Source organism: Streptosporangium sp. LJ11 (assembly GCF_051918945.1).
In the GTDB taxonomy this organism is placed as follows: Bacteria; Actinomycetota; Actinomycetes; order Streptosporangiales; family Streptosporangiaceae; genus Streptosporangium.
Window position 1 is genome coordinate 1 of record NZ_JBPXMB010000045.1, and the last position, 53,747, is coordinate 53,747.

General features: G+C 70.0%; 54 protein-coding genes and 4 pseudogenes. 30 read left to right on the forward strand and 28 right to left on the reverse strand.

The window, feature by feature from the left end:
* Positions 1–331: 331 nt before the first annotated feature.
* Positions 332–1,003, forward strand: a pseudogene (locus tag ACTOQ3_RS40525) (IS630 family transposase); the annotation flags it as partial.
* 32 nt (positions 1,004–1,035) lie between these two features.
* Here the strand turns inward: ACTOQ3_RS40525 and ACTOQ3_RS40530 are convergent.
* From ACTOQ3_RS40530 to ACTOQ3_RS40540, 3 genes and pseudogenes are all read right to left on the reverse strand, one after another.
* Positions 1,036–1,907, reverse strand: a pseudogene (locus ACTOQ3_RS40530) (IS3 family transposase).
* Positions 1,908–2,435: 528 nt separating this feature from the next.
* Positions 2,436–2,753, reverse strand: coding sequence for a hypothetical protein (locus ACTOQ3_RS40535; RefSeq protein WP_440089154.1), 318 nt, complete (start codon positions 2,751–2,753; stop codon positions 2,436–2,438).
* 736 nt (positions 2,754–3,489) lie between these two features.
* Positions 3,490–3,828 carry a hypothetical protein gene (locus tag ACTOQ3_RS40540; protein WP_440089155.1) on the reverse strand — a complete coding sequence of 113 codons (339 nt, stop codon included), beginning with the start codon at positions 3,826–3,828 and terminating at the stop codon, positions 3,490–3,492.
* Between the two features lie 115 nt (positions 3,829–3,943).
* Between ACTOQ3_RS40540 and ACTOQ3_RS40545 the strand changes: the two genes are divergently transcribed.
* The 6 genes from ACTOQ3_RS40545 (at position 3,944) to ACTOQ3_RS40570 (ending at position 8,478) form a co-directional block, all read left to right on the forward strand.
* A complete protein-coding gene (locus ACTOQ3_RS40545) occupies positions 3,944–4,216 on the forward strand; it encodes a hypothetical protein (protein WP_440089157.1) in 273 nt (90 codons plus the stop codon).
* Between the two features lie 268 nt (positions 4,217–4,484).
* Positions 4,485–4,646, forward strand: coding sequence for a hypothetical protein (locus ACTOQ3_RS40550; protein ID WP_440089159.1), 162 nt, complete (start codon positions 4,485–4,487; stop codon positions 4,644–4,646).
* A gap of 88 nt (positions 4,647–4,734) precedes the next feature.
* Positions 4,735–6,462, forward strand: a complete 1,728-nt coding sequence (locus tag ACTOQ3_RS40555; protein ID WP_440089160.1) for a pentapeptide repeat-containing protein — start codon at positions 4,735–4,737, stop codon at positions 6,460–6,462.
* 587 nt (positions 6,463–7,049) lie between these two features.
* The gene (locus ACTOQ3_RS40560) at positions 7,050–7,409 is read left to right on the forward strand and encodes a hypothetical protein (RefSeq protein WP_440089162.1); all 360 of its coding nucleotides are present in this window, start codon (positions 7,050–7,052) and stop codon (positions 7,407–7,409) included.
* Positions 7,406–7,864 (forward strand): hypothetical protein, encoded by a 459-nt coding sequence (locus tag ACTOQ3_RS40565; protein ID WP_440089164.1) that lies wholly within the window; start codon positions 7,406–7,408, stop codon positions 7,862–7,864. Before ACTOQ3_RS40560 ends, ACTOQ3_RS40565 begins: the two co-directional genes overlap by 4 nt.
* Before the next feature lie 14 nt (positions 7,865–7,878).
* Entirely contained in the window at positions 7,879–8,478 is a 600-nt protein-coding gene (locus ACTOQ3_RS40570) for a hypothetical protein (protein ID WP_440089166.1), read from the forward strand.
* Here ACTOQ3_RS40570 and ACTOQ3_RS40575 read toward each other — a convergent pair.
* From ACTOQ3_RS40575 to ACTOQ3_RS40595, 5 genes are all read right to left on the reverse strand, one after another.
* Entirely contained in the window at positions 8,475–10,232 is a 1,758-nt protein-coding gene (locus ACTOQ3_RS40575) for an ABC transporter ATP-binding protein (protein ID WP_440089167.1), read from the reverse strand. The two genes, ACTOQ3_RS40570 and ACTOQ3_RS40575, sit on opposite strands and share 4 nt — an antisense overlap.
* Positions 10,229–11,962, reverse strand: a complete 1,734-nt coding sequence (locus ACTOQ3_RS40580; RefSeq protein WP_440089168.1) for an ABC transporter ATP-binding protein — start codon at positions 11,960–11,962, stop codon at positions 10,229–10,231. Before ACTOQ3_RS40580 ends, ACTOQ3_RS40575 begins: the two co-directional genes overlap by 4 nt.
* A 309-nt stretch (positions 11,963–12,271) precedes the next feature.
* Positions 12,272–13,384: a serine hydrolase domain-containing protein gene (locus tag ACTOQ3_RS40585; protein ID WP_440089170.1), complete on the reverse strand. Its 1,113-nt coding sequence runs from the start codon at positions 13,382–13,384 to the stop codon at positions 12,272–12,274.
* Between the two features lie 79 nt (positions 13,385–13,463).
* Positions 13,464–13,949 carry a Clp protease N-terminal domain-containing protein gene (locus tag ACTOQ3_RS40590; protein ID WP_440089171.1) on the reverse strand — a complete coding sequence of 162 codons (486 nt, stop codon included), beginning with the start codon at positions 13,947–13,949 and terminating at the stop codon, positions 13,464–13,466.
* Positions 13,946–14,182: a hypothetical protein gene (locus tag ACTOQ3_RS40595; RefSeq protein WP_440089172.1), complete on the reverse strand. Its 237-nt coding sequence runs from the start codon at positions 14,180–14,182 to the stop codon at positions 13,946–13,948. Before ACTOQ3_RS40595 ends, ACTOQ3_RS40590 begins: the two co-directional genes overlap by 4 nt.
* Before the next feature lie 218 nt (positions 14,183–14,400).
* On the opposite strand from ACTOQ3_RS40595, the gene ACTOQ3_RS40600 reads away from it, so the two are divergent.
* Positions 14,401–14,814 carry an SgcJ/EcaC family oxidoreductase gene (locus tag ACTOQ3_RS40600; protein ID WP_440089173.1) on the forward strand — a complete coding sequence of 138 codons (414 nt, stop codon included), beginning with the start codon at positions 14,401–14,403 and terminating at the stop codon, positions 14,812–14,814.
* 107 nt (positions 14,815–14,921) lie between these two features.
* Here the strand turns inward: ACTOQ3_RS40600 and ACTOQ3_RS40605 are convergent, their stop codons facing one another.
* Positions 14,922–15,365, reverse strand: coding sequence for a winged helix-turn-helix transcriptional regulator (locus ACTOQ3_RS40605; RefSeq protein ID WP_440089174.1), 444 nt, complete (start codon positions 15,363–15,365; stop codon positions 14,922–14,924).
* Between the two features lie 148 nt (positions 15,366–15,513).
* On the opposite strand from ACTOQ3_RS40605, the gene ACTOQ3_RS40610 reads away from it, so the two are divergent.
* The 4 genes from ACTOQ3_RS40610 to ACTOQ3_RS40625 all read left to right on the forward strand — a co-directional run bounded on the left by ACTOQ3_RS40610 (position 15,514) and on the right by ACTOQ3_RS40625 (position 18,217).
* On the forward strand, positions 15,514–16,107 hold the full coding sequence (locus tag ACTOQ3_RS40610) for a dihydrofolate reductase family protein (RefSeq protein WP_440089175.1): 594 nt from the start codon (positions 15,514–15,516) through the stop codon (positions 16,105–16,107).
* Positions 16,108–16,563: 456 nt separating this feature from the next.
* Positions 16,564–16,992, forward strand: a complete 429-nt coding sequence (locus ACTOQ3_RS40615) for a MarR family winged helix-turn-helix transcriptional regulator (RefSeq protein ID WP_440089177.1) — start codon at positions 16,564–16,566, stop codon at positions 16,990–16,992.
* Positions 16,982–17,497, forward strand: coding sequence for a hypothetical protein (locus tag ACTOQ3_RS40620; RefSeq protein WP_440089178.1), 516 nt, complete (start codon positions 16,982–16,984; stop codon positions 17,495–17,497). The genes ACTOQ3_RS40615 and ACTOQ3_RS40620 overlap by 11 nt, the downstream gene beginning before the upstream one ends.
* A 288-nt stretch (positions 17,498–17,785) precedes the next feature.
* A complete protein-coding gene (locus ACTOQ3_RS40625) occupies positions 17,786–18,217 on the forward strand; it encodes an N-acetyltransferase family protein (protein WP_440089179.1) in 432 nt (143 codons plus the stop codon).
* Positions 18,218–18,462: 245 nt separating this feature from the next.
* On the opposite strand, the gene ACTOQ3_RS40630 is transcribed toward ACTOQ3_RS40625, so the two are convergent.
* The gene (locus ACTOQ3_RS40630) at positions 18,463–18,954 is read right to left on the reverse strand and encodes a nuclear transport factor 2 family protein (protein ID WP_440089180.1); all 492 of its coding nucleotides are present in this window, start codon (positions 18,952–18,954) and stop codon (positions 18,463–18,465) included.
* A gap of 276 nt (positions 18,955–19,230) precedes the next feature.
* Positions 19,231–19,812 carry a TIGR03086 family metal-binding protein gene (locus ACTOQ3_RS40635; RefSeq protein WP_440089182.1) on the reverse strand — a complete coding sequence of 194 codons (582 nt, stop codon included), beginning with the start codon at positions 19,810–19,812 and terminating at the stop codon, positions 19,231–19,233.
* Between the two features lie 63 nt (positions 19,813–19,875).
* Between ACTOQ3_RS40635 and ACTOQ3_RS40640 the strand changes: the two genes are divergently transcribed.
* Genes ACTOQ3_RS40640 through ACTOQ3_RS40650 form a run of 3 tightly spaced genes read left to right on the forward strand, consistent with a single transcriptional unit; the run spans position 19,876 to position 21,712 of the window.
* Positions 19,876–20,619 (forward strand): AraC family transcriptional regulator, encoded by a 744-nt coding sequence (locus ACTOQ3_RS40640; protein ID WP_440089183.1) that lies wholly within the window; start codon positions 19,876–19,878, stop codon positions 20,617–20,619.
* Positions 20,620–20,628: 9 nt separating this feature from the next.
* Positions 20,629–20,931 (forward strand): hypothetical protein, encoded by a 303-nt coding sequence (locus tag ACTOQ3_RS40645; protein WP_440089184.1) that lies wholly within the window; start codon positions 20,629–20,631, stop codon positions 20,929–20,931.
* 16 nt (positions 20,932–20,947) lie between these two features.
* A complete protein-coding gene (locus tag ACTOQ3_RS40650; RefSeq protein WP_440089185.1) occupies positions 20,948–21,712 on the forward strand; it encodes an SAM-dependent methyltransferase in 765 nt (254 codons plus the stop codon).
* Here the strand turns inward: ACTOQ3_RS40650 and ACTOQ3_RS40655 are convergent.
* Complete coding sequence (locus ACTOQ3_RS40655; RefSeq protein ID WP_440089186.1) at positions 21,684–21,866, reverse strand: hypothetical protein; 183 nt, start codon at positions 21,864–21,866, stop codon at positions 21,684–21,686. The two genes, ACTOQ3_RS40650 and ACTOQ3_RS40655, sit on opposite strands and share 29 nt — an antisense overlap.
* 31 nt (positions 21,867–21,897) lie before the next feature.
* Here ACTOQ3_RS40655 and ACTOQ3_RS40660 point away from each other — a divergent pair, with 31 nt between their 5' ends.
* From ACTOQ3_RS40660 to ACTOQ3_RS40670, 3 genes are all read left to right on the forward strand, one after another.
* Complete coding sequence (locus tag ACTOQ3_RS40660; protein WP_440089187.1) at positions 21,898–22,518, forward strand: L-threonylcarbamoyladenylate synthase; 621 nt, start codon at positions 21,898–21,900, stop codon at positions 22,516–22,518.
* Between the two features lie 214 nt (positions 22,519–22,732).
* A complete protein-coding gene (locus ACTOQ3_RS40665) occupies positions 22,733–23,764 on the forward strand; it encodes a LacI family DNA-binding transcriptional regulator (RefSeq protein ID WP_440089189.1) in 1,032 nt (343 codons plus the stop codon).
* 923 nt (positions 23,765–24,687) lie between these two features.
* Positions 24,688–26,139: a glycoside hydrolase family 43 protein gene (locus tag ACTOQ3_RS40670; protein ID WP_440089191.1), complete on the forward strand. Its 1,452-nt coding sequence runs from the start codon at positions 24,688–24,690 to the stop codon at positions 26,137–26,139.
* 82 nt (positions 26,140–26,221) lie between these two features.
* On the opposite strand, the gene ACTOQ3_RS40675 is transcribed toward ACTOQ3_RS40670, so the two are convergent.
* Positions 26,222–27,313 (reverse strand): LacI family DNA-binding transcriptional regulator, encoded by a 1,092-nt coding sequence (locus ACTOQ3_RS40675; protein ID WP_440089193.1) that lies wholly within the window; start codon positions 27,311–27,313, stop codon positions 26,222–26,224.
* Positions 27,314–27,519: 206 nt separating this feature from the next.
* Here ACTOQ3_RS40675 and ACTOQ3_RS40680 point away from each other — a divergent pair, with 206 nt between their 5' ends.
* Genes ACTOQ3_RS40680 through ACTOQ3_RS40690 form a run of 3 tightly spaced genes read left to right on the forward strand, consistent with a single transcriptional unit; the run spans position 27,520 to position 30,769 of the window.
* Positions 27,520–28,440: a carbohydrate ABC transporter permease gene (locus ACTOQ3_RS40680; RefSeq protein WP_440089194.1), complete on the forward strand. Its 921-nt coding sequence runs from the start codon at positions 27,520–27,522 to the stop codon at positions 28,438–28,440.
* A complete protein-coding gene (locus ACTOQ3_RS40685) occupies positions 28,437–29,375 on the forward strand; it encodes a carbohydrate ABC transporter permease (protein WP_440089196.1) in 939 nt (312 codons plus the stop codon). Before ACTOQ3_RS40680 ends, ACTOQ3_RS40685 begins: the two co-directional genes overlap by 4 nt.
* 50 nt (positions 29,376–29,425) lie before the next feature.
* Positions 29,426–30,769 (forward strand): ABC transporter substrate-binding protein, encoded by a 1,344-nt coding sequence (locus ACTOQ3_RS40690; protein ID WP_440089198.1) that lies wholly within the window; start codon positions 29,426–29,428, stop codon positions 30,767–30,769.
* Here the strand turns inward: ACTOQ3_RS40690 and ACTOQ3_RS40695 are convergent.
* The 3 genes from ACTOQ3_RS40695 to ACTOQ3_RS40705 all read right to left on the reverse strand — a co-directional run bounded on the left by ACTOQ3_RS40695 (position 30,756) and on the right by ACTOQ3_RS40705 (position 37,031).
* Positions 30,756–32,843, reverse strand: coding sequence for a beta-galactosidase (locus ACTOQ3_RS40695; protein WP_440089199.1), 2,088 nt, complete (start codon positions 32,841–32,843; stop codon positions 30,756–30,758). The two genes, ACTOQ3_RS40690 and ACTOQ3_RS40695, sit on opposite strands and share 14 nt — an antisense overlap.
* A gap of 272 nt (positions 32,844–33,115) precedes the next feature.
* Complete coding sequence (locus ACTOQ3_RS40700; RefSeq protein WP_440089201.1) at positions 33,116–33,988, reverse strand: bile acid:sodium symporter family protein; 873 nt, start codon at positions 33,986–33,988, stop codon at positions 33,116–33,118.
* 397 nt (positions 33,989–34,385) lie between these two features.
* Positions 34,386–37,031: a ricin-type beta-trefoil lectin domain protein gene (locus ACTOQ3_RS40705; RefSeq protein ID WP_440089202.1), complete on the reverse strand. Its 2,646-nt coding sequence runs from the start codon at positions 37,029–37,031 to the stop codon at positions 34,386–34,388.
* A gap of 434 nt (positions 37,032–37,465) precedes the next feature.
* Here ACTOQ3_RS40705 and ACTOQ3_RS40710 point away from each other — a divergent pair, with 434 nt between their 5' ends.
* Positions 37,466–38,527 carry a methyltransferase gene (locus ACTOQ3_RS40710; protein WP_440089204.1) on the forward strand — a complete coding sequence of 354 codons (1,062 nt, stop codon included), beginning with the start codon at positions 37,466–37,468 and terminating at the stop codon, positions 38,525–38,527.
* A 79-nt stretch (positions 38,528–38,606) separates the two neighbouring features.
* On the opposite strand, the gene ACTOQ3_RS40715 is transcribed toward ACTOQ3_RS40710, so the two are convergent.
* The 5 genes from ACTOQ3_RS40715 to rpmG all read right to left on the reverse strand — a co-directional run bounded on the left by ACTOQ3_RS40715 (position 38,607) and on the right by rpmG (position 40,815).
* Positions 38,607–39,758 (reverse strand): CobW family GTP-binding protein, encoded by a 1,152-nt coding sequence (locus ACTOQ3_RS40715; RefSeq protein ID WP_440089206.1) that lies wholly within the window; start codon positions 39,756–39,758, stop codon positions 38,607–38,609.
* A gap of 111 nt (positions 39,759–39,869) precedes the next feature.
* Complete coding sequence (gene rpmF / locus ACTOQ3_RS40720; protein WP_440089207.1) at positions 39,870–40,034, reverse strand: 50S ribosomal protein L32; 165 nt, start codon at positions 40,032–40,034, stop codon at positions 39,870–39,872.
* Between the two features lie 13 nt (positions 40,035–40,047).
* Positions 40,048–40,347: a 30S ribosomal protein S14 gene (rpsN, locus tag ACTOQ3_RS40725; protein WP_440089209.1), complete on the reverse strand. Its 300-nt coding sequence runs from the start codon at positions 40,345–40,347 to the stop codon at positions 40,048–40,050.
* Positions 40,347–40,583 carry a 50S ribosomal protein L28 gene (rpmB, locus tag ACTOQ3_RS40730; protein WP_440089211.1) on the reverse strand — a complete coding sequence of 79 codons (237 nt, stop codon included), beginning with the start codon at positions 40,581–40,583 and terminating at the stop codon, positions 40,347–40,349. Before rpmB ends, rpsN begins: the two co-directional genes overlap by 1 nt.
* Positions 40,584–40,650: 67 nt before the next feature.
* Complete coding sequence (gene rpmG, locus ACTOQ3_RS40735) at positions 40,651–40,815, reverse strand: 50S ribosomal protein L33 (protein ID WP_440089212.1); 165 nt, start codon at positions 40,813–40,815, stop codon at positions 40,651–40,653.
* 296 nt (positions 40,816–41,111) lie between these two features.
* Between rpmG and ACTOQ3_RS40740 the strand changes: the two genes are divergently transcribed.
* On the forward strand, positions 41,112–41,792 hold the full coding sequence (locus ACTOQ3_RS40740; protein ID WP_440089214.1) for a hypothetical protein: 681 nt from the start codon (positions 41,112–41,114) through the stop codon (positions 41,790–41,792).
* A gap of 120 nt (positions 41,793–41,912) precedes the next feature.
* Here the strand turns inward: ACTOQ3_RS40740 and ACTOQ3_RS40745 are convergent, their stop codons facing one another.
* A complete protein-coding gene (locus ACTOQ3_RS40745) occupies positions 41,913–42,683 on the reverse strand; it encodes a TetR/AcrR family transcriptional regulator (protein WP_440089216.1) in 771 nt (256 codons plus the stop codon).
* 85 nt (positions 42,684–42,768) lie between these two features.
* Between ACTOQ3_RS40745 and ACTOQ3_RS40750 the strand changes: the two genes are divergently transcribed.
* From ACTOQ3_RS40750 to ACTOQ3_RS40760, 3 genes are read left to right on the forward strand one after another with little or no spacing between them, the layout of a single operon-like run.
* Positions 42,769–43,713: an ATP-binding cassette domain-containing protein gene (locus tag ACTOQ3_RS40750; RefSeq protein ID WP_440089218.1), complete on the forward strand. Its 945-nt coding sequence runs from the start codon at positions 42,769–42,771 to the stop codon at positions 43,711–43,713.
* Positions 43,710–44,540: an ABC transporter permease gene (locus tag ACTOQ3_RS40755; RefSeq protein ID WP_440089219.1), complete on the forward strand. Its 831-nt coding sequence runs from the start codon at positions 43,710–43,712 to the stop codon at positions 44,538–44,540. Before ACTOQ3_RS40750 ends, ACTOQ3_RS40755 begins: the two co-directional genes overlap by 4 nt.
* The gene (locus ACTOQ3_RS40760; protein ID WP_440089220.1) at positions 44,537–45,085 is read left to right on the forward strand and encodes a DUF1707 SHOCT-like domain-containing protein; all 549 of its coding nucleotides are present in this window, start codon (positions 44,537–44,539) and stop codon (positions 45,083–45,085) included. The genes ACTOQ3_RS40755 and ACTOQ3_RS40760 overlap by 4 nt, the downstream gene beginning before the upstream one ends.
* A gap of 240 nt (positions 45,086–45,325) precedes the next feature.
* Here ACTOQ3_RS40760 and ACTOQ3_RS40765 read toward each other — a convergent pair whose 3' ends face one another.
* From ACTOQ3_RS40765 to ACTOQ3_RS40785, 5 genes are all read right to left on the reverse strand, one after another.
* Positions 45,326–46,741 (reverse strand): nitrilase-related carbon-nitrogen hydrolase, encoded by a 1,416-nt coding sequence (locus tag ACTOQ3_RS40765; RefSeq protein ID WP_440089221.1) that lies wholly within the window; start codon positions 46,739–46,741, stop codon positions 45,326–45,328.
* 36 nt (positions 46,742–46,777) lie between these two features.
* Positions 46,778–47,464: a response regulator gene (locus ACTOQ3_RS40770; RefSeq protein ID WP_440089222.1), complete on the reverse strand. Its 687-nt coding sequence runs from the start codon at positions 47,462–47,464 to the stop codon at positions 46,778–46,780.
* A gap of 5 nt (positions 47,465–47,469) precedes the next feature.
* Positions 47,470–48,585: a sensor histidine kinase gene (locus ACTOQ3_RS40775; RefSeq protein ID WP_440089224.1), complete on the reverse strand. Its 1,116-nt coding sequence runs from the start codon at positions 48,583–48,585 to the stop codon at positions 47,470–47,472.
* Between the two features lie 100 nt (positions 48,586–48,685).
* Positions 48,686–48,946 (reverse strand): hypothetical protein, encoded by a 261-nt coding sequence (locus tag ACTOQ3_RS40780; protein ID WP_440089225.1) that lies wholly within the window; start codon positions 48,944–48,946, stop codon positions 48,686–48,688.
* Positions 48,947–49,181: 235 nt separating this feature from the next.
* Positions 49,182–50,363: an FAD-dependent oxidoreductase gene (locus ACTOQ3_RS40785; RefSeq protein WP_440089226.1), complete on the reverse strand. Its 1,182-nt coding sequence runs from the start codon at positions 50,361–50,363 to the stop codon at positions 49,182–49,184.
* A 90-nt stretch (positions 50,364–50,453) separates the two neighbouring features.
* Between ACTOQ3_RS40785 and ACTOQ3_RS40790 the strand changes: the two genes are divergently transcribed.
* Both ACTOQ3_RS40790 and ACTOQ3_RS40795 read left to right on the forward strand, forming a co-directional pair.
* Positions 50,454–50,963: a MarR family winged helix-turn-helix transcriptional regulator gene (locus ACTOQ3_RS40790; protein ID WP_440089228.1), complete on the forward strand. Its 510-nt coding sequence runs from the start codon at positions 50,454–50,456 to the stop codon at positions 50,961–50,963.
* Positions 50,964–51,038: 75 nt separating this feature from the next.
* Positions 51,039–51,432 (forward strand): annotated as a pseudogene (locus tag ACTOQ3_RS40795) (IS5/IS1182 family transposase); the annotation flags it as partial.
* 89 nt (positions 51,433–51,521) lie between these two features.
* On the opposite strand, the gene ACTOQ3_RS40800 reads toward ACTOQ3_RS40795, so the two are convergent.
* A complete protein-coding gene (locus tag ACTOQ3_RS40800; protein ID WP_440089230.1) occupies positions 51,522–51,950 on the reverse strand; it encodes a DUF6010 family protein in 429 nt (142 codons plus the stop codon).
* 294 nt (positions 51,951–52,244) lie between these two features.
* Here ACTOQ3_RS40800 and ACTOQ3_RS40805 point away from each other — a divergent pair, with 294 nt between their 5' ends.
* Complete coding sequence (locus ACTOQ3_RS40805; protein WP_440089231.1) at positions 52,245–53,183, forward strand: GlxA family transcriptional regulator; 939 nt, start codon at positions 52,245–52,247, stop codon at positions 53,181–53,183.
* 379 nt (positions 53,184–53,562) lie between these two features.
* Positions 53,563–53,747, forward strand: a pseudogene (locus ACTOQ3_RS40810) (hypothetical protein); the annotation flags it as partial.

The window sequence follows — 53,747 nt, forward strand, 5'->3', positions numbered from 1 at the left end:
AGTCGCGCGACAGCAGCATTCGACATACCGTCAGCGCACGCCAGAACGATCCGAGCCCGCTCGGCCGCTCTCCGGTCTCGCGACTCCGCCCGACGCACCAACTCGGCACGCTCGTCCTCAGACAGCGAGATCACCACGGCAGAAGGTCCAGGATGCGACACTCGGAAATGGTAGCAACTTACCCTCTGAATTTGCGGCGCATCATACTAGTGCTGTGACCGGAAACCTTCACCGGTCTCGCGTGTAGCCGCTGGCGTCGGTTGGATGTGTCCTACACGTCCGACTGACGCGAGGAGGCGCGGTGGGAGAACCGGTCAGAGTACGAAGACTGATGGACGCCGAAGGTCAGAAGCTGCAGCAGATCGTCCGCCGGGGCAGCACCAGTTCGGTCCGGTATCGGCGGGCGATGATCCTGCTGGCCTCGGCCGGGGGTAACACCGTCCCGGTGATCGCCCGGTTAGTGGCCGCCGATGAGGACACCGTCCGCGAGGTGATTCACCGGTTCAACGAGATCGGGCTGGCCTGCCTGGACCCTCGGTGGGCGGGAGGCCGTCCCCGCCTGCTGAGTGATGACGAGGAAGCCCTCGTCATCCAGATGGCCACCACCCGCCCGGCCAAGCTCGGGCAGCCCTTCACCCGCTGGTCGATCCGCAAACTGGCCGCCTACCTGCAACGCCTGCCCGGCCGGCCGCTCCTCATCGGCCGGGAGACCTTACGCACCCTGCTCACCCGCCAGGGGATCACCTTCCAGCGCACCAAGACCTGGAAGGAATCCCCCGACCCCGACTTCGACGCCAAGCTGGACCGGATCGAGTACGCCCTGACCCAGCGGCCGGAACGGACTTTCGCCTTCGACGAGTTCGGACCGCTGGGCATCCGCCCCACCTCCGGATCAGGGTGGGCCAGGCAAGGGCGCCCCGACCGGCTGCCGGCCACCTACCACCGCACCCATGGCGTCACCTACTTCCACAGCTGCTATTCGGTCGGCGATGACCTGATGTACCCCGAGTTCGGTGGAGTCGGCTTGGTTGACTCTCATGCCAACTGGACGTTCGGATAGAGCATCTCGTACTCGATGGGGGTGAGCATCCCCAGGGCACTGTGTCGTCGTTGCCGGTTGTGGAAGATCTCCAGGTACTCGAAGATCGCATTCGCCAGTTCGATGCGGGTCTTCCACCGTTTGCGGTTGAGCAGTTCAGTCTGCATCCGCCCCCAGAACGACTCGATGACCGCGTTATCGAAACAGTCACCGATCGAGCCCATGGACGGCACCAGGCCAGAGGCCTTGGCGCGCTGGGTGAAGGCCCAGGAGGTGAATTGCACCCCGTGATCGGAGTGGATCAGCGTTCCAGGAGGCGGTGTGCGGTTGTGGATGGCCATGCCGAGCGCGTTGGTGACCAGCGTCGCGGTCTGGCCGGCATCGATGGACCAGCCCACCACCCGGCGAGAGTAGACGTCCTCTGGCGACGCAGCAGTAGACCTTGCCCTCGCGGGTGGGGTGCTCGGTGATGTCGGTGACCCACAGCTCGTTGGGTGCGCCCCGGGTAAACCGGCGGTCGACCAGATCCGCGGCGGTGGGTGTCTGATGAACAGGCCGGCGACGCTTGTTGCCGGGCAGGCCTTTGATGCCGGCGCGGTGCATCAGCTCTCAACAGCTCGGCGGCGCGCCTGGTTACGGCCAGCTCGGTCTCCAGCTCGGCGATCCGGCGCCGGGCCGCGACCAGCTCGGTGTGGTCCGAGGAGGTGATGCCGGGTTTCTGACCGGTGTCGATCAGCTCCTGCTCGCGCCAGTTGTAGATCGTCTGGTCGCTGATCTGTAGATCGAAGGCCACTTGGCGGACGGTCCGGCCGGCCTTCAGCAGGTCCAGGACCTTGCGGCGGAACTCAGGGGGATATCTCTTCGACATGCCGACCTCTCGAAGGGGGCAGAGGCATGTAGTCAATCAAAACGACTCCACGAAAGCCGGAGTACATCAAAGCCTCCAGCAATCCCGGCGCGGTTCACGGTCCACGTCCCGCGAGCGCCTGCTGCGGGTGGTGGCCACGCTGGGAGACGCGGACATCGCTACGGTGCGGGATCTCCGCGAGCGGCTACGGACGCTTCCGCCGCCCATCGACGTCCACGGCCGAGGCGCCACCGCGTGATCAACCCCAGCTTCCGCGCCAGAGATGCCACCGGAATACGGCGGAAACGGGCCGCGTCCTCTGGAGACCGCAGGTCAGGCGGTAGGTGCGGAAGCCGGGGTTTCGGATGTGGATAGCCGTGCCTGGCATGGGACCGGGTTGACTTCCGCAGCGGCTCTACTGCGCTGACCTGGTTAGACGCCGTCCCAGGAACCGGACAGAACCCTGGTGCGGCCGTCAGGCCGTCCTTAGAACGTAAAGGTAATTCTGATCAGAGCCGTTGGGCGACCTCAGGTCAGAACCCTATCTACCTATATCCAATGCAGGTCGTTCATGTTGTTACTGGGGTTGTAGGTGCAGTAATAGTCGCGCCAGGGGTAGGTGATTTGCCACTGAACCTCGCTGACCTGGCAGGTCTTGCAGTTGGTCCAACTTTCGACCCACCTGCTGCCGGGACGTGCGGACGTCGGAAAGTTGCAGGTGTTGGCCATGGTCGACGCTGATCCCTGTCCAGCGTTGATGCTGGTAGAGCCCGCTTGCGCTGGCGTGTTCAGCGCGCTCAGGCCCAGCGACAGGATGACGCTTGCACTGGCAAGTGCGATTGCCCGGGCGAAGCTACTTTTCGTCATGAATATCCCTATCTGTACTTGATGTGGACGATTCGGACTCCAGGAGGAGTATCGACGATTTTTTCTGGTCATCCAGCGGACCGCCGTTCTGGCAGCCGGATTTAACTACGACCAGTCGCATAGTCCGACATCGCTCATTCAAGATCAGAGATCAAGGTCTCGGCAACCTATAAGGTTCCAGGGTCGCAGAGGCAGAGCCTCAGCATGGTCGCGTTGACGGCCGTCACGTTCAGGGGCGATGGTCCCCGGACCCGGACATAAACGGTCCAGGTCGGCATTCTCCACGCCGTGGACAAGCAGCAGACACCCGTCGGGCAGGGGTGCCACCGGAGCCGGAGCTGATCACAAGCCGTCCCCCGGAGGGCGTCACCCCTCGTAAAGGGCCACCCCGCGTGGTAGCCGCGACCCCGGGAGACGTTCCAACCCTCCGGAGTTTGCCCTTCCGAGAGTCAGCGATTCGTCCCGGGGTCGCGGGGCGGGGTCTGGCAGACCCTGGTGACCGACCATGTTGGGTGTGAGTTGGTCGGCCGCGGGGCGGGGAAGGATCTGCCAGAGCTCAAGTTCGACGAACTGCATGTCGCGACGCAGTTCGTCGGTGGTTTTCGCTTCGAGGATGCGGACCTGGCGGTGGTCGCGGCATTCCCAGGCGGTGAAGCGTTGCCGCCATGGCCGCCACATGACCAGCCAGCCGGGCGCGGACTCCTGGAGGTACTCGGCTTCGGCGACCGCCTCCGGGTCATACCGGGGCGACATCGACGTTTTCCAGCATCACGTCGGCCAGCAGCGGAACCCCACTGAGCACCAGTTCCTCGATGGGGAGGGCGCGCAGCTCGTGGTAGCGGGCCGCGAGGCGTCGCGCCGCCGTCGCCACGTTGTCGGCATACGTCCACAGCGGCTTCTCCCGCTCGCTGGCGGGGCGGGCGATCCTCCTGGCAACGCTCCTCGGCCAGCAGGACGCGCCGTACGCCACGCTGCTGGCAGACCCAGAGGCCTCCGCCCACGCCATGTACCAGCGGTGGGGATGGCAGGTGGTGGGCCCCGCCCAGCCCGCACCGGACGCCAGAACTAGCGACATCCTGGTGTTACCGTTCGACGCCAGATAGCTGAAGGTTCTCGCGCCGGATCGTAGCGAGACCTAAGCGCCGGCCGCCGTCTACCTTGCGGACTCCCACCACCACCTGGGAGTCCGCATGCTGTCGAACCTCTCCGCCTACCCCGACCGGTCGATGATCCTCTGGCCGATCTGGACACGCCAATACTCGCCCGCCGCCCGCCGGCGCCTGCGCCGCACCATCCTGCTCGCCAAGTCCACCGGCCTGGACGTCACCGTCGAGCACGACGGGGGGCGGCTGTTCCGGATGAACCTCCTCACCCTGACCGGCCCCTCCCAGGACATGCGGTGCTTCCGGAAGCGGATGCTCCGCATCCTGCGCTCTGTCGACCGGTCCGGGTGGAAGTGGTGAGCCAGAAGCGGTCCGGCGACCGCCGCACCCGCGCACTCCACGCCGCCGTCCGCGACGAGTTCCTCGACCTCTGGTACGACATGTATCGGGCCCGCGGCCACGCGCACCACGGCTGCTGGTCCGGAGAGTGCGAGTCGCTGGAGCGGCGGATCAAGGCCCTGACGCCGTTCGTCGGCCCGCCCGACTGGCGGGACATGCAGATCGAGGTGATGAGCAGGACATCTACCAGCGCTTCCACGCGGACATGGATTACAGCGTCGCCCCGAATATGGCCGTCGTTGCGGAGATGCGCGCCAGGCGTGAACAGACGATCGTCTCCCCGGCTCACCTGTTCCTGGGCGGCGGCGAGCTCGGCGAACAGCCACTGGTCGGCGCAGGCCGGGCCGCTCATGTCCATGAGCAGGTACACGACTCCTCCGCCGCCAACTAGCGAGGCGTTCCAGTACCGATGGGTCACACTCTGGCGTCAACCCTCCACAAGGCGCACAACCTCAGACGGATCCCACTGAAATGGAACAGTGCGGCGAATCAAGAGCATGTGGCGCTGGCTGGTGACGGCTGCCGTGGTGACGCTGGCGGTAATTTGGTGGATGATTCTCGGCATGCCGGGGCCCGAGTGGCTGCTCTGGACGGTCGTCGGCGTCTTCACCGCAATCACGACTGGGTTTGGCATGAGCGTCCTGCTGGGGCCGGTCGCGCGACGGATGGCCGGAGAGCCGCAGCCCTTCACCGCCCGCGATCGCAAGCGGCTGTCGGTAAAGGACCGAATCGACGTGGTCAACAACGCGCGGGCCACGCTGGTGCAAGCGGCGACCGGACTCGTGGTCGTCGGTGGACTGGTCTTCACTGGTGCAGGTCTCGTCTACACCGCCCGCACCTTGGACGTGTCCGCGCAAACATTGGACGCTACACGCGAGGGCCAGGTCGCTGACCGCTACACGAAAGCAGTTGAGCAACTCGGCTCGCCAAAGACCGACGTCAGGCTCGGTGGGATCTACGCTCTCCAGCGCCTAGCTTTGGACTCAACCCGCGACAAGCCAACCGTCATCGACGTTCTTATCGCCTACGTCCGGGTTCACGCACATCCTCCGAAATCTCAGATGGTCAAGGGCCAGGCTCTCGTGGACGTGGTCGCCGCAATTAACGTGATCACCCGTTTGGAGCCTAAACCTTCGAGACCATCCGCTTTCGATCTCATGGACGTCGATTTCCACGGCATGTACCTGCCCCGCGCGAACCTATTCGATGCGGACGTAAACCGCGCGACCCTGACTGACGCGACCATGACCGACGCGACTCTGACCAGCGCAAACCTGACCGACGCGGACCTAACTAGGACAGACCTGAACAACGCGATTTTGGCTGGCGCGACCCTGACCGACACGACCCTGACCGACGCGGACCTGAGTAATGTGGACCTGACCAGCGCGACCCTGACCAGGGCGACCCTAACCGGGGCAATTCTATCCGACGCGGATCTGACCGGCGCGACCCTGACCAGGGCGAAGCTGATCAACGCGCTCCTAGCCGATACAGACCTGACCGACACGACCCTAACCAAGGCAAGCCTCACCAAGGCGAACCTGACCAAGGCGAACCTCACCAGGGCGAATTTGGTCGGCGCGATCCTGACCGACGCGGACCTGGCCTACGCGATCCTGACCGACGCGGACCTAACCAAGGCGAACCTAACCAACGCGATCCTGACCGACGCGGACCTGAAAAGTGCGACCCTGACCAGGACAAACCTGACCGCGGCGGACTTGACTGACGCGACACTGACTGACGCACACCTAGTCAAGGTGGACCTGAGTAGAGCGACCTTGACCAGGGCGAACCTAGTGAAGGTGGATCTAACCAACGCACACCTAGCCTATGCGACCCTGAACAAAGCGAACCTAACCAACGCGACCCTGACCGACGCGGACCTGACCAGGGCGGACCTGACTGCTACGACCCTGACCAAGGTAATCCTGGCCGACGCGACCCTGACCGACGCGACCCTGGTCAGGGCGAACCTAACCGACTCGGACCTAACCAGGACGAACATCAGTGGTGCGGATCTAACCGATGCGCAATTGGCCAATGCGACCCTAAACAAGACGAACTTGAGCGGTGCAAACCTGACCAGGGTGAACCTGAAAGGCGCGGATCTGAAAGGCGCAGACTTAACCGAGATCATAGGGATGACTCCAGCGCAGATCAAAGCTGTAGCGATAACGGACGCAGCAACCAAGTTCAGCTGAGAGAGCACCGGGCGCTGTACCGCAGCGAGACGGGTTAGTTTCTGCTCTCTCGAATCGTACGACCCCGAAACGCCCCTGGAGGGAGCCCACCAAGGACTGACCGACCACAGGGCCCAAGCCCCGTGGACTGTTGTCCCGCCCCTCATAGAAGCTTCTAGCCGAGCTGGCATGCCGAGACATGTAGCACCCCGACCAGGTGCAGGCGCTCATCGAGCAGGAGCAGGGAACGTGCGCGAACCCGCGCCCCATCGAGGTGGCGGAGAGACTGGCGAGAGGTCTGCTGGAGAGCGGTAAGTCAAGGACTGGGTTACCCGTAGTAGCACCGCGCTCAGCGCGCTGACCGGGTTCCGGGGCGGGCCGCTGGCCGAGCATGAAGACATTCGGCACCTGACGAACCCGTCTGAAAACGACGCGCGCACGTCGCTGCTGCTTCTCCGGATCATCGAGGCTGGACGGGAACACTACACCCAGCACGCGGCGGACTACCGGCGCGTGTACGCCGAGATCAACGCCCCCAACCCGACGTGGAAGGTTGACGCCTCCGGCGAGGGCTGACGGTAGGAGCCCGCCCCGGCACCCTGTGCGGCATGGCGGCGGGCATCTTCGACATCGACATCGAGCAGGGCTCCGACTACGACAGGCTGTTGCAGCTCACCACGCAAGGGACGAACCCTCAGCCGCTCGTGCTGACCGGGTACTCCGCTCGCGCGCAAGTCCGGCCGAACCGGGGCCGCGACACCGTGGTCCTGTACGAACTGACCAGCGACGGCGGCGGCCTGGCCATCGACGGCCCGGCCGGGCACATCACCGTGACCATCCCCGGTGAGGACTCCTCGGCCTGGTTGTGGACCGAAGCGGTCTACGACCTGGAGATCGTCTCCCCTGACGGGAAGGTCACCCGGCTGCTGAAGGGCGCGTTCCGGGTGGACCCGGAGGTCACCCGGTGACCGGCCTGCCGCCGATCGACGTTATCGTCCAGCCGGGCGGTGGCATCGACGTCACCATCACCTCGCCTGGCGGCCACGTCGTGGTTGTTCAGCAGGCCGAGCCTGTCGCCGTCACCGTGGCCGTCCCTGGCATCCAGGGCGCGGCCGGGCCGCCCGGCGCCGCCGGAGCTCCCGGCGCGCAGGACCCCGCGGGGCCCGCCGGGGAGCCTGGCCCGGCAGGGGAGCCCGGGGAGCCGGGGCCGCCGGGCCCTGAGGGTGGCGCCGGCCAGTACGACCACACGATCGCCGCCCCGGCCTACGTGTGGGAGGTCACCCACAACCTCGGCCGCGAACCCCGCGTCACGACCTACACCGCCTCAGGAGAGCCCATCGAGGGCGATCCGTCGTACCCGACCCCCACCACCGTGCGCGTCACCTGGGCCGTCCCCATGGCCGGCCTGCTCCGCCTCACCTAACACGGGGAACTGCCATGCCGAACTGGTTTTCACAGCACAACAACAACCGCATCCCGGTCCTGGGACTCGTCCCGGAGTCCGGTGGCACCGAGCCCGCCACCCCAGCCCTCTTCCAGCTCTGGGGCGACACCGGCTCCGGCAAGATCAAGTGGCGCACCGCAGGCGGCGCGTGGTTCGCCCTGGACGACGTCGCGGACGGCAGCGTGACCGACGCGAAGATCAGCAGCGGCGCGAACATCGCCCTGTCGAAACTCGCGACGAACCCTCTGGCCCGCGCCAACCACACCGGCACGCAGCTCGCGAGCACCATCTCCGACTTCACCGCGCAGGTGCGGGCCAACCGGCTCGACCAGATGGCCGTGCCCGGCGCTGACGTCGCGCTGGCCGGGTACCGGCTCACAGGGCTCGGCGCGCCGTCCGGGCCGAACGACGCCGCCCGCCTGGCCGACATCCAGGTCGCCGCCGCCGGCATCTCCGTGAAACCCGCGGTGCGGGCGGCCACCGCCGCCAACATCACCCTGTCGGGCCTGCAGACGATCGACGGCATCACCCTCACCGCAGGGAACCGGGTCCTGGTGAAGAACCAGTCCACGCCCGCGCAGAACGGCCTCTAGCGCGACTCCCAGGCCTCCCAGAGACGGGCGTAGCGGCCCCCGGCGGCGACCAGCCGTTCGTGGGGCCCCTCCTCGACGATCCGCCCGTGTTCCAGGACGACGACACGATCGGCGGAGACGGCCTGGGTCAGCCGGTGCGCCACGACCAGGGTGGTCCTGCCGCGGGTGGCCGCGGCGGCCGAGTCCTCCAGCACGCGCGCGCCCATGCTGCCCGCCTCCGCGGTGGCCTCGTCCAGTACGGCGACGGCCGGGTCGGCCAGCACCAGGCGGGCCAGGGCGAGCTGCTGCGCCTGGGCGGGCGAGAGCTCGTGGCCCCCTTCCCCGACCACGGTGTCGAGGCCCTCGGGCAACGCCAGCACCCACGGCAGCGCCCCGACCACCTCCAGGGCCGAGGCGACCCGCTCGGCCGTCGCGCCGGGGCGGGCCAGGCGCAGGTCCTCGACGAGGGGCCCGGCGAAGACGTGGGTCTCCTGCGTGATGATCGCCACGTGTCCGCGCAGCCTCGTCGTGTCCAGCGAGGAGGGCGGGACCCCGCCGATCAGCACGCTGCCGCCGGTCGGGCGCAGTGACCCGGCCGCGACGGCGGCCAGGGTCGACTTGCCCGCGCCCGTCGAGCCGACCAGGGCCACCCGGGCCCCGGCGGGCACGCGAAGGGTGACGCCGTGCAGGACCTCGGCGGAGCCGTCGTAGCTGAAGCGCACGTCGACCAGGTCGAGTGAGGCGTCGGCCGGTGCCGGTCCCCCCTCGGGCTCGGGAGCGGACTCCAGGTGGGCGACGCCGACCAGCCTGGCCAGGCTCGCCCCGGCCGCCTGTACCTCGTCGAAGACGAACAGCAACATGCCGATCGGGTTGAACAGCCGGTGGAACAGCACCGCCGCGGCGGCGGCCTCGCCGACGGTGACGGCGCCCGCGCGGACCAGCAGGAAGCCGGCGACCAGGATGGTGGTCAGGCCGCAGAACTCGGCCCTGTTGACCCGTCCCACGAAACGGGTGAACAGGTCCAGCACCCCCACCGACACCTCCCTCGAGTCGCGCGAGGCGGTCTCGATGGCGCGCAGGTGACCTTCCTCCACGCGGTAGGCGTGCACCGTGCGCACACCCTGCATGCTCTCCACCAGCCGTTGCGACGAGCGCGCGACCGCGATGCGCTGTTTCGCGTAGTGAGGGGCGGCCCGGGGGAGATACCAGCGCAGCGCCAGCGCGTACAGCGGCACCGAGACGGCGCCGGCCAGGCCGAGCCGCCAGTCGAGGCCGACCATCGCGGCCAGGCTCAGCGTGCCGAGCAGGACCGAGGCGATCACGCCGGGGATGACGTCGGAGACGGCCTTGGTGACCTCGGCGGCGTCCGCGCTGACGCGCGACAGCAGGTCGCCCTTGCCCGCGCGTTCCAGTCTGGTGAGCGGGAGCGTGAGGGCGCGGGCGACCGTACGCTCGCGAAGGACGGCCAGGATCTGGCCGCCCAGCCTGGCCACCAGGTAGGACGTCAGCCCGGTGGCGGCACCGCCGGTGAGGGCCGACAGCGTGATGACCACGGCGATCGCGACGATCACCGCGGTGCCCGACTGCTCGCGCACCCGGTCGACGAGGACGCCCATCACGTACGCGGGGACGACCGACGCCGTCGCGCCGAGCACGCCCACGAGCAGCGTCACGACCACCGTGCCGCGGCGCTCGCGCAGCCGGGCGCGCAACCAGCGCCAGGTCTCACCGCCGCTCGCGACCGGCAGAAGGTCCTGTTCCCCCGCTGTGCTCATCGCTGCACCGCCCGCCTGTAGTCGTCGTCGGTGGCCCCCAGATCGGCGTGTGATCCCTCGGCGACCACCTTGCCGCCGTCCAGCACGAACACCCGGTCGGCGGCGGCGAGGAGGGCGGGGCTGCTGGTCACGACCAGGGTGGTGAAGGTGTCGCCGCCCCCGGGGTGGCGCAGGGAGCGCAGGCCACGGGCGATGCCCTGTTCGGTGACCGCGTCCACGGCCGTGGTCGGATCGTGCAGCACCAGGATCGGCGGGCGGGCCAGGAGCGCCCTGGCCAGGGCCACCCGCTGGCGCTGGCCGCCCGACAGGCTCGCGCCCCGCTCCACCACCTGATGTTCCAGGCCGTCGGGATGGGCGGCGACCACGTCGTCGGCCGCCGAGGCGGCCAGTACCGCCGCGAGTTCCTCCGGGCTCCCGGGCTCGCCGCCCACGGTCAGGTTGGTGGCGAGGGTGCCCTCGAACAGGTCGGTGTGGTGGGGTTCGACGAGGACCCGGCCGCCGATCCTCACGCTTCCGCCGTACTCGGCGGGGCTCACCCGCCCGGACAGCACCCGCACCAGCGCGTCGGCGTCGGCGGGGCGGTGGGCCATCACCCCGACGAACTCGCCGGGCCCGGCCACCAGGTCCACCCCCGCGAGCGCGTCGTAGCTCAGCCCGGAGACCTCCAGCCAGGGAAGCCCCCCGTCCACCGGGTCCGGCGGGCCCGCCGCGCCGGCGCCGCCGGGCCCGCCGGACGGAGGTCCGCCGGGCAGCAGTACCGGCGCGCCGGCCACGCGCGCCACCCGGTCGGCCGAGGCGCGCGCCTCGGCCACCCAGCCGGGCACCAGCGTCAGCGTGCCCACGGGTTCCATCAGGAACTGCGCCAGACCGATCACCGTCAGGAACTCGCCGGCGGAGATCCGGCCGCGCAACGCGAGCCACCCGGCGAGCACCGCGACCCCGCACGCCAGCAGCGCACCGCCCGCGCCGGAGACGGCCGCGTAGATTCCCTGGGTACGGCCGGCCCGCAGCGCGGCCGCCAGCGAGAGCCGGCTGACCCGCTCGTACCGCCGGGAGGCCGCCGCCTCGGCGCCGATGCCCCGCAGCGGCCGCACGCCGCTGACCAGGTCGGTCGCGAGCGACGCGGCCTGACCGGCCAGCTCCTGCTGGGCGGCGACGTGCCGGGTGATGTACGGCGTGCCGGCGTGCAACGCCAGCAGCGTCAACGGCGTGGCCACCAGGACGGCCACGCCGAGGGGCACGTCGATGAGCAGCAGCGTCACGGCGCACATCGCCGCCGCGACCAGCGCCCCGACCGCGCGTGGCAGATGGTCCAGGAGTTCGGAGGTGTTGCCGGCGTCGTTGGAGGAGATCGTCAGCAGCTCGCCCGCGCGCAGGCCGGTGTCCAGGCCACGCCGATCGATGATCTTGGCGGCGAGTTCCATGCGCAGCAGGTGGGCCTCGTGGGCGATGGCGCGCATGAGGGTCCGCGCGCCGTACCGGTAGGCCAGGGTCAGCGCGGTGAACAGCACGGCCAGCGCGGCCAGCCACCACAGCAGCGACCCGCCGTCGCCCGGGCCGATCGCGCGGTCGACGATCACACCGATGAGGATCGGCACGCTCGCCTCGCACACCTGGTGCAGGCTGAGCAGCAGGGTGCCCGCGCCCAGGCGTGCGGCGTTGCGTCTCATGGTCCTGCGCAGAACGTTCGCGCCGGTCATGCCCGCCTCTGTCGTGCGCGTTCCGGTCATGCCCGTCCCTGTCGTGCGCGTGCCCGTCCGGCCGGCGGCCACGCGAAACGGGCTCCGCCCGGACTCACGGTCACCACCCCCGCCGGTAGTTGTGCCGGAGAGGGAGGCCGCACCGCCAGGACATCGACGACCAGCGGCGACAGTGCGCAGGTGAGGGGGACATGGGGGCTCTTTCGGGCGGCTCTGGACGGGCTGGGCGGAGAGCTCGCCTGAAGTAGGTTAGCCTTTCCTAATCGACGAGAGACTAGCCGGATCCGATGAATTTCGACAAACCGGACGTCGCGCGCCGGCGGGCCCGTCGTCCCCCGGTCACCCGCCCGCGCCGCCCGGCGCTGGGACGGCCGTGCCGAAGGTCGTCTCGAAGAGCGTGGTGAAGGTCTCCTGGAAGTCGTTCCAGTCGCCGTTCAGATTGCTCACCAGCACGCGGGTGCCTTGGCGGTCGCCCATCGCGTACGACATCGAGCCCTGGATGAAGCCGCCGCCGCCCCAGAGAGTGACCCCGCACGGGAGCCTCTGGGAGTAGACGCCGAGGCCGTACCCGGTGTCCGGGACCCAGCCCGAGCCCTCCGTCGAGACGGTGGTGAACATCTCCTCCTGCTGGGCGGGCGGCAGGAGACGGCCGCCCAGCAGGGCGTTCAGGAACCGGTGCAGATCCGAGGTCGTCGAGATCATGCCGCCGGCGGCCCCGGCCCAGCTCACGTCCATCTCGGTCACGTCGTGGATCTCCGCGCCGGGGCCGCTCTCGCCCAGCTTGGAGTAGTGGCGCGCGTGCGGGTCGCGGACCGTCCCCTCGGTGCCGGGGAGGTAGGTTCCCGTCAGGTTGAGCGGGCGGGCGAGACGGTGCTCGATCTCCTCCGCGAGGGTCGTGCCCGTCGCGAGCTCGACGATCATTCCCGCGAGAGTGTAGTTCACCTTGGAGTAGATGAAGCGCTTCCCCGGCTCCTCCGGCCGCGGGGGCTCCTGGCCGAGGACGGCGTCGGGGAGCCCGCCGGTGTGGTTGAGCAGCCGCCTGACGGTGATCCCGGTGCCGTCCGCGCCGAGGTGTTCCTCCACCACGCCGGGCAGCCACTTCGCCACCGTGTCGTCCAGGGTCAGCTTTCCCTCGGCCACCAGCTGCAGGACCACCGTGCCGGTGAACATCTTGGTGAGGCTTCCGATGCGGAAGTGCTCACCCGGCCGGCGCTCGCGGCCGGTCGTCATGTCGGTCACCCCCGCCGTGCCGAACCACGGCGCCGAGCGGGCGTCCCTGAACTCGGCGACGACGCCGGGGCCGCCGCCGTCGGCCACGACCCGGTCGAGCGCACGCCGGAGCCCGGCGTGGCCCCGGTCGCGGGCGGCCGCGGGGGCGGGGGTCATCATGGCGGCCCCTCCCACCGCCAGGGCGGCGGCGAGCAGGCTCGCGCGGGCATGGAACATCGACATCTTGCCTCCTGAGGCATGGAAGAAGAACCGGGGGCCGAGGGGAGGGACACGGCATGCCGGAAGGGGACCGCCGTGGTCGTTATTCGAGGTCGCCGTTCGCGACGGCGGTGTGGACGCGGGCCAGCAGGTCGGCGCGGTCGACGCCGGCCAGGGCCAGCGCGCGTGGCACCGTGCCGACCTCGGCCTGCAGGATCCCGAGCAGCACGTGCGCCGGTCGCAGGTCCTTCTTGCGGGAGACCGAGGCGAAGCTTCGCTCAAGGGCGAGCCTGCCCGTCGCGCCCATGGTGGGCGGGCGCTTGAGCACGGTGCTCGGCGCCGGGAGGTCGAAGGCGGCGGGGGAGACCCCGACCGTGCTCAGGCTGTGCTCGAACTCCCGGTCGAGAGCGGCCAGGACCGCCTGGTGGTCGAGGCCGACGGAGGCCAGGACACGCTGGGGGGCGGTGCCTCTTTGGGCCGCGACGGCGAGCAGGAGGTGGTGCGCCTCGACCGTGGCCGATCCGTGCCGCTGCGCCTCGACCGCCCCCTCCGTGAGGACCGTGTGGAGGTATCTGTCGAACGTGTTCATGGTGAACGTCTCCTCAGCGTGACGCCCGCGGCGATGAGCCGCCGGGCGTGCTTCCGGTGGACCGCCTGGCGGGTCACGCCGAGCGCCTCGGCGACCTGCGGCCAGCTCCAGCCCTCGCGCATCGCCCGCTCGACGGCGGCGTCCTCCAGCTGGTCGGCCAGGCGCCGAAGCGCCACCACGGCCGCCAGAGCGTCGGCTGGGTCCTGGGGGGCGGGGATGTCGTTCGCGGGCATGTAAGCAACATTAATTGACTAATCCGATGTTAGTCAACATGAGTTGCTTAGAGGGGGAGTGCGGGCGACACCCGCTCTGCCCGGGTTCCTCGGTTTCGGAACCGGCAGGGGCCGGCGAGGCGGATCACGCTTGACCTCACGTTCGGTTGAGGATGCATGGTTCTCCTCGGGGACGATCAGGTCCCATCCCGCCGAGTGCCCGAACAGGGAGAACCGACATGAGCGCTGATCTGTCCGAGGACGCCGCCATCCGCCGGGTGGTCGCGGACGCCGTGAAGTTCCAGAGCGACGTGGACAGGTTCATCTCCCTGCACGCCGCCGAGGCGGACGTCGTCAACTTCGGCGGTCGCAGGGTGGCGGGACGCGACGCGCTGGCCGAGGCGATGCGCCGGGCTCTGGCGTCGTCGCTGGCCGACGTGACCACCACGGCCGAGATCGAGGACATCCGCTTCCTCCGCGAGGACGTGGCGATCGTGGCGAGCGTCAAACACGTCCACGACCGGCGGCGGGAGAGTGGTGACGCTCCGGTGAGCGCGCTGCCCGCCACGTCGGGGCGGCTCACGTACGTGATGGTCAAGGAGGACGGCACCTGGAGGATCGCCTCCGCCCAGACCACGCCGATCCTCGCCTGACGGAAGCGGGGCCGCGCGGGTGCTCGTGCCCGAACGCCCTGACCCCGGGCGCGCCCGAGGCCGCCCGTACAGGACGAGCCGGGGGGCCGGGAGGCGCGTACGGGGTGTCAGAGCGCGTCGGTGTGGGCCTGGGCGAGGCGTTCCAGCACGCCCGGGCCGTTCCGTTCCTGCGCCGGTTCGCCGAGGTGCACGGTCCGCAGCTCGGCCATGAACTCCTCCCACAGTTCCGGCCCGCCGGCCGCGAGCAGCTCCGCCCGCACCCGCAGCCGCTTCGTGGTCGGCCGGTGGCGCAGACCCCACTCGCCGAGCTGGGCGAAGACGGGCACCAGCCGGATCGACGCCTCGGTCAGGCTGTAGGCGGCCCGCCGTCCCGGCCCCGCGTCCTCGCGGGTCAGCAGCCCGGCGTTGACCAGCCGCTTTAACCGGTCGGCCAGGATGTTGGAGGCGATCCCCTCCTCCGAGCCGGTGAGCAGCTCCCTGAAGTAGCGCCGGTTGCCGAACATCATGTCCCGCAGCACGAGCAGGCTCCAGCTGTCGCCGAACGCCTCCACCGCGGCATTGATCGGGCACCCCGAACGCGCCGGCTCCGCCACCTCGCACCCCGCTTCCGATACTCCCCACCTGGTTGCAATTTACCACCGGCATGGCCTAGCGTGAGGCTACCGATTGCAAAATGCAAGCAGATTACGGAGGCGACGAATGACCGACACCGAGCCGCAGACCGCGGGTGGGAAGGTGCTCTGGCACTTCACGATGTCGCTGGACGGATTCGTGGCGGGGCCGGACCACGAGATGGACTGGATGATCGGGACCCCGTCCCGTCCGGGCCTGATCGGCGAGTACGTCGAGACCACGGGCGCCGTGCTGGGAGGCCGGGACGGCTGGGACCGGTTCCCGGACGCGAGCGGCGTGTACGGCGGCGCCTGGAGCGGACCGGTCTTCGTGCTCACCCACCACCCTGAGGACGCGAAGCCCGCCGACGGGGTCACGTTCCTGAACTGCGACCCGGCCGAGGCGGTGCGGATCGGGCTCGCGGCGGCCGGCGGCAAGAACCTCGAGGTGCTCTCGCCGAGCATCGGCCGCCAGCTTCTCGAGCGCGGGCTCATCGACGAGATCGACCTGCACATCGCGCCGGTCCTGCTCGGCGAGGGCATCCGGCTGTACGACAACCCCGGCGGTGCGCGGATCCCCCTCCACCTGGTCGGCGACGGCGACCCCACGTTGATCGTGAACGTGCGTTACCGGCCCGCCGCGACGGCGAAGGTCGCGGACGGGGGCGCGCCGGGCGACTGACGCCGGCTGCCGCGAGAGTGCCGGTGCGTGGCGTTCGGCTCGTCGCGCCGATGCCCCGGGCCCGCGGCCGGGTCCTCGCGTGGTGTCGGGGGATGGCCGGGCCGCGTCGCTCGATCGGCACTCACCGGCTCACCGGCTCACCGGCTCACCGGCTCACCGGCTCACCGGCTCACCGACTCACCGACTCACCGGCTCACCGGCTCACCGGCTCACCGGCTCACCGGCTCACCGACTCACCGACTCACCGGCTCACCGGCTCACCGGCTCACCGGCTCACCGGCTCACCGACTCACCGACTCACCGGCTCACCGGCTCACCGGCTCACCGACTCACCGACTCACCGACTCACCGGCTCACCGGCTCGGCCGCCACGTCGCAGAGCCGGCCGGACGGCGCCGTGCCCGTCCCGCCCGCATCTGGTTGCCTCATGCAACTATCTGGTTGTATGGTCGAACCATGGCGGATGATCGCGAACTCCAGGAGGCCGTGGCCCGCTTCGTGCGGGCCTTCGGGCTCCATCAGCCGGAACGGACTCCCTGCGGGCAGCCCCTCCCGGTGTCGGAGGCCCACGCGCTGGGCGAGCTGGCCAGGGACGGCGCGTTGCGGCAGAGCGACCTGGCGCACCGGCTCCGGCTGGAGAAGAGCACCACCAGCAGGCTGGTCACGCAGCTCATCAACCGCGGCTGGGCCGAGCGCACCCCGGCGCCCGACGACGGGCGCGGTGTGCTGGTCCGGCTCACCCCGGACGGGGTGAAGGCCGCGGCCCGGCTGGCCGAGGCCAGAGCCGCGCGGTTCTCCGCCGTTCTGGAGCGTGTCCCCGAGGGCGAACGCGCCGACGTGTTGCGCGCCCTGACCACTCTCACGGAGGCCATGGATGAAACTTGAGGATCGACGCGTTCAGGCGCTCGCCGCGGCGCTCGCACTCATCGTCGTCGCCGCGACGGCGTACGTGCTCACCAGCCTGAACGAGCAGTGGGCGCTGGCCGCCCGGCAGGCGGAGATCGCGGCCAGGAGCCGGCAGGTGATGCCGTTCGACCTGGAGCGCACCACGCACCACTTCGCCAAGTCCGCCACCGGCGGCGTGCAGACGGTCACCTCCGACGATCCCGCCGACGCCGAGCAGGTCACGCTGATCCGCGAGCACCTGACCGCCGAGGCCGCGGGCTTCGGCAGGGGCGACTACGGCGACCCCGCCTCCATCCACGGCGGTGAGATGCCGGGCCTGCGCGACCTCGAACAGGGCCACAGCCGCATCGACATCCGCTACGCCGAACTGCCCGCGGGCGCCCGGATCACCTACACCACCTCCGACGCGTCGCTGGTCACGGCGTTGCACGCGTGGTTCGACGCCCAGGTCACCGACCACGGCCGGCACGCGGAACACGGCTGACCCCACCTCCGGAACGCTTTTCCCGCCGGATCCGTCCGTCTCGTCCATACCATGCCGGGGTACGGTTTCCTCATCTGCCCATATACCTGACCCCGGTAGCGTCTCCTCCTGGCCGATGGGTTCTCCCGGCCGTCGGGTCACCCCCGGCGACCGTCCATCGGCGCGGCGAACGCCCCCGGCCCGACGCCGCGCGACCGGGCCCCGTCCCGTCCGGCAGGCGACGGCGACCGGCCTGAGAGCGCACCACCCCACCCACTCCTCGAACGCCCATCCGAAAGGACCATCGTGATGGACATCCGTCGCGCCACGCCCGATGACGCCCCCACCGTGCACGGCCTCATCCGCGAGCTGGCCGAGCACCAGAACCAGTCCCGGAGCGTCACGGTGAGCGTCGACGACCTGAAGCGGATGCTCGCCCGCCCGGAGATCACCTACCTGATCGCCGAGCGGGACGGCGCGGCCGTCGGCTACGTCTCCTGGCTGCAGCGCATCGGCTTCTGGTCGGGTGAGGACCACCTCGCCCTGGACGACCTGTACGTGACCGGCGCCGAACGCGGCAACGGCGCGGGAGAGCTGCTGATGCGGGCCGTCGCCGAAGCCGCCGACGGCAAGGTGATCCGCTGGGAGGTGGCCGAGGCCAACGTGGCCGCGCAGCGCTTCTACGCGCGCATCGGCGCCACTCTCGTCTCCAAGAAGATCGGCCGCTGGCAGCCGCGGTGACCGAACTCCGCGGCGCCCGGCGACGGCGGGACCCGGGCGCGGGTCCCGCTCGGCCGAGGGTGACCCCGGCCGACTCGCGCAGGACCAGCTCGCACGGGACCGTCCGCACCCCGCCCGGCGGTGGCGACCCGGCGATCGCGTCCAGCGGGTGCCTGGCCGTGACCCGACCTGGTCGAGGTGTTTCCGCGGGGTGGCCACGACGGCATCGACGGGCACGCCGAGGTCGAGTCCGCGCCGGTGGAGCTCTACCGGCCGGCGGGGGAGGCCTCCTGCCTGGAGCCGGTGGTCTCCTTCCAGGCGTCGGCCCACCCTCCCTGCACCATGGTCTGGAAGACCCACCGGCCCCCCGACTTCACCAGCAGGTCCGCGTAACGCATGCCGTACGCCTCGCCGTTGACCGTCATCGTCGCGTCGGTGACCACGACGACCAGGTTCGCGGTCAGGAAGTGGGGGGTGCGGACCGACTCCATCGTGACGTCGCCCGCCTCCCCGCCTCCCATCACCTCGGCCATCGTGCGCGTGAACCGCTCCCTCGTCCACCGGTCGGCCAGGCCGTCGCCGTCGGGACCGTCGGTCACCACGTTGAGCGGGAACATCGCCATGTCCGCCATGCGCTCGACGTCGACCTTCGCGCTGTGGGCGTCGTACTCGGCGAACCACGCCTCGACGCTCTCCCGGTCGTCGGCCGTCGGCGTGAAGGCACCGCTACCGAACGGGGATTCCTGGACCTCTGACACTGTTCCGCTCCTTCGTCGACGACGCGTCCTGCCGGTCCCTCACCCGCCACCGGACGGCACGGAGCACCGTCCGGTGGCGGGTAAGGGACCGTACGAGATACCGTACACCGTACGGAACATCTGTCAAACGGGACGGTCGAGAACCGCGTCCGGCGGGTCCTGCCGAGGTGGCCCCGCCCGGCGGGTTCTAGGATTCCGGCAAACCAGTCGATCATGGCCATGTTCGCGCCGCCTTCGACGGCGTCGGAACGGTCCCGTGCGCTCCGCGCGGTGTTCTCAGCCGGTCCAGGCGGGGTCGCGGCCGGTGAGACCGAGTACGCGGTCCAACGGCGACGATGAGGCCGGAACGGTGACCTCCGGTCCGTAGACGCCCATTTCCCGGCCCTGCGCGGCGTTCTTCGCCAGTTCGTCGTACAGGTACGTGACGAGGTCGTCGTCCCAGGCCGGGTGCCGGCCGATCGCCCGCGCCAGGTCCCAGCCGTGCACGACCAGCTCACCCACCACCATGCCTCCGACCAGCGACGCCGGCAGCTCCATCGGGCCGCCCATGCGCGTCGTCCCCTCCCACGCGGCGGGCCGGCCCCAGGCGGTCACGGTGCGCTTGACCTGGATCTCAAGGGCGGCCGCCCAGTCCCCCTCGGTCAGGTCCACGTCCGTCTCGCTCCCCGCCGGGGGCGGCACGGACTCCTTGCGCGCGGACGCCTCGAGCGACGGTCCCCAGAACAGCAGGTGGTTGACCAGCCCGCGCACGTCGTACTCGGAGCACGGGGTCCGGGCATTCAGCTGGTTCGGCTCGATGGTGTGGATGATCTCCGCCAAGGGCGCGGCCGCGCGGATCATCAGCTCTCTGTCATGCATGGCGACCAAGAAAACACGGCGCGCGACGGGTGTATTGAACAAACGCGACATAGGCTCGACCGCATGTCCAGGGACGTCCGTGAACTCGCCGGTGCGTGGACGAGGTTCCAGCGTCACTCCTTCCCGAGACCGTCCCCCGATCTGGCGCCGTACGTCGAACGCTACTGGGTGGTTTCGTGGGACTACGCTGAGCCCTACGAGCAGCTGGTCGTGCCGTACCCCAACGTGCATCTGACCTTCCGCGACGGCGGCGCGACGGTGCAGGGCGTCTGTGGCGGGCATCAGATCAAGGTGCTGGAAGGCAGGAACGGTGTGTTCGGAGTGACGTTCCGGCCGGGGGGATTCCGGCCGTTCCTGCGCGCGCCCGTCTCGACGATCACGAACCGGTCCGTCGACGCGAGCCAGGTGTTCGCCGGTGACCTGCCCGACCCGGTCGACGTCGCGGGCGTCGAGGACTTCCTCAGGGCGCGACTGCCTGAGCGCGACGCCAGGGCGGAGCGGGCCGCGGCGATCGTCGCGACGATCGCCGCCAATCCAGAGATCACCCGGGTCGCCACGCTGGCCCACCATCTCGAGACCGGTGTCAGGGAACTGCAGCGGCTGTTCGCGGAGTACGTCGGTATCGGTCCGAAATGGGTGATCCGCCGCTACCGGCTGCACGAGGTCACCGAGCGGCTGGCGCGGGGCGCGTCGGTGAACTGGGCGGGGCTGGCGACCGAACTCGGGTACGCCGACCAGGCGCACTTCGTCCGGGACTTCAAGGACATGTTCGGTGAGTCTCCGACCTGGTACGCCGAACGTTTCTAGGCGGCCGGCATGGTCGCCGCCCACCTCCGCAACGCCCTGGACCACCCCGACCTGTACCGGGTCATGTTCGACGCGAACCTCGAGCTCGAAGACCTCAAGGCTGCGGACGCGACCCTGGAGCATCTGGTCCAGGCCGTCGAACGAGGCAGGAAGGCCGACCGCTTCCGCGCCGACACCGACCCGCTGGAACCGGCGATCCAGAGCCGGTGGTCTCGGGGCCGCTCATGTCCGGCTCCTCCGGAAGGGGTCCGACCGGCGCGGGCGGAGGTCCCACCGGCCGGAAAACCCGATTGCGCGCGGGAAACGGGATGATGTTGGGTCGGATCCCGTGACCGCATTCGACGCACTCGTGCGTCCCGACCGTTACCCGCTTTCCTCCGCCTACGATCCGGCCTGGCTGCTCGGACTCGACATGGGACCCCATCCGCTGTGGATGCTGGAAGACCTCGCCCGCGACCTCGACCTGAAACCCGGCATGCGGGTGCTGGACCTCGGTTCCGGCAAGGGGGCGACGTCGGTGTTCCTGGCCCGCGAGTACGGTGTCCAGGTCGTCGCGACCGACTGGTGGATCGGCGCGGACGAGGCGGCGGAGGTCTTCGCCGAGGCCGGCGTCGGTGACCGGGTGGAGGCGGTGCGCGCCGAGGCCCACGTCCTGCCGTTCGAGAAGGGGAGCTTCGACGCCATCGTGAGCATCGACGCCTTCGAGTACTTCGGCACGGCCGACAGCTACCTGCCCTACCTGGTGGGGTTCCTCCGCCCCGGAGGCCGGCTCGGGATGGCCACCCCCGGGATGACGCGCGAGGTCCGCGAGCTCGGGGCGATCCCCGCGCACATCAAGGAAGTGGTCGGCTGGGAGGCCATCGCCTGGCACACGCCACAGTGGTGGCGTTTCCAGTGGGAGATCACCGAGCTGGTGGAGGTCACCTCCGCCCGGTTGCAGGAGGGCGGCTGGGAGAACTGGCTGCTCTGGGCCAGAGCCTGCGCCGACCACCGGCCGGAAAAGCGTGTCGCGCATCAGCCGGTGATCGACATGCTCGTCGCGGACGGCGGCGAGTTCCTCGGCTTCACCCTGGTGACCGCCCGCAGGAGGTGACCCCCTCCGGGACGGACGGTGAGGACGCCGTCTGCTCGCGATGGTCGCCGTGCTGGTCGGCGAAGACGACCTCACCCATCAGGAGGCGGAAGTGGGCCTCGTGGAACGGGCGGAACGTCTCGATGGTCAGTACGGTGAGCCGCGCCGGTGTCACGCGGGGTGGTATTCGCTTCTAAGCTCGGGGTGTGGCGAAATACCTTGATGTGCATCCGAACAGTCCCCAGCCCCGGCTGATCGGCCAGGTGGTCGAGCTTCTGCGTGGGGACGGGCTGATCGCGTACCCGACGGACTCCGGCTACGCGCTGGGGTGCCGGCTGGGCAACAAGGAGGGGATCGACCGGATCAGGGAGATCCGCGACCTTGGCAGCGACCACCACTTCACCCTGGTCTGTAGAGATTTCGCTCAGTTCGGCCAATTCGTGCATGTAAGCAATGCGCTGTTCCGCTCGGTCAAGGCGGCGACCCCCGGCGGTTACACCTTCATCCTGCCCGCGACCAAGGAGGTACCGCGGCGGTTGCTGCATCCCCGGAAGAAGACGGTCGGCGTCCGGATCCCCGATCACGTCGTCACGCAGGCGCTGCTGGCCGAACTCGGCGAACCGCTGGTGTCGAGCACCCTGCTGCTGCCCGACGAGACCGAGCCCCTGACGCAGGGCTGGGAGATCAAGGAGAGGCTCGACCACGTGGTGGACGCCGTGATCGACTCCGGCGAGTGCGGCGCCGTCCCGACGACGGTCGTCGACTTCTCGCAGGGTGAGCCCGAGATCCTCCGCCGAGGCACCGGAGACCCGTCCCTCTTCGAATAGGGCGGCGGTGCTCGCCTTCTCCACCCCGGGCACCCTGTCACCGCCGGAGTCGTTCGTCATGGACGCGGCCCCACCTCTCGCCACGGCGGCATCGGACATCGCGGTGCCGCCGACGAGGTCGTCCTCGTGACCCGATCCCGGTACGGACGGTGCCCGTCGTAGCGGAACGGGCCCGGAACTCCTGTTAGCGTTATCGCATAGGGGGTGAGCTGCTTTGAAGGCGAAATCGAACGACGGCCCGCCGCGCTCCAGACCTGCTGTGCTGGAGGACGTCGCCGCGCTCGCCGGAGTGTCGGCGATGACCGTCTCCCGGGCGCTCAACGCGCCCGAGAGGGTGCACACCGAAACCCGGGCGCGCGTGCTGGCCGCGGTGCAGGAGCTGGACTACCGGCCCAACGCCGCCGCCCGCCAGCTCGCCACGGGACGGTCGGGGGTGCTGGGCGTGGTCAGCATCGACACCACCCTGTACGGTCCGGCCTCGACCCTCTACAGCATCGAGCGTGCCGCGAGGCTCAACGACTACGCCGTGAGCATCGCCAGCCTGAGCACGCTCGACCGTCGCTCGATAGAGGAGAGCCTGCGCCAGCTGCGGTCCCAGTCGGTGGACGGCGTCATCATCGTCGCGCCGCACGAGTCGGCGGCCGACGGCCTGCGCCACCTGTCGTCGGAGATCCCCGTGGTCGCGGTCGACGCCGGGGCCGGCCTCTCCGTCCCCGTGGTCATGGTCGACCAGCGGGCGGGAGCGGCACGGGCGACCAGGCACCTGCTCAGCCTCGGCCATGAGACGGTGTGGCACGTGGCGGGCCCGGCCAGCTGGATCGACGCCAACGGCCGGGTCGAGGGCTGGCGCGAGGTGCTGGAGGCCGGAGGGCACCGGGTTCCCGAGGTGCTGCGCGGGGACTGGAGCTCGCGCTCCGGCTACCAGCTCGGCCGCCGCCTGGCACAGGACCCCGAGGTCACGGCCATCTTCGTGGGCAACGACCAGATGGCCCTGGGCGTGCTGAGAGCGCTGCGCGAGGCCGGGCGGCGCGTTCCCGAGGACGTCAGCGTGGTGGGCTTCGACGACGTGCCGGAGTCCGCCTACTTCTGGCCCCCGCTCACGACGGTCCGGCAGGATTTCGAGGAGGTCGGCAGCCACGCCTTCCACGTGCTGCTCGACCAGATGGCGGGCAGACCGAGCCAGCCCCGGCGGCTGGTGGAGCCCGAGCTCATCGTGCGGGAGAGCACCGGAACCGCGCCGAGCTGACGCGGCCGTCGAGCGCACAGCCGTCGAGCGCGCGACCGGCCGACTCGGGGACCTCCCGCAGCACGTGGCCGGAGTGCCGGATGCAGCGGTCCGGGAAGTCGCACGACGTGAGCCGGTTCCACCGCGGTGATCGGGGTGATGGTGGCGTGCTTGGCGTTGATCGGCGCGGTGCAGGAGCGCAGGCCCTGCATGCCGGCGGTCGGCGTGGCGAGGTTATGTTATCGCTAACATTTTTTTCTGCTCGAGGTTTCGGTAATCCTTGGAGTGATGACCGGATCCCGGATCGCCGATGGACGGTGAGGATCGGGCCGCGTCCGTGTTTCCGGCGCGTTTCGCAGAGTGTTAACGATAACAGCAAGGTTGTCAACACCCGGATTACCGGACGGGAGCGGCCCGTGCTCTGCCGGCAGGCCGATACGGTACCGCTGACCTGCTCTTTCAAGAGGCCTGTCGTCGCTCGACGGCCGGTCGGAGGTGATCGCTCGCCGGCCGGGTGTCATGGGGGTATTGACCGGCCGGATGTTGGCGATCACACTGATGTGACGCCGATGTAACCTCTGCCCGGCCGCGGTTGTCTGTTTGCGTTTCGGCATGTCGGCGGCCACACAATGTCATAAAAGATAAATCTTCGCGATATGAATTGTTAGCGCTAACATTCCTGACCCGATAGGCGGGGGGAGATGTGACGCGCCCGTGTCCCTCGGACCCGGGCGTACGCGAGGCCGCCGGCCCGCGCCCGGCCACGGGAGCCGGCCCGCCCCGGCCGGCCCGCACGGCACGCGGCCCCTGTACCCGTCCAGCTCCCAACGGCGCCGAGCCCGGCGCCGCCGACGACGAGGAGGCAGGGAGACCACCCTCGACCGGATGGATCGCCGCTGACGGCGCCGTCCGCCCCATCGTGCCCGCTCCCGAAGGAGAAACGCATGTTGAAAGCCTTGTCCCGGGTGGGCGCGGTGCTCGCCGCCTGCCTGATGTTCACCTCGTGGTCGCTGGCCGTCCCGAAGGAGGCGGCCGCCCTCGAACCCTTCACCGGGTACTTGATGGCGCACTTCACCGGGGAGTCGGCGAGCGGCGAGCAGATCTACCTCGCCCACAGCGACGACGGCCTGCGCTGGACCGACCTGAACAACGGCGCGGTGGTCCTGCGCTCCACGGTCGGCACCCGAGGGGTCCGCGACCCCGCCCTCGTCCGGTCTCCCGCCGGCGACCGGTACTGGATCGTCGCGACGGACCTGCGCATCGCCGCCGGCACCTCGTGGAGCGACGCCGCGAACCGGGGGAGCACCTCGCTCGTCGTGTGGGAGTCGCGCGACCTGGTGAACTGGTCGGCTCCGTGGCTGATCAACGTCGCGGGCGCCATCCCCGGCGCCGGCAACGCCTGGGCGCCCGAGGCCATCTACAACCCCGAGACCGGTGACTACGTCCTGTACTGGGCGACGAACTCGCTCCGCAACGGCGTGACCAAGCACCGCATCTGGTACACGCGCACCGCTGACTTCCGCAGCTTCTCCGCACCGCAGCTGTACATCGACCGCGGGACCGGCCAGGGCATCATCGACACGCAGATCGTCGACGTGCCCGGCGGCGTCGGCGGCTACCGGTACTACCGGGCCTCGGCGGACGGCCACATCACGATCGAGGCCAGCAACTCGATCCTGGGCTCCTGGACGACCCTCGGGAACCTGTCGCACATGGGGATCTCCAACGGCACGGGCGGCGGCAACGTCGTGGAGGGCCCGATGTGGGCGCAGTTCAACGGCCGCAACGAGTGGGCCCTGTGGCTGGACCAGTACGCCACCGGCCGCGGCTACATGCCCATCACCTCCACCAACCTGGGCAGCACGCGCAACTTCCAGACGCGCTCCGACTACGGCATGGGCACCAACCGCAAGCGCCACGGCTCCATCCTCAACCTGACCGCCGCGGAGGAGGACCGCGTCCTCGGCCGCTGGGGCGCCACCGCGCCGGTCAACCGCATCCAGTCGTACAACTTCCAGACCCGCTACGTGCGGCACGCGAACCTCGACGTGCGCATCGACGCGAACGTCAGCCCCGCCCAGGACGCGCAGTTCCGGCTGGTGCCCGGCCTGGCGAACGGCAGCGGCCACGTGTCCTTCGCGTCGGTGAACTACCCCGGGTACTACCTGCGGCACTACGGGTACGATTTCGTTCTCGCGCCCGACGACGGCACCGCCACCTTCGCGGGGGACGCCACGTTCCGCCAGGTCGCCGGGCTCGCCAACGCGTCGTGGACGTCCTTCCAGTCGTACAACTACCCCGACCGGTACATCAGGCACTACGACTACCTGCTCCGGCTCGACCCGATCGGCGACGCGCAGGGCCGCGGTGACGCCACCTTCCGCGTGACGACGTGATCTCCGGCGAGCCGCCGTGCGGCTCGCCGGACCCGGGATCTCCTTCGCCCGCCCTCCGCGCGAGGGCGGCGGCCGGGCCCGGTCACCTTCCGGGGGAGGCCGTGCTGTCGCGTACCACCAGGCGGGTCGGGACGAGATCGGTGCCCGGCCGGGAGGTCTGGTTCTCGCGAATCTGGGCCAGGACCCGCTGCACGCATCTCCTGCCCACCTCCGCGAAGTCCTGGTGGACGGTCGTCAGGGGCGGGATGAAGAAGGCCGCTTCCGGGATGTCGTCGAAGCCGACCACGCTGATCTCGTCCGGGACCACCCGGCCGCGTTCGTGCAGGGCGCGCAGCAGCCCGAGGGCCATCTGGTCGTTGGAGACGAACACCGCCGTGCAGCCGGGCTCGCCGGCGAGCGCGAGACCGGCGGCGTAGCCGGATTCGGCCGACCAGTCGCCGTGCAGGGGCGCCGGCACCGGCCGTCCGGCCTCCTCGAGCGTGGTGCGCCAGGCCTGGGTGCGGCGCTGGGCGGCGTAGGAGGTCCGCGGTCCCGTCACGTGCCAGACGGTCCGGTGTCCCAGGTCGAGCAGGTGGTGGACGGCCCGCCGGGCCCCGTCGGCCTGGTCGGTGTCGACGACGCCGTAGCGGTCGCCGGCGTCGGAGTCCACGACGATGACGACGGGGACCCCGGGGGGCAGGGTCACGGTGCCCGCGTCGAGCAGGTGGATCTCGATGATGACGATGACCGCGTCCACGGCGAGCTCGCCCATCCGGGTGAACGCCCCCAGCACGTTGTCCTGGGTCGGCACGTCGACGGGGATCAGCGTGATGGCGTACCCCTCGGCGGCGGCGTGGGTGGCGATCGCCTCGACCGTGCGGCTGTTGCCGGTGGAGGCGAGGCTGAAGAGGATGACGCCGATGGTGTTGAACTGGCCGTACCGTAGCGCGCGGGCCGCGCTGTTGGGCCGGTAGCCGAGCTCGCGCATCGCCGCGAGCACGTGCTCGCGGGTCGAGTCGACCACTCCCGGATGGCCGTTCGAGACCCGGGACACGGTCTGGGACGAGACGCCCGCCAACATGGCGACGTCGGCCATGGAGACGCGCTGCTTGCGGCGTCCGCCGGGGACGCCCGACCCGCCGCGCTGCGCGCCGCCGGGGGTCGTTCCCGGCTGCTGCCGGCCACCGCCGTTCATCGTTCTCACCCTTCTGGTGTGTTCCGGACGGCCGTCGGCGCCGGGGAAACCTTGACGACCTGTGTGACCGGTGTCACGATACCGCACGAACGTTTACGTAATCATTACTTACGGATTATCACTCATCACCTTGTGTCGGTTTTATTAGACACTTCCTTCCGGGGGTGATGTTTACGTAAACATCATCGGTAGGCGGGAGGGAACCGGTGGTCGCAGCACCGCGGGTGAGCACGACGGCCGGCCGGAGGACGGCGCCCCGCAGGGGGCGGTCGTGGGCGGGATGGCGGTTCGTCGGGCCGTTCATCGCGGTGTTCGCGCTCGTCTTCCTGGCGCCGGTCGTGTACTCGATCCACCTGAGCCTGTTCCGCACCCGGTTGATCGGCGGGACCGCCTTCGTCGGCGCCGACAACTACCTCGCGGTGCTGGGCGACCCGCGCTTCTGGTCCGCCTTCGGCAACGTGACGCTCTTCCTGGTCGTGCAGGTCCCGATCATGCTGTTCCTGTCGCTCCTGGTGGCTCTCGCGATCGACAGCGGCCGGCTGTACGGGACGAGTTTCTTCCGCATCGCGGTGTTCCTGCCGTATGCCGTGCCAGCGGTGGTCGCGACGCTCATGTGGGGCTTCATGTACGGAACCCGGTTCGGCCTCGTCGGCAACCTGAACGAGACGTTCGGGGTGTCGCTGCCGGACCCGCTGTCGTCCGAGCTGATCCTCGCGTCGATCGGCAACATCGTGACGTGGGAGTTCGTCGGCTACAACATGCTGATCCTGTACTCCGCCCTTCGGGTGGTCAATCCGTCCCTGTACGAGGCCGCGGAGATCGACGGGGCGAGCCAGCTCCGGATCGTCTACGCGATCAAGCTCCCCGCGCTGCGCGGAGCACTGCTGATCGCGACGATTTTCTCGATCATCGGTAGTTTCCAGCTCTTCAACGAGCCCAGCATCCTCAGGACCCTGGCGCCGAACGTGATCACGACCTACCTGACGCCGAACCTCTACGCGTACTCGCTGTCCTTCGACGGCCAGCGGTTCAACTACTCGGCGACCGTCGCCATCGTCATGGGCGTGATCACGATGATCATCGCCTATGTCGTCCAGCTCCGCGGGATGAGGAGGGACCGACCGTGACCGCCACCCCCGCGACCACCCGGAAGCCCCGCGCGCGGGCCTCGTCCGGCCCGCTGGTGATCCGGCGCGGCCGCCGGCACCACCCCGCGCGGCGAAACCGGCGCAGCGCCACCCTGACCGCCCTGACCGCGATCATGCTGGTCTACGCGCTGCTCCCGCTGGCCTGGCTGCTGATCAACGCGTCCAAGACGCAGGAGGGGCTGTTCGGCTCGTCCGGCCTGTGGTTCCACCCCGACTTCGCACTGTTCCGCAACATCGCCGATACCTTCACCTACGACGACGGCATCTTCACCCGCTGGCTGCTCAACACCCTGCTCTACGTGGTCGTGGGCGCGGGCGGCGCGACGCTGCTGGCCACGGTCGCCGGGTACGGGCTGGCGAAGTTCGACTTCCCCGGCAGGAAGGCCGTCTTCGCCGTCGTCATCGGCGCGGTGGCGGTGCCGGGCACCGCGCTGGCCGTCCCGACGTTCCTGATGTTCTCCGGGATGGGCCTGACCAACACCCCGTGGGCGATCATCATCCCGTCGCTGATCTCGCCGTTCGGCCTCTACCTCATGTGGATTTACGCCGCCGACGCCGTACCGGACGAGCTCCTCGAGTCGGCGCGGGTGGACGGGGCGCGGGAGTTCCAGGCGTTCCTGCGCATCGGCCTGCCGCTGCTGGCGCCCGGGATCGTCACGGTCCTGCTGTTCGCGGTCGTCGCGACGTGGAACAACTACTTCCTGCCGCTGATCATGCTGAAGGACCCGGACTGGTATCCGCTCACCCTCGGCCTCAAGGAGTGGAACGCCCAGGCGTCCACCATCGGGGGCGAGGCGATCTTCAACCTCGTGATCACCGGTTCGCTGCTCACCATCGTCCCGCTGATCGCGGCGTTCCTGCTGCTCCAGCGGTACTGGCAGTCGGGCCTGGCCGCCGGAAGCGTCAAGGAGTGACCCAGGCCGCGCCCGAACCGTCCCCAGGTACAACCACGAAAGGGACATCCATGACGACAACCCGCCGCCACGCCCTCCTGCTGGGCGCCGCACTGTCGGTGTCGCTGATGACCGCCGCCTGCGCCCCCTCCGGCGGCGGCTCCGGGGCCGCCCCGCCCGCCCGGAGCGCGTCCGCCACCGACCTCCAGGCCGCGCTGGACGCCGGTGGCGGCATCACGATCTGGGCCTGGGAACCGACCCTGAAGCAGGTGGTCACCGGCTTCCAGGCCAAATATCCGAAGGTGAAGGTCAACCTGGTCAACGCCGGCACCGGCAACGACCACTACGCCGCCCTGCAGAACGTGATCAAGGCCGGGTCGGGCGTCCCCGACATCGCCCAGATCGAGTACTTCGCCCTGCCGCAGTTCGTGCTCGCCAAGTCGGTCGCCGACCTGACGGGCTTCGGCGCGGACAAGCTCGACGGCACCTTCACCCCCGGCCCCTGGAACGCCGTCCGCTCCGGCGGCGGGATCCACGGCATGCCCATGGACTCCGGGCCGATGGCCCTGTTCTACAACAAGGAGGTCTTCGACGAGCACGACATCGAGGTCCCGGCCACCTGGGAGGAGTACATCGCGGCGGCGAGGAAACTGCACGCCGCCGACCCCAAGGCCTACATCACCAGCGACACCGGCGACCCCGGGTTCGTCACCAGCATGATCTGGCAGGCCGGTGGCAAGCCGTACAAGGTCGAGGGCACCACGGTGAGCGTCGACTTCGGCGACGCCGGCACGCGGAAGTTCACCTCGGCCTGGCAGCAACTCGTCGGCGACAAGCTCGTCGCGCCGGTCACCGGGTGGACCGACGCCTGGTACAAGGGCCTGGGCGACGGCACCATCGCCACGCTCGTGATCGGTGCCTGGATGCCCGCCAACCTCGAGACCGGCGTCAAGGCCGGGTTCGGCAAGTGGCGGGTCGCCCCCATGCCGCAGTGGGAGAGCGGCGGCAGGGCCACCTCGGAGAGCGGTGGCAGCTCGCTGGCCATTCCCGAGGCGAGCGCGAACAAGACGCTCGCCTACGCCTTCCTCAAGTACGCCGGCGTCGACGAGGGGGTGCGGACCCGGCTGGACGGCGGCGCGTTCCCCGCCACCACCGCTGAGCTGGCCTCCCCGGCCTTCCAGGACAAGGAGTTCCCCTACTTCGGCGGCCAGCGGGTCAACCGGATCCTCGCCGAGTCGGCGGGCCAGGTCGTCGGAGGCTGGTCCTACCTGCCCTACCAGGTCTACGCCAACAGGATCTTCAACGACACCGCGGGCAAGGCCTACATCAGCGGCGTCACCCTGCAGGACGGCCTGAAGGCGTGGCAGGACGCCTCCGTCGCGTACGGCAGGGAACAGGGCTTCACCGTCCGGTGACCCCGCCGTGCTCCTCGTCCCGCCGCAGGGCCGGCCGGCGCAGGACGCACACCTGGCGGGGAGCCAGGGTGAGGTCCGCGGCCAGGCACGGGGCCTGGAGGACCTCGCCCGCGACCTCACCGGCATCGCCCACGGCGACGCTCTCGTCGGTGCGGTTGATGAGGAACCAGTAGTCGGCGTCGTCACCGGTGCGGACCGCCAGCTCCACCGCTCCGGCGACGGCGGCCGGAAGCTCGCGGCGCACCCCTCCGGCCGCCAGGAGCCGGGAGAGCACCGGGCCCAGGCCCTCGGGGCCGAGCCTGGTCGAGACGTAGGACGCCGAGCCGGTCCCGACCGTGCGGGTGGTGACGGCGGGCCGGCCCGCGTACTCGCCGGAGGTGTAGCGGGCGACGACCTCGACGTCCGGCCCGGCGACGTCGATCCGGTCGCTCCACAGTGTGCCGGAGACGCCGAGGTCGAGGTCCACCCGGTCGCCGTCCGGCAGCGGCCCGAACTCCTCGATCCGGATGCCGAGCAGATCGCGCAGCGCGCCGGGGTAGCCGCCGAGCCACACGTGGTCGTGCTCGTCCACGATGCCGGAGAAATAGGTGGTGACGAGATGGCCGCCGCCGGTCGCGTACTCGCTCAGGCGGTCGGCGAGCCCCCGCGGAACGACGTACAGGACCGGGGCGACGAGCAGGTCGTAGTGCGCGAACGCGTCGGCGGAGGTGATGACGTCGACCCGCACTCCGGCCGCCGCGAACGCCGAGTACCAGTCCAGCGCCTCCTGCCGGTACCGCAGCCGTGACGTGGGGTGGGAGTCCAGCTCGCTGGCCCACCAGGAGTCCCAGTCGAATACGATCGCGGCCGCGGCGCGCCGGCGTCGCGTCCCCGCGATCGGCGCGAGCCTCTCCAGGGTCGCGCCGAGGTCCACGACCGAGCGGAAGACCTCGCTGTCCGTGCCGGCGTGCGGGATCATCGCCGAGTGGTACTTCTCGGCCCCTCCCGCCGACTGCCGCCACTGGAAGAAGCACACGGCGTCCGCACCGTACGCCACGTGGGTCAGCGAGTCGCGGACCATGCCGCCGGGCCTCTTGGCCGTGTTGACCGGCTGCCAGTTCACCGCGCCGGTGGAGTGCTCCATCAGGAACCAGGGCTCGCCCCCGGCGAGCCGGCCGGTCAGGTTGGCCGAGAACGACAGCTCGTCCTGCGCCTGCGGGCCGGTCTGCAGGTAGTGGTCGTTGGAGACGAAGTCGACCTCGCGCGCCCAGTCGGCGTAGTTCATTCCCTTGGTCTCGCCCATGACCATGAAATTGGTGGTGACCGGGATCTCGGGCGTCAGCTCGGCCAGCGCGCCGCGTTCGGCCCGCAGGTAGTGCTTCAGGGCGTCGGAGGAGAACCGCTTGAAGTCGAGCTGCTGGGTGGGGTTGGAATAGGAGGTGGCCAGGCGCGGCGGCAGGACCTCCTCCCAGCCGTCATAGGTCTGGGACCAGAACGCCGTCGCCCACGCCCGGTTCAGCTCCTCCACCGTGCCGTACCGGTCGCGCAGCCAGGCGCGGAACGCCGTGGCGGCGTCCTCGGAGAAGTCGTAGACGTTGTGGCAGCCGAGCTCGTTGGAGACGTGCCAGGCGGCGAGCGCCGGATGGCTCCCGTACCGCCTCGCCATGGCCCGGACCAGGCGCAGGGCGTGCTCGCGGAAGATCGGCGACGTCGGGCGCCAGTGCTGGCGCCCGCCCGGCCACAGCGTGCGGCCCTCGTGGTCGACGGGAAGGATCTCCGGGTGCCTGGCGGTCAGCCACGGCGGCGGGGACGCGGTGGCGGTCGCCAGGTCCACGGCGATGCCGTGCGCGTGCAGGAGGTCCATCACCTCGTCCAGCCAGTCGAAGGTCCATCGGTCGGCCCGTGGCTGGAGCCGTGCCCACGAGAAGATCGCCAGTGAGACGATGTTCACTCCGGCCTGGCGCATCGCCCGGACGTCGTCCCGCCACACCTCCCGCGACCACTGTTCCGGGTTGTAATCCGCGCCGAAGGCCAGCCGGCGCCGCGAGGTCTCCGAGGGCCAGCGAAGCCAGCGCGGCCCGTGGTCAGCTGTCACTCCCGCTCCTGCCTGTCGTCCAGGGAGACCGTCCGGCCTATGTTTACGTAAACATAGGGTATCCCAGGCCCGTCCCGCCGATCCGGAGACCAAGGTGGGTCACCGCCCGGGCGACGGTCGGCTTCCCGACTTCCCCCGAGCAGCACCACTCGTACCCCGTCCGTACCGGCGGCCCTACCGACCGCCGCGGGAGGTCGCGAGCAGGTGCCCGCGACCTCCCGCGACCTCCCGCGGTCACCCGAGGAGCCCGGGGAGCGGAAGGGCACCCCTTCTCACAGAGCCGCGTCGGGGGCGAGCTTCGCCGTACGGGACCTGAGGAGGAATCCTGCCGCGGCGGCGGTGAAGAACATCAGCACGCCGTAGGTGGCGGCGGGGATGGCCATCTGGGTGTCACCCAGCAGCGTGAGCGCGACCGCGATGGACAGCGTGGCGTTGTGGATGCCGATCTCCATGCAGGAGGCGACGGCCTGGCCGCGCTCGATCCCGGCCAGGCGCGGCACCCAGTAGCCGATGGCCAGGCTGAGCACGCTGAACACCAGTGTGATCGCGCCGACCGAGCGGATGTAGCCGCCGAGGTTGTCCAGCTCCTGCAGCAGGGCACCGACGATCACCACGACCAGGATGACCGCCGAGGCGATCTTCACGGGCGTGTTCATCCGGTCGGCGAACCGCGGCCGCCACGCCCGGATCGCCATGCCGATCGCGACGGGGACGAGCACGATCGCGACCACCTGGACGGTCTTGTCGAACTGCAGGCCCAGCGCGGCCGAGTCGGCGGCGAAGTAGCCCAGCGACAGGTTGGTGACCAGCGGCAGCGTGACGACGGCCAGCACCGAGTTGATCGCGGTGAGCGTCACGTTGAGCGCGACGTCGCCGCCGAACAGGTGGCTGTAGAGATTGGCCGTGGTCCCGCCGGGGGAGGCGGCCAGGAGCATCATGCCCACGGCGAGCGCGGGCGGCAGGCCGAAGGCGAGCACCAGGCCGAAGCAGATCGCGGGCAGCACCAGGATCTGGCAGGCGAGCGCGACCACGGTGGCCTTGGGATAGGCGACGACTCGGCGGAAGTCGGCGATCGTCAGGCCCAGGCCGAGGCCGAACATGATGACCGCGAGGGCGATGGGCAGGAAGACACCGGCAAGAGCCATGGGGGGTGTGTCCTCTTTCTTCTTTCCTCGGACGGGGGTCGGGGGCGGGGCGGCGTCAGGGTGGAGGGGTTCGGTCGTCACGGACGACGCCGGCGCGGCGTCCGCGACGCCGCAGGAGGCCGGAGAAGGCGACGGCGCCCAATCCCGCGACGGTACGGACAAGAGCACGGCGCTGCATGGTGGGTCCAATGATCACGTACATTTCGCGATCACGCCAGGAAGGAACCCCGGCCTTCTCCGGTTCCCGGGATCGCCGTGACATCCGGTCCATCCGGAGGCGCGGTGCCCGGGATCCGGCCGATCGGCCGGTCCACGCCGGCACCCCCTCCGCCCCCGCCGCCCTCCCGCACGTGAACCGGGGGCGGGAGCCGCGGCTCCCGCCCCCATCCCCGCCGGGCTACTGCCTTCTGAACGTCTGCGCCGGGCTGCCGTTGCAGTCCCACAGCCGCAGCCTCGCGGCGTTGGCCGTGGAGCCGTTCGGTGAGTCGAGGCAGCGGCCGGACTGCGGGTTGAGCAGCGCGCCGTTGTCCTGCGGTACCCACTGCTGGGCGCCGCCGCCGTTGCAGTCCCACAGCTGGACCGGTGACCCGTTCGCCGTCGCGTTGCCGGTCACGTCCAGGCACCGGTTCAGCGTGCGCAGCGCCGTGCCGTCCCACGCCCAGTGCTGGTCGACGGCGTGGGGCTGGCAGTCCCACAGCTGCACGGCGGAGCCGTTGCCGCCGGTGTCGTCGGCGGCCACGTCCACGCACTTGCCGCCGGGGCCGTTGACGAACGTGGCCCCGCTGGAGCCTCCGCCCAGCCGGAACGTCTGCGCCGCGGCGCCGTTGCAGTCCCACAGCTGAAGCCTGGCCCCGTTGGCCGTGGAGCCGTTCGGTGAGTCGAGGCAGCGGCCGGACTGGGGGTTGAGCAGCGCGCCGTTGTCCTGCGGTACCCACTGCTGGGCGCCGCCGCCGTTGCAGTCCCACAGCTGGACCGGTGACCCGTTCGCCGTCGCGTTGCCGGTCACGTCCAGGCACCGGTTCAGCGTGCGCAGCGCCGTGCCGTCCCTGGTCCAGTGCTGGTCGGCGGCGTTGATCTGGCAGTCCCACAGCTGCGCGGCGGAGCCGTTGCCGCCGGTGTCGTCGGCGGCCACGTCCACGCACTTGTTCCCGGGGGCGCTGATCGGCCGGCCGGGCGGGGGCGGGGCGGTGTTCAGCCGCTTCGACGCCGCGATGATGCCGAGGTTGGCCGCCCGGACCCGGGCGGCGTCGAACTTCACCACCTGCCGGTCGTAGGTCCAGAAGCCGTTGACCTCGCCTTCGACGTCGAACGGCTGCGTGTAGACGAGCGCGCTGAGCCCGCGGGTGTGCATGAGGTTCGCCGACTGGCTGACGAGGCTCACGTACCGGTCGGTGATCGACTGCGCGTTCGGGTGCATCTCGTACGCGCCGAACTGGCCGTTGGGGCTGTACTCGTGACCGGGGACGCGCACGCCCAGCCCGCCGTACTCGCCGAGCACGGCGGTCCGGGTGCTCGACGGTGTCGGCGAGTCAGGTCCTACGTAGATGTGCCAGTCCATCATGTCGCCGTTGCCCGGGTCGCCCTTGGAGGCGCAGCAGTTGTAGCCGCTGTGCCCGTTGACGAGCCTGGTGGGATCCTGGTTCTTGACGTTCTGGATGATCCGGGTGGTGTCGGCGAGGTTCCACTCGCCCCATCCCTCGTTGAACGGGACGTAGGCGACGACCGCGGGGGAGGAGCGGTGCTCGTCGACGAGTTCCCTCAGCTCGCTCTCCCACTGCGTGTGGTGGGCGGCGTTGCCCCCGCCCATGCTCGGCATGTCCTGCCAGACCAGCAGGCCGAGGCGGTCGGCGTGGTAGAACCACCGCTGCGGCTCCACCTTGATGTGCTTGCGGACCATGTTGAAGCCGAGGTCCTTGGTCTTCTGCAGATCGCTCGCCAGCGCGGCGTCGGTGGGCGCCGTGTGCAGGCCGTCCGGCCAGAAGCCCTGGTCCAGCACGCCGTTCTGCATGACGAACTGGCCGTTGAGCGTCAGCGCGAGCCGCCCGTTGACCACGGCCTTGCCGACCTCGCGCATCCCGAAGTAGTGCGTCGTCTGGTCGACGGTCGCGTTCGCGCCGTTCCGCAGGGAGATCCGCAGGTTGTACAGGAACGGATCGTCCGGCGACCAGCGCCGCGCGTTGGGGACGGGGACACTGAAATCGGTGAACCCGCCGGTCGCGGTGCCGACGACGGTCGAGCCGTTCATCGCCTCGGCGTACACTGAGTGTCCCGACACGTCGCCGCGGGTGAACACGCGCACCCGCAGGGTGTTGTTGCCGAGGTTGGGGTAGAAGTCGACGCTGTAGATCGACGAGGCCGGGGTCGGCTCCAGCCACACCGTCTGCCAGATGCCCGACGAGGGCGTGTAGAAGATGCCGCCGGGGTTGCGGACCTGCTTGCCGCGGGCGGGGTTGGTCCCGCTCGCCCCGGAGTCCGACGGGTCGAAGACCCGCACGATCAGCTCGTTCGTCCCGCCGTTGAGCTGCGGGGTGATGTCGAACTCGAACCGGTCGTAGCCGCCGGTGTGCCCGCCGACCTGTACGCCGTTCACCCACACGGTCGTCTGCCAGTCCACGGCGCCGAAGTGCAGCTGCACCCGGCGGCCGGTCCAGCCGGCCGGCACGGTGAACGTCCGGCGGTAGAACAGGTAGTAGCGGTTGTCGTTCGCCGGCCGCTTGATGCCCGACAGGGCGGACTCCACCGGGAACGGCACGTTGACGCGCTCCGGCAGCGTCTGGCCGAACACGGGGGCGTCGTTCGTGGTCGACTGCCGCAGCTGCCACTCTCCGTTGAGGTTCAGCCAGTCCGGCCGGGTCATCTGCGGGCGGGGGTACTCCGGCAGCGGCGTGCCGTTCAACGCCTGACCCGTCCACGGCGTCGTCAACGGCGAGGGCTGGGCCGGGGCGGCGCCGGCCTGCGGCGCGCCGACGACGAGCATGGCGAGGCCGACGACGCAGACGACGACGGAGTGCAGCAGTCGTCGCCGATGGCGTGTTCGTTGCATGGAATCTCCTCAGGGGGGTGGTGGTTCGGAGATGCGGGGCCCGGCGAGGCCGGCGGGGGTGGCCCGGGTCATGGACCGGCCGGAAGCGGATCCGCGGCGTCGCCGCCGCGGGAGCGCGGCCTCCATGACCACGGCGGTCTCCCTCCTACGTGGTTCCGCAGGTGCCCGCCACGAACCGGTATGGCGCGCACCCAACGGGGATGATCAAAAGTGAATACTTTGAAACATCTATGTGTCAATATTTGATCGAATATGATCAGCCCAATCCTGAAATCGTGGGCCCGTCTCGGCGGCAGGCCTCGACGCGAGAAGCTCGGCGGTCTACCGGCCCTCTCCCGCCGGCGGTCTCGAAGACGCGCGGCGGGGAAGAACGAGCACCGATTCGTCCAAGCCACGGCCGCCCTCGGCGCGCACCATATGGACAGGAGGTGCGTATGACGAGCAACGACGAGGCGACCGCGACGACCGGCGGCGCCACGATGGACGGGCTCACCGCGTGGCGGGCCCTGACACCGCTGATGGATCTGGTGACCCCGATGGCGCTCCGGGTGGCCGTCACCCTGCGACTGCCCGATCTGGTGGACGAGGACGGTTCGGACATCGACGACCTGGCCGCCCGGGCCGGCGCGGACCCGGACGCGCTGGGCCGGCTGCTGCGCCATCTGGTCTGCCACGACGTGTTCGTCGAGCCCCGGCCCGGCACGTTCGCGGCGAACGGGACGGCCGTCCTGCTGCGCCGGGACCACCCCTCCGCGATGTGGCGGTGGCTGGACCTGGACGGGTTCGGCGGCCGGATGGACCTGGCCTTCACCGGCCTGGCGGACACGGTACGCACCGGCCGACCGGCCTGGCCGGCGGTGTTCGGCGCACCGTTCTGGCACTATCTCGACGCGAACCCCGAGCTGAGCGCCTCCTTCGACGCGACGATGGCGGCCAACACCGGGTACGGCGAGCTGGCGGAGGCCTACGGCTGGTCGGCGCTGACCCGGGTGGCCGACGTCGGCGGCGGTACCGGGGCGCTGCTGGCCGAGCTGCTGTCGCGCCACGAGGGCCTGCGCGGTGTGCTGATCGACCTGCCGGACACCGCGTCACGCGCGCAGCGGTGCCTGGCCGGGCGCGGGCTGGCGGACCGGTGCGAGACGGTCGGGCGGAGTTTCTTCGACGAGCTGCCCGGCGGCGCCGACGTGTACGTGCTCAACCGCGTGCTGCACGACTGGGCCGACGCCGAGGCGACCGCCATCCTGCGCCGCTGCGCCGGTGCGGCGGGCCGGCGCGGCCGGGTGCTGATCCTTGAGTCACCGATCGTCTCGGGGGAGGACCCGGCCATGTTCGCGGAGATGAACCTGCGGATGCTGGTCCTGGCCGGTGGCCGGGAACGGACCGTCGACGACTACCGGGCGCTGGCCGCGGCCGCCGGGCTGCGGATCGCCGCCGTGCGCGACATCACGGCGCGGCACACCGTCGTCGAGTGCGTCCCGGCCGCAGTCGACGCCTGACGGTCCTTTTCCCACCGGGCCGCGGCGCGTACCCGGCGGGCACCTCGCGCGGGGAGGGCGGCGTGCGCGTGGCGAGGTTTCACACGGAGGTCTCCTTCAGGTCGAGGACGAAGGCGAACGGGTCGGGGTACCCGGCCCAGACGTCGGAGCCGGCCAGGGTCTCGTCCTCGGTGAGCAGGCAGGAGTCCAGCAGCCGAAGGATGCGGTCGCGGTCCAGGTCGGGGCCGGTGAAGGCGAGGTGCTGGACGCGGTCGCCGAGCTGGGGGGTCCAGTCGAGGGTGGCGGCCATGCGGCGGGCGGGGCTCTCCATCTCCCAGGCGGCCTCGGGCAGGGTGACCAGCCAGGGGCCGGCGTCCTCGACGCTGACGACACCCGCCACGGCGTCCCAGGCGAGCAGGCGTTCGTGCCGGTTGGCCAGCCAGAACCGGCCGCGGCTGCGGACGGTCTCGGTGACCAGCTCGTCGACGGCGTCGAACAGCCGCTGGGGGTGCAGGGGGCGCAGCCGGTGCCAGACCACGGTGGAGATCTCCCCGGTCCGCGCGTCGCAGGGCAGCTGGGCGGTCGCCGGGTCGACGCGGGCCCCGAGCATCTCCACGTCGATCCCCGCACCGGTGACGGCGGGCAACACGAGGTCAGGGGGGCCGGCCGGGGTGGTGGGGGCGAGGTGGCCGAGCACGGCCAGGGCCAGTTCGACGTCCTCCTCGTCCGCGCCGGACACGACGAGTGCGGTGGCGTACTCGATCTGGCGGGTGAGCACCCCGGCCAGGTGGCGCTCGTCACCGGCCGCCGCGTGTTTGCCGTGCGCGGCCAGGGTGTCGCCACAGCAGACGTCCTCGGTCGCGCGTGCCGCGTCCAGCGCGGTCAGCACCCCGGTCAGGCGCAGGCGGTGCACGGTGTCCTCGTGCCAGGCGAGGGCCTCGGCCACGGTCCTGGGCTCGACCGAGTCCCACAGCTCCACGATGAGCAGCGGCGCCGAGTCCGCCCGCGACAGCAGGACGGGAACGAGGTCCTCGCGCACGGTGCAGGTGACGCAGCCGTGCGCGAGCCGCACCTCGTGCAGATCCAGCGTCCCCGACGCGTCGCGCACGACGCGTTCCACGCGCCCGGTGCTCACCTGTCGCAGGTCGTGGTGGATCGCCACCGATCCGGGATGCTCGGCGAGCAGGCGGTCGACCAGGGCCGAGCGCGGTTCGGGATGCAGTCCTGCGACGATGACGACGGGGACGGACATGACGGCTCCTCTCGTGGTACGGGGTTCACCGCGCGGGTTCGCGGTGGCGGCTCCGGGGTGCGGGCCGGCCTTCGGGGCGGTTCCCGGAAGGCGGCTCTCGGAAGGTGGTTCTCAGGGAGTGAGGAGGCCGCGCCGGTAGGCGCGGACAAGCCGGCGTGGTATCAGCAGCTCGTGCGCGCCGATGGTGACCGGGACGAGGTCGGGTGCGGTGGCCTTCCACTGTGAGCGGCGGTGGCGGGTGTTGCTGCGGGAGGTCTTGCGTTTGGGGACGGCCATGTCGGGGTGTTCCTTACCAGCTGGATTTGGTGACGCCGGGCAGTTCGCCGCGGTGGGCCAGCTCGCGGAAGCGGATCCGGGAGAGCCCGAATTTGCGCAGGTGGCCGCGCGGGCGGCCGTCGGTGGCGTCGCGGTTGCGCACCCGGGTGGCGCTGGCGTCGCGTGGTTGGCGGCTCAGCTCGCGGACGGCCCGGGCTCGCTCGCCGGGGGAGCCGGTACGGATGATCTCCTTGAGCTCTGCCCGGCGCTCCGCGTGGCGGACGACGACGAGTTTGCGCCGCTCGTTGGCCGCGATCTTGCTTTTCTTCGCCATCAGATCCGTTCTCCCCGGGCGCGGATGCGGGCCACGGCGGCCTCGACGCCGATCTTGTCGATGGTCTTGACTGCTCGGGCGCTGAGCGTCAGCCGTACGAAGCGGCCCTCGGCGGGCAGCCAGTAGCGGCGGGGCTGGATGTTGGGACTCCAGCGGCGGCGGGTGCGCCGGTGGGAGTGGGAGACGTTGTTGCCGAAGACCGGTTTGACGCCGGTGAGCTGGCAGTGGGCGGACATGCGGTTTCCTTCCTGGGAGCGGAACGCCACGGGGTGGCGGTCGGGGTGGACGTCTTCTCTCGTCGCGTCAGCGGTCCTCTCGGAACAGCACGTGCCGGCGGACGACCGGGTCGTATTTGCGCAGGCTGAGCCGGTCGGAGTCGTTGCGGCGGTTCTTGCGGGTCACGTAGGTGTATCCGGTGCCCGCGGTGGATCGCAGCTTGATCACCGGTCTCACGTCGTTTCTGGCCAAGCGTCTTCACTCCTGGGAGGGGGACGGGTGAGCCAATGATAGCGATAATCGTTTTCATTTGTGAAACGAGGGGGTGGTGTCCGCTGTCGCGTCGGACTGGGAACGGCCGGCGAGGTCGATGCCTCGTTATAAATCTACATTGTAAAGGCGTCGGGCAGTTTCAAGATCAAAAAAAGCATGACGGACTGAAGGCGCCCACCAAAAGACGGGGGGCCTCCGGGGTTCGGCGGGATCGTGGACGTAGATCGTTGAAAGCGGTAGCGTCGGCCGGGTAGCCAGGTGACAGGAGCCGCTGGATGTCCTCGAAAACGGTCAGGCCACCCCGTGTCCCGTCCCGGCCGGACGTTCGCCCGTCCGTCCGGGCGCGTCACGTCGCGGCCGTTCTCGCCGCCGTCGCGATAGCCGGGCCGGTGGGCTATCTCCTCGGTAGCCCCGACGCCTCCCAGGTCGCCGTCGCCGAGATGCGGGAGGCGGAGACGAAGCGGGACGTCCAGCAGATCGGTGAGCTGACCTCCACGGCGCGGGTGACCGCCGGTGAGCTGAACGGGGTGCTGTCCGGGCTCGCGGAGGTGCTTCCCCGGGATGGGAAGCCCGGCGCGCGGTCGGCGGAGTCGGCGGAGGTCGACGGGTGGCGGAGCGTTCTGCGGCGGGCCGTCGACAGGCATGCGGAGACTCCCTCGGGGACGACCGCGACCAACGTGGCTCGTGCGGGATTCCGTAGTGCGGTGGACGCCATGGCGATCGCGGTCGATTCGTACGCGTCCGGCCGGGGGCTCCCCGCGGATCTGCGGCAGCCCTTCCTCGATCTGGCGGCCCGTCAGCGGTCCGCGGCCGTCGCGACGTGGTCTGTCGCGGCGACACAACTCGACCAGATCAATGTCGACGCCGGCCACGGTCACCAGCACGTCTACCTGACGAGCGCTCCGGGGGAGGGGGGCATGTCCGCGGACAGTGTTCCGGAGGGCAGTCACGGTTAGTCCTCCTCGGGGCCGGTGCGGGCGGCCGCGGTCCGGGTCCTGTCCGGCGGTCCCGGTCCGGTGGGGGGAGTCCTGGGCGGTGAGGTGCGGTGCGGGCCGTCGGCCGTCGCCCGGCCGTCGCTAACCGTCGCGGTCTTCCCGCTCCTCCCGGTGCGCCGACCTCGGAGATTCGGACGTTGACGGGAGGGCCGCGGCGATGCAGTCGAGGACGCGCTTCAGTCCGTACCGGAACTGGTCGTCGCGGCTCAGGTGCGGCTGGCGCGCCTCCATCACGATCTTGGTGAAGATCGGGTATTCCCCGCTTTTCACCAGCCGGTCGATGTACGGGTAGCTCCGTGCCATCCACTCCGACTCGCTGAGCCCGCTGCGGCGGACTTCCTTGGCCGAGCTGATCTCCTCGCGGACGGTGCCTTCGATGTAGCTGTTCAGCATGGCTATGAGGCTGAGGTTCTCGTCGATGGAGACGAGGGTGTCGAGCACTCCCATCAGCCGTTCGATCAGGAGCAGCTGGTTGGGGCCGAAGCTGGGGAGTGACCTTTGTACGGTGGCGATCCACGGGTGTCTCAGCCACATCGCCCGCAGTTCGTCGGCGTAGCGTGTCAGGTCCGCGCGCCAGTCGTCGGAGGGTAGTCCGGCGACGTCGATTTCGCCCATCAGCCGGTCGGCCATGAGTGCGATGAGGTCGTCGCGGCTTGGGACGTAGCGGTAGAGGGACATCGCGCCCGTGCCGATCTCGGCGGCGATCCGCCGCATGGTGGCGGCCTCCAGGCCTTCGGTGTCGGCGATCCGGACGGCTGCCTCGGTGATCTGGGTGCGGCTGTAGGTCGGCTTCGGCCCGCGGGCGGGGCGTTCGGGCCGCATCCAGATGTTCACGTATTCGGTGTCGGTCACTGTTGCACCCCCTACTTGCGTACATAGTACCCAGTAACTTAGCCTGGCCGCCTTGACCGCGTACAATGTACCCAGTGGAGGAATCATGGCGGATCCGGTCGTCTTCGCCGAGGGGCTGCACAAGTCCTTCGGCGACACCCGGGCGCTGCGGGGGCTGGACCTGAGCGTTCCGAGAGGAACGGTCTGCGGCGTGCTGGGGCCCAACGGCGCGGGGAAGACGACCGCGGTGCGCATCCTGGCGACCTTGTCCGATCCCGATGCCGGGCACGCCCGCATCGCGGGGTACGACGTCGTCCGCGAGGCCGGCAAGGTGCGCGCCAGGATCGGGCTCGCGGGCCAGTACGCCGCCGTGGACGAGAAGCTCACCGGCCGTGGCAACCTGCGCATGTTCGGGCGCCTCTACCACCTGTCCCGGCGCGAGGCGTACCGGCGGGCCGACGAGCTGCTCGAACGCTTCGGTCTGATGGACGCCGCCGATCGGCAGGTCACCGGCTACTCCGGTGGCATGCGGCGCCGTCTCGATCTGATCACCAGCCTCATGCTGCGCCCCGAGGTGCTCTTCCTGGACGAGCCGACCACTGGTCTGGACCCGCGCGGCCGTGGCGAGATCTGGGACAACGTCCGCGAGCTGGTGGCGGACGGCACCACGGTGCTGCTCACCACGCAGTACCTGGAGGAGGCCGATCAGCTGGCCGACGACATCGCCGTCGTCGACCGCGGACAGGTGATCGCCACGGGCACGCCCGACGAGCTGAAGGCCACGATCGGCGACCGCCTCGACGTCGTTCTCGAAGACCTCGCCGCCCTGCGTCCGGCGGTGACCGCGCTGAAGGCCCTGGCCGGGACCGATCCCGCGGTGACCGGCGCCGACCGGCTCAGCGTCGCCCTGCCGGGCGGCGGCTTCCGGCTCGCCGGCATCGTGCGCGAGCTCGACCGCGCCGGGGTCGCCGTGGCCGACGTGCGGCTGCGCCGTCCCACCCTGGATGAGGTGTTCCTGCGCCTCACCGACCGGAAGGAGCTGGTCCGATGACCGACCTTGCCCCGCCGCTGGGCCGCCGCCTGCGGTGGACGTTCACCGACGGGCTGACCCTGGTCGGCCGCGAGCTGGGACGGCTGCGACACGATCCGGGCGAACTCGTCGCCGCGCTGGTCTTCCCGGCCGTCATGGTGGTGTTGTTCGGGTACGTCTTCGGCAGCGCGATCCAGGTACCGGGCGGCGGCGACTACCGCGAGTACCTCATGCCCGGGCTGTTCGCGATGGTGACCTTCTCGGCGGTGATGGGGGTCATGACGCGGACGGCCGCCGACGCCTCCCGCGGTGTGATGGACCGGTTCCGCTCCATGCCGATGGCGCGCTTGGCGGTGCCGTTCGGGCAGACCGGCGCCGACTCCCTGGTCGGCCTGCTGATGCTGGCCATCATGGTGGGGGCGGGCCTGCTGGTGGGCTGGCAGCCGCATCGCGGCCTGGTCCCCACGGTCCAGGCGTTCCTGCTGATGATCGTGCTGCGGTACGCGCTGAGCTGGGTGGGCGTCTATGTGGGTCTGGCGGTGAAGAACGACCAGGTCGCCGACTCGATGGTGCCGCTGTTCCTGCCGTTCACGATGCTGTCGAACGCGTTCGTCCCGACCGGCGGCATGCCGGGCTGGCTGCGTTTCCTGGCCGACTGGAACCCGGTGAGCGCGCTCACCGCCGCCTCCCGGGAGCTGTTCGGCAACCCGGGCGTGCCGTCCGGGGAGTTCGGGGACACGGCTTGGCCGCTCGCGCATCCGGTGGCCGCCGTCCTGCTCTGGTCGGTCGTGCTGCTGGTGGTGTTCGTCCCGTTGTCGCTGCGTGCCTACAGGCGCAGGGGCCGGTGAGGGCCCGGGCCGACGGGCCGGACCGCCGGTCGTCGCCGATCGGCGAGGACGACCGGGACATGGTCGTGCGGCGTCTGCAGGAGGCGTACGCCGAAGGGCACATCTCGCACGAGGAGTTGGATGAGCGCCTCCATCGGGCGCTCACCGCCGGGACGCACGGCGAGCTCGGGTCGGCTCTGGCCTCGCTCCCGGAGGAGGCGGGCATCACGTCCACGATCGCCGCCGTCGGCGGACGGATCCGGCGGCGCGGCGCGTGGCGGGTACCTCGGATCCTCAAGGTCGAGTCCGCGCTCGCGAGGGTGCACCTGGATCTGTCCCGGGCGGTCATCGAGCATCCGGTGGTCGACATCGAGCTGTACCTGGGTACCGGCGGAGCCAGGATCACGGTGCCTCGCGACGCGATCGTCGACGTCGAGGATCTGCGCACCGGATGGAGGGGCCCGCGCTATCGGCCCCGGCGGTGTTTCCGCCCCGGCGGGCCGAGGATCCGGATCTCCGGGGCCATGGGATTGGGGCGGTTGAGGATCCGCCATGCGCGGCGTTGAGGTCCCTCCGGGTATCGGGAGTGCCGGTCCGGCATTTCTTGTGCGCCGCGATGGACTCCGGCGACATGGCATGCTTGCGCCGGCCGGCGCCCCTCCCGGCCGGGGTGTTTCCTCGCCGCTGGACGCATGTCGGCGTGCGCTTCTCCGTGACGCCCGAACTCGTCACGTGCCGCTCGACGGCCCCGCCCCCGGGTGACCTTCGGCGGCATCCGGTCCGGGTGCCGGTTCTTCCCGTCTGCCTCATTCTCCCTTCGGGGGCGTGCCGATGACGGCGGACGCAGAGGTGGAGGGGTGATTCGCCGGCCCGCGCGCCGAGCTCGGTGTCGACGGGCCTGTCGTGGTCTCGTCGAGTGGGCCCTCGCTCATCGGGCCGGAGGGTTTCGTGCGAGCCGGCGCGCCGAGTGCGAGCAGCAGCAATCCTGCCGAGGCCCATGCGGCCCAGTCCCCCAGGGCGGTGTAGAGGGTGGCCGAGCCCTTCCGGGGCAGGGTGGCCGTGACCATGGTCATGCCCGTTCTGTCGCTGTGGCGCTCGGTCACGATCCGGCCGAGGGCGTCGCTGACCGTCAGTCGTCCCTCGCGTGCGGTGCGGGCCACCGCCAGGCCGTTCTCCACGCCGCGCACCACCGCCATGCGGCTGTGCAGCCAGGCGTCCTCGTCGAAGTCCCAGGCAGGTGCGAGCAGGGCGGCGACGCCGGCCTTGCCGTAGGCCCTGACCAGGCCGGGGAAGTCCAGGTCTTTGCAGATGATGAGGCCGAGCCGGTTGCCGTCGAGGAAGGCCAGGTCGGTGCCGGGCCGGAATTCGCGCTCCACCTCGGGGATCATGTGGTGTTTGTCGTAGCGCACGCCGGAGGGGTAGCTCATCGCGCTGTTGGTCTCCATGGCGATGCCCACGATCACCTCCACGCCCGGGCGGGTGAACGGCAGGTCGGTGGTCTTGAAAACCTTCTCGGGCAGCACCACGATCTCCGCACCGTGGGTCACCGCGGTGTCCACCGCCTCGCCGTACCGGCGGACGAGATCCTCGGAGTTGTCCGTCGCGACCAGTGCGACTTTCCGTCCTCCGGTGTCGGCGGGCGTCGTGAGCCGTAGGAGGCCGTGGCCGAGCGTGAGCGCGACCAGCGCGCCCGAGATCACCGCTGTGCGTGGCCGCAGGACCGCGATGGAGGCGGGTACGAACAGCAGGAGGAAGGTGATGCCCCAGACCCCGGTGACCGAGGCGGTCTGCAGCACGGGCAGGAAGTCGGCCTGCGTGTAGGCCAGGCTCCACCAGGCCCCGTGCGGTCCGGCGAGGTTCATGGCGTACTCGGTGGTGACCCAGACGGCCGGTAGGGCTGAGGCCGCCAGGAGTGGCCTGCCGCGTGCGAGCAGGGTGCGGAAGAGCAGCACGCCCAGGCCGTAGCAGAGGGCGGGGCCGGCGATGAGGGCGGCGGCCAGCGTGGGCGGCATCTCAAGGGGTCCGGTGAAGTACGGCAACATCTGCGCCTGGCCGGCGAGCCAGACGAGTGTCCCGGCGGTGAAGGCCGTGCCTCTGCCCGTCTGGCGAGCCAGGAACAGGACAGGTAGTGGTGCGAGCCAGGTGAGCCACCAGATGGGGTGGAGGCCGGTGCCGAAGTGCGTCAGGAGGGCGGAGGCGAGGGTGAGGAGGATGCGTGCCATGCCGATGATCGTGCTTTCTCGCACTCGGCCGGCGCGTCACTCGCGGGTGTGATCTCCGTTGTCACTCTCGCCGGCGACCACCAGCCCGGATTCGTAGGCGAGTACCACGGCCTGGACCCGGTCTCGCAGGTCCAGTTTGCCGAGCATGCGGCTGACGTGTGTCTTGACCGTGTGTTCGGTGACCACGAGTGCGGCGGCGATCTCCGCGTTCGACAGGCCGTGCGCGACCAGCTTCAGCGTCTCGCGCTCGCGTTCGGTCAGTGCGTTCAGCCTGGTCGTCAGGCGGGGGGCGACGCCGTGGGCGGGTCTGCGCACCAGGTCGTCGAGTAGCCTTTTGGTCGCCGCCGGGGCCAGCAGGGCCTCACCCGAGGCGACGGTGCGCACGGCGTGGGCCAGTTCGTCGCGCCGGATGTCCTTCAGCAGGAAACCGCTCGCTCCTGCCCGGACCGCGTCGTAGACGTACTCGTCGAGGTCGAACATGGTGAGTACGAGTACTTTGGCGGTGGTGGTGGCGCAGATCTCCTTGGTCGCCTCGATGCCGCTCATGCCCGGCATTCGCACGTCCATCAGGACCACGTCCGGCTGGAGTCGCCTGGCCGCGGCGATCGCCTCCTGTCCGTCGGCGGCTTCACCGACCACTTCCATGTCCGGCTGCGCTTCCAGGATCAGCCCGAATCCCGCGCGGAAGAGGTCTTGGTCGTCGGCGATGAGCACCCGTAACATGCGGGCTATTCAAGCGGAAATTCAGCTCTCACCATGAATCCTCCGTTCCGTCCCGCTTCGGCGTTGAGTGTCCCGCCGCATGCCGTCGCCCGTTCCCGCATCCCGGCCACCCCGTATCCGCCGCCCTCGCCCGGTCCTCGCCCGTCGTCGGCGATTTCCACTGTCAGGTTCTGTCCCCAGGTCAGAGTGAGGCGTGCGGCACGCGTACCGGCGTGCTTGCGCACGTTGGTGAGTGCCTCTTGGACGATGCGGTAGACGGCGGCCTCGATGTTTTCTGTGGTCAGGCGCGGGGTGCCGGCGGTCGTGCTCACCACATCGAGACCGCTGCGGTCGAGCAGCGCGGGGAGGTTGGCCAGACGCGGCTGAAACAGTGACTCGCTCAGGCGCTCGCCGGTATGGCCCCATGCCGGTCCGTTGCTTTCGCCCGGGATTCGCAGGGCGGCGAGCGCCCCTCGGAGTTCGGCCAGCGCGCCCCTTCCGGTGTCGGCGATCGTGTCGAAAACCGTTTCGGCCTTGTCGGGGTCGCTGCGTATCACCACTGGCCCGGCTTCGGCCTGGACCACCATCAATCCAACGGAATGGGTGACGATGTCATGCATGTCGCGCGCGATCCGGGTGCGTTCCTCGGCCGCCGCCGCGATGTGCTCCTGCTGCTGTCGCCGCGCCCGCTCGGTCAGCTCGGCGGCTCGTGAGCGGCTCGCCCTGGTGCTGGTGCCCAGCGCGTAGGCGGCCACGAAGGCGGTCCCCACCAGCCGGAAGGTCTCCTCGCTCTCTCCTGGCAGTACCAATGAGGAACCCACGGCCGCCACGATCAGTGGAATCGCCGCCAGCCTCTTCCGGGCGGGGCTCAGGTCGGCGATCGTGTAGACGGCCAGCAGCGGCCCGAAGGGCAGGAACGGTTTCTCCCACGTCACCAGCACCGACATCGCAGCCCCGACCACCACCGCCACCGCCATCGGCGCCTGCCTGCGCCACCCCACCGGTACCGACGCCAGCAGCCCCAGCCCGATGATCCACCATGGATGGGGGTCGGGCGGGAGAAGCGGCACCATCGTGGCCAGGACCACGCTCACCGTGAGTACCCCGTCGACCGTCCTACTGGCCCGGGCCGCTGCGAACATCCGCCTATTATCCGGATTCGTCCGCCTGCTGCCCTCACTCTCAAGAGTGATCATTCCGGTTACGCGGCGCACTCCTGGGGCCTGTACGAAGTTCGGATCTTTAAGCGGGGTGAAGGCTTCGAAGCCACGAGACGGCTCCGCGTAGATGAGGGCCGGCCAGGTAGCTTTCGGGCGTCTTGTCGAAGCGGAAAGCCGGCCCGCGCCATTCCTTGACCCGGTTGATGCAACGTTCGGCCGGGTTGCGCTGCTTGTAGAGCTCGGAGTCATGGTTGATCGGGCGGCCGCCGAGAGAGCCGCGTCTCTTGCGGCTGGCCGCCTGGTCGGCCTTGTCCGGGATGACGGCCTTGATGCATCGCCACATCACCGCATTGAGGGGACATCGCCGGCCCCCTGGAGTCTCCTCCCCGTTCCGGGGAAAGAACGCGGGGTCCAGGGTGGCACCTCCGCGAACATGCGCACGACCGCTTCCTGCCGCTCGTGCGGCTCCCGCGGCGGCGCGTCCGCGCCCGGCAGGCGCTCGGCATGGGCGACCAGACGGTTCCTCACCCGTTCGCTCGTCGTCCGCATCGCGAACACCGTCGGATGGGCGTGCCCGTTCAGGTCGTGACCTTGTCGTCGAAGTCGATGCGGTGGTCGTACAGCCAGCTGAGGGCTTGCGGGCCGCCGAGCCGCTTCATGAGCACGGGGAACATCGCGTCGCGGATCACTCGGCCCGGTCCGGTGGCGGACTTGCTCCGGTTGACCTGCTGGGCACCGGCGTGCACTTTGCGCAGGCGTCCCTCGCGAAGCCGTTGGTAGGCCGCGAAAGCGTCGGCCACCGGCAGGTCGCGCAGGCAGCGGGCGAGCTCGACGGCGTCCTCCATGGCCATCGCGGCCCCCTGTCCCGAGCTGGGAGAGGTGACGTGGGCGGCGTCGCCGATCAGTACGGTCCGGCCCCGGTACCAGGTTCTTGGCGCTTTCATCTGGTGGGACACGAACCAGTCGTACCCGGCCGGCGTGGCCTGGACGATCCGAGCGGCGGGCGAGGTGTCGGCCGAGAGGAGTTCCTGCAGCCGGTGGTGCCACTGTCCGGCGGGGATCGCCGCCAGTTCGGCGGGGGAGGGTTCTTGACCGGCGGGGATGTTGACGAACCACCAGACGCGGCCGTCCTGGTGTCGCGCGTAGCCGAAGAACGCTCGTTTGCCGAACACCATGTGGAAGGTGCCGGGCTCGCCCTCCAGGTCGAGTTCTGCGAATCCGTTGGTGCCGAAGACGCCGCAGTAGCGGGGGCGGGGGGCGTCGGGAGCCACGAATCGCCTGGTCGTCGAACGCATGCCGTCGGCGCCGATGAGCACGTCGCCGACCGCTTCGCCGCCGTCGGCGAAGCGTGCGACGACGTGCTGTCCGCGGTGGCCGACCTCGACGAGGCGTCTGCCGTACTCGGTACGCACACCCTTGACTGTGACGTGATCGTGCAGCACGGCGTACAGGTCGGCGCGCAGGATCTGGACGGCCGTCGTGCCGTCTGACAGGGGGGTCGGGACGTCTTCACCCAGTCGTCGGCCGTCGCCGAGCCACATGACGCCTCGCGGGCAGGGGAATCCGGCGTCGGCGACGGCGCGGTGGACGTTCAGGATTCGCAGCGCCGCCAGCCCGTTGGTGGACAGCCCCATCGAGGCGCCCACGCCGTGCGCGCTGAGGGGGCGGGCCTCATAGATGGTCGAGTCGATGCCGGCCTTCTGCAGCGCCAGGGCCGCCACCGGCCCGGCGACTCCGCCGCCGATGATCAGAGCTTTCATTGGTTACCCTTCACGGTGAGTCAACAACTTGAAGAAGTAGCATCTTCAAGATGATTACTTCTTAAGGAAGCTACTTTGCCGAGGAGCGAGATGTCAAAGGGACGAGGAGAACTGGAGGCCGCCGTCGTCGCGCTGATCCCGCAGTTCGTCAGCGCGACGACGCTGTTTCAGAACGCCGTGGCCGACCAGCTCGGCGTGCCGGTCAACGACCTGCACTGTCTGAACCTGGTGGGCTCGGGCCAGGCTGTGACCCCCACGCAGATCGCGGAGCGCATGGGCATGACCACCGGCGCCGTCACGAAGATGCTCGACCGGATGCAGGAACAGCGGCTGATCCGGCGCGAGCACGACCCCGGTGACCGCCGACGCGTGATCATCAGCCAGTTGCCCGACCGCCTCGCCGAGCTCGGCGAGCTCTACCGGCCGATGGCCGTCTTCCTGCAGCAGCGCCTGACGGCCTGCACCACCGATCAACTCCGGTTCCTCGCCGATTTCACCGGCGCGGCCCGAGACGTCGCCCTCGACCAGTCCGCCCTGCTGCGCAGTACCGGAAAAGCGCACGCCACGCGCAAGTCCGCGGCCGGCAAGGATGGGCCCTGAGCGGCGGCCCCGCACGCGCGGACGGTCTTCCACACCGCGCCCGTATGCGGATCGCCGCCGGGGCCCGCCACAGGCGCCGGCGACAACCCGCAGTTTCGCGCTGCCCTGGCCCGGGGTCACGATCCGCCCGCCCATCGGCCAACCGCGCACTCGTCCGGCCACGGTGGCCGCCGACAAGGCCTCCTCCTCCCGCGGTAACCGTCTTTGTCTACGCAAGCGCCGCATCAAGGCCGTCACCCACGACATCCCCGAAAAGGCCGACCAGGCGGCCAACCGCAAGAAACGCCGCCCCCGCGGCGGCCGCCCGGTCAGCCATGATGCAGAGCTCTACAAGCAACGCAACACGGCGAAACGCTGCGTCAACCGGATCAAGGAGTGGCGCGGACCGGCCTTCCGCTTCGACAAGACCTCCGAAAGCTACCTCGCCGGCCTGCATCTACGCGGAGCCATCTCGTGGATCCGAAGCCTTCGACCCCCAGAAGATCCGAAGTCCGTACAGGCCCCAGCACCTGGCCACGCCGTGCAGGATTCGCCCGGAGGGGATGCGTGCCGGTGCGATCAGGGCGGTGGCGTCGTGGGCGGTTCGACGCGGGGCCGGCCGAGACGCGCGCGGAGCAGGGCGGTGACCGGGGGGCCACCCGAGAGGCACCACACGGCGATCACGGGATCGCAGATGGCGCATCCCAGGGAGGAGTGGTCGGCGAAGGGGATGATCGGGTTGCCGTGCAGGTGGTGCAGCAGGTCCCAGCCGGTGTGCAGCAGCCACCCGATGCCGATGAACGTCCACGACTCCAGGCCGCGGTAGGCGCAGTAGGTCATGGCGGCGGTGAAGGCGAACTCCCACGGGCCGAAACCCCCGCCGCTGAGGTAGGCGGCGCCGGCTCCGGCCACCATGATCGCGTTGAACCTGCGTCGGTGCGGTTCGCGGATCAGGGACATCAGGCACACGTACACGACGCCGATCATGATCGGTGCGGCGAGGCTCATCGTCGGTGCCCTTCCTGCCGGCGGCCGCCCGGCGCGGCGGAGGTGCCCGCGGCGCCGTCCGCGCGGAGGAACGCGAAGGCTGTGACGGTATCGAGCCAGGCGATCACGAAGGTGTCCGTTTCGTTGAGAAGTGTCGGGACGCGGTCGAGGCTAGCCAGCGGCGTCTCCTGGCTCCTAGTGGCAGGAATGACAATTCCCAACGGGTTATCGCCAACGGCTGTTCGTGCCCCGCGGGCCGACGAAGGGCAGTTGGGAGCCGTTGGCGGGAATCCGGTGCGGGGATATGTTCTCGCCATGCACACCGTCGTCGTTCTCGTGCTGGATCAGGTGATCCCCTTCGATCTGTCCACCCCCATCGAGGTGTTCACCCGCACCCGGTTGCCCGACGGCCGCCCCGGTTACCGGGTGCGGGTCTGCGCCGAGCGGCCCGACGTGGACGCCGGCCTCTTCACCCTGCGCGCCCCGTGGGGACTGGAGGCACTCGCGGACGCGGACACGGTCATCGTGCCCGGCACCGCCGATCCCGCCAGGTCCCTGCCGCCGGCCGTCCGTGACGCGCTCCGCGGAGCCGCCGCCGACGGCGTCCGGATCGCCTCCATCTGCTCAGGCACCTTCATCCTCGCCGCCGCCGGACTGCTCGGCGGGCTGCGCGCCACCACCCACTGGCTGGCCGCCACCCGGCTCGCCACCGCCTACCCCGACATCGACGTCGACCCGGACGTGCTCTACGTCGACAACGGGCAGATCCTCACCTCGGCCGGCGCCGCGGCGGGGCTGGATCTGTGCCTGCACATGATCCGCCGCGACTACGGCTCCGCGGTCGCCGCCGACGCCGCCCGGCTGTCCGTCATGCCGCTGGAACGCGAGGGCGGCCAGGCCCAGTTCATCGTGCAGCAGTACCCGCCCACCCCCCGCGGCTCGGCCATCGAACCTCTCCTGCGCTGGATCGAGGACAACCTCGCCCGCGATCTCACCCTGGCGGACATCGCCGGCCACGCCGGCACGAGTACCCGCACCCTGATACGGCGCTTTCGTGAGCAGACCGGCACCACACCATTGCAGTGGCTGCACCGGGCCCGTGTCCGCCGGGCCCAGCACCTGTTGGAGACCACCCGCCATTCCGTGGAACGTATCGCCGCCCAGGTGGGCTTCGGCTCGCCCACCGCCTTCCGCGACCGGTTCAAACGCGTCGTCGGCGTCAGTCCCCACACCTACCGGAGCAGTTTCGGCTAGAGCCACGCCGCCGATCACCTGACGGCGGTCGCGACGCGGGTCCGGGCGATCGTCCGTGTGGACAGCCGCGACACGGTCGCGCCGAGGATGGGGTCTTGGTGACGTGTTCCCTTTCGTGTGAGGGAGGGTCGTCGGTGTCGGCTCACGCTCGCCGATCGGCTGGTCGGAGTCGTCGGGTGCGCCAGGCGGATCGGCGCCGCCTGGCGCACGCCCTTTCCGCCGCGCGCCGCGTGACAGGGCCGAAGGTCCTCTGTGACAGGGACGTTCGAGATCGTGACGCGGTTCGTACGGCACTGTGGCCGGGCTTCGGGAAGCGGTGTGATGAGGACGTCGCAAAGACCACGGAACACCACGGAACTACACGGAAAGGGGAGCCGTCATGGCCACCACTCACGGACACGACGTTCACACCGGGCCGGTCATGAACGCCGTTCCCGCGCACGCCGTTCCCGCGCCGGCCGTCAAGGCCTCGGCCGTTGAGCTTCAGGCCGTCAGGCAGCCGGTCGACTATGTCTGGGCGGTCGCCCGGATCAGCCTGGGCTGGGTCTTTCTGTGGGCGTTCGT

Excerpts from the sequence above, each read along its gene's own strand:
- ACTOQ3_RS40600 (WP_440089173.1), top strand. The coding sequence starts at position 14,401 with ATGAGCGCTGATCTGTCCGAGGACGCCGCCATCCGCCGGGTGGTCGCG.
- ACTOQ3_RS40550 (WP_440089159.1), top strand. The coding sequence starts at position 4,485 with ATGGCCGTCGTTGCGGAGATGCGCGCCAGGCGTGAACAGACGATCGTC.
- ACTOQ3_RS40700 (WP_440089201.1), bottom strand. The coding sequence starts at position 33,988 with ATGGCTCTTGCCGGTGTCTTCCTGCCCATCGCCCTCGCGGTCATCATG.
- ACTOQ3_RS40615 (WP_440089177.1), top strand. The coding sequence starts at position 16,564 with ATGGCGGATGATCGCGAACTCCAGGAGGCCGTGGCCCGCTTCGTGCGG.
- ACTOQ3_RS40635 (WP_440089182.1), bottom strand. The coding sequence starts at position 19,812 with ATGCATGACAGAGAGCTGATGATCCGCGCGGCCGCGCCCTTGGCGGAG.
- ACTOQ3_RS40770 (WP_440089222.1), bottom strand. The coding sequence starts at position 47,464 with ATGTTACGGGTGCTCATCGCCGACGACCAAGACCTCTTCCGCGCGGGA.
- ACTOQ3_RS40560 (WP_440089162.1), top strand. The coding sequence starts at position 7,050 with ATGGCGGCGGGCATCTTCGACATCGACATCGAGCAGGGCTCCGACTAC.
- rpsN (WP_440089209.1), bottom strand. The coding sequence starts at position 40,347 with ATGGCGAAGAAAAGCAAGATCGCGGCCAACGAGCGGCGCAAACTCGTC.
- ACTOQ3_RS40690 (WP_440089198.1), top strand. The coding sequence starts at position 29,426 with ATGACGACAACCCGCCGCCACGCCCTCCTGCTGGGCGCCGCACTGTCG.
- ACTOQ3_RS40705 (WP_440089202.1), bottom strand. The coding sequence starts at position 37,031 with ATGCAACGAACACGCCATCGGCGACGACTGCTGCACTCCGTCGTCGTC.
- ACTOQ3_RS40540 (WP_440089155.1), bottom strand. The coding sequence starts at position 3,828 with ATGTCGCTAGTTCTGGCGTCCGGTGCGGGCTGGGCGGGGCCCACCACC.
- ACTOQ3_RS40610 (WP_440089175.1), top strand. The coding sequence starts at position 15,514 with ATGACCGACACCGAGCCGCAGACCGCGGGTGGGAAGGTGCTCTGGCAC.
- ACTOQ3_RS40710 (WP_440089204.1), top strand. The coding sequence starts at position 37,466 with ATGACGAGCAACGACGAGGCGACCGCGACGACCGGCGGCGCCACGATG.
- ACTOQ3_RS40790 (WP_440089228.1), top strand. The coding sequence starts at position 50,454 with ATGTCAAAGGGACGAGGAGAACTGGAGGCCGCCGTCGTCGCGCTGATC.
- ACTOQ3_RS40800 (WP_440089230.1), bottom strand. The coding sequence starts at position 51,950 with ATGAGCCTCGCCGCACCGATCATGATCGGCGTCGTGTACGTGTGCCTG.
- ACTOQ3_RS40750 (WP_440089218.1), top strand. The coding sequence starts at position 42,769 with ATGGCGGATCCGGTCGTCTTCGCCGAGGGGCTGCACAAGTCCTTCGGC.
- ACTOQ3_RS40640 (WP_440089183.1), top strand. The coding sequence starts at position 19,876 with ATGTCCAGGGACGTCCGTGAACTCGCCGGTGCGTGGACGAGGTTCCAG.
- ACTOQ3_RS40595 (WP_440089172.1), bottom strand. The coding sequence starts at position 14,182 with ATGCCCGCGAACGACATCCCCGCCCCCCAGGACCCAGCCGACGCTCTG.
- ACTOQ3_RS40585 (WP_440089170.1), bottom strand. The coding sequence starts at position 13,384 with ATGTCGATGTTCCATGCCCGCGCGAGCCTGCTCGCCGCCGCCCTGGCG.
- ACTOQ3_RS40740 (WP_440089214.1), top strand. The coding sequence starts at position 41,112 with ATGTCCTCGAAAACGGTCAGGCCACCCCGTGTCCCGTCCCGGCCGGAC.
- ACTOQ3_RS40570 (WP_440089166.1), top strand. The coding sequence starts at position 7,879 with ATGCCGAACTGGTTTTCACAGCACAACAACAACCGCATCCCGGTCCTG.
- ACTOQ3_RS40545 (WP_440089157.1), top strand. The coding sequence starts at position 3,944 with ATGCTGTCGAACCTCTCCGCCTACCCCGACCGGTCGATGATCCTCTGG.
- ACTOQ3_RS40620 (WP_440089178.1), top strand. The coding sequence starts at position 16,982 with ATGAAACTTGAGGATCGACGCGTTCAGGCGCTCGCCGCGGCGCTCGCA.
- ACTOQ3_RS40675 (WP_440089193.1), bottom strand. The coding sequence starts at position 27,313 with ATGAACGGCGGTGGCCGGCAGCAGCCGGGAACGACCCCCGGCGGCGCG.
- ACTOQ3_RS40535 (WP_440089154.1), bottom strand. The coding sequence starts at position 2,753 with ATGACGAAAAGTAGCTTCGCCCGGGCAATCGCACTTGCCAGTGCAAGC.
- rpmB (WP_440089211.1), bottom strand. The coding sequence starts at position 40,583 with ATGTCCGCCCACTGCCAGCTCACCGGCGTCAAACCGGTCTTCGGCAAC.
- ACTOQ3_RS40765 (WP_440089221.1), bottom strand. The coding sequence starts at position 46,741 with ATGGCACGCATCCTCCTCACCCTCGCCTCCGCCCTCCTGACGCACTTC.
- ACTOQ3_RS40580 (WP_440089168.1), bottom strand. The coding sequence starts at position 11,962 with ATGACCGGAACGCGCACGACAGAGGCGGGCATGACCGGCGCGAACGTT.
- ACTOQ3_RS40625 (WP_440089179.1), top strand. The coding sequence starts at position 17,786 with ATGGACATCCGTCGCGCCACGCCCGATGACGCCCCCACCGTGCACGGC.
- ACTOQ3_RS40715 (WP_440089206.1), bottom strand. The coding sequence starts at position 39,758 with ATGTCCGTCCCCGTCGTCATCGTCGCAGGACTGCATCCCGAACCGCGC.
- ACTOQ3_RS40780 (WP_440089225.1), bottom strand. The coding sequence starts at position 48,946 with ATGTGGCGATGCATCAAGGCCGTCATCCCGGACAAGGCCGACCAGGCG.
- ACTOQ3_RS40775 (WP_440089224.1), bottom strand. The coding sequence starts at position 48,585 with ATGTTCGCAGCGGCCCGGGCCAGTAGGACGGTCGACGGGGTACTCACG.
- ACTOQ3_RS40590 (WP_440089171.1), bottom strand. The coding sequence starts at position 13,949 with ATGAACACGTTCGACAGATACCTCCACACGGTCCTCACGGAGGGGGCG.
- ACTOQ3_RS40645 (WP_440089184.1), top strand. The coding sequence starts at position 20,629 with ATGGTCGCCGCCCACCTCCGCAACGCCCTGGACCACCCCGACCTGTAC.
- ACTOQ3_RS40785 (WP_440089226.1), bottom strand. The coding sequence starts at position 50,363 with ATGAAAGCTCTGATCATCGGCGGCGGAGTCGCCGGGCCGGTGGCGGCC.
- rpmF (WP_440089207.1), bottom strand. The coding sequence starts at position 40,034 with ATGGCCGTCCCCAAACGCAAGACCTCCCGCAGCAACACCCGCCACCGC.
- ACTOQ3_RS40670 (WP_440089191.1), top strand. The coding sequence starts at position 24,688 with ATGTTGAAAGCCTTGTCCCGGGTGGGCGCGGTGCTCGCCGCCTGCCTG.
- ACTOQ3_RS40805 (WP_440089231.1), top strand. The coding sequence starts at position 52,245 with ATGCACACCGTCGTCGTTCTCGTGCTGGATCAGGTGATCCCCTTCGAT.
- ACTOQ3_RS40755 (WP_440089219.1), top strand. The coding sequence starts at position 43,710 with ATGACCGACCTTGCCCCGCCGCTGGGCCGCCGCCTGCGGTGGACGTTC.
- ACTOQ3_RS40575 (WP_440089167.1), bottom strand. The coding sequence starts at position 10,232 with ATGAGCACAGCGGGGGAACAGGACCTTCTGCCGGTCGCGAGCGGCGGT.